46 protein-coding genes and 3 pseudogenes are annotated in these 49,974 nt (G+C 71.0%); 22 read left to right on the plus strand and 27 right to left on the minus strand.

Annotated elements, in window-relative coordinates; all coding sequences use genetic code 11:
* Positions 1-39: 39 nt before the first annotated feature.
* Positions 40-1,632: an MDR family MFS transporter gene (locus AC061S_RS33520; RefSeq protein WP_478689645.1), complete on the minus strand. Its 1,593-nt coding sequence runs from the start codon at positions 1,630-1,632 to the stop codon at positions 40-42.
* 123 nt (positions 1,633-1,755) lie between these two features.
* On the opposite strand from AC061S_RS33520, the gene AC061S_RS33525 reads away from it, so the two are divergent.
* From AC061S_RS33525 to AC061S_RS33540, 4 genes are all read left to right on the plus strand, one after another.
* Positions 1,756-2,340 (plus strand): TetR/AcrR family transcriptional regulator, encoded by a 585-nt coding sequence (locus AC061S_RS33525; RefSeq protein WP_478689646.1) that lies wholly within the window; start codon positions 1,756-1,758, stop codon positions 2,338-2,340.
* A gap of 124 nt (positions 2,341-2,464) precedes the next feature.
* The gene (locus AC061S_RS33530; RefSeq protein WP_478689647.1) at positions 2,465-3,457 is read left to right on the plus strand and encodes an SGNH/GDSL hydrolase family protein; all 993 of its coding nucleotides are present in this window, start codon (positions 2,465-2,467) and stop codon (positions 3,455-3,457) included.
* A gap of 24 nt (positions 3,458-3,481) precedes the next feature.
* Positions 3,482-3,856, plus strand: a complete 375-nt coding sequence (locus AC061S_RS33535; protein ID WP_478689648.1) for an SDR family NAD(P)-dependent oxidoreductase — start codon at positions 3,482-3,484, stop codon at positions 3,854-3,856.
* 105 nt (positions 3,857-3,961) lie between these two features.
* Positions 3,962-4,594, plus strand: a complete 633-nt coding sequence (locus AC061S_RS33540) for a hypothetical protein (RefSeq protein ID WP_478689649.1) — start codon at positions 3,962-3,964, stop codon at positions 4,592-4,594.
* A 1,072-nt stretch (positions 4,595-5,666) separates the two neighbouring features.
* Here the strand turns inward: AC061S_RS33540 and AC061S_RS33545 are convergent.
* Complete coding sequence (locus AC061S_RS33545; protein WP_478689650.1) at positions 5,667-6,425, minus strand: DUF308 domain-containing protein; 759 nt, start codon at positions 6,423-6,425, stop codon at positions 5,667-5,669.
* 179 nt (positions 6,426-6,604) lie between these two features.
* Between AC061S_RS33545 and AC061S_RS33550 the strand changes: the two genes are divergently transcribed.
* Entirely contained in the window at positions 6,605-7,942 is a 1,338-nt protein-coding gene (locus AC061S_RS33550; RefSeq protein ID WP_478689651.1) for an outer membrane protein assembly factor BamB family protein, read from the plus strand.
* A gap of 18 nt (positions 7,943-7,960) precedes the next feature.
* Here the strand turns inward: AC061S_RS33550 and AC061S_RS33555 are convergent, their stop codons facing one another.
* Entirely contained in the window at positions 7,961-8,827 is an 867-nt protein-coding gene (locus AC061S_RS33555; protein ID WP_478689652.1) for a LysR family transcriptional regulator, read from the minus strand.
* 80 nt (positions 8,828-8,907) lie between these two features.
* Between AC061S_RS33555 and AC061S_RS33560 the strand changes: the two genes are divergently transcribed.
* The gene (locus AC061S_RS33560) at positions 8,908-9,909 is read left to right on the plus strand and encodes an EamA family transporter (protein ID WP_478689653.1); all 1,002 of its coding nucleotides are present in this window, start codon (positions 8,908-8,910) and stop codon (positions 9,907-9,909) included.
* On the opposite strand, the gene AC061S_RS33565 is transcribed toward AC061S_RS33560, so the two are convergent.
* Complete coding sequence (locus AC061S_RS33565; RefSeq protein WP_478689654.1) at positions 9,848-10,252, minus strand: DnaJ family domain-containing protein; 405 nt, start codon at positions 10,250-10,252, stop codon at positions 9,848-9,850. The two genes, AC061S_RS33560 and AC061S_RS33565, sit on opposite strands and share 62 nt — an antisense overlap.
* Before the next feature lie 77 nt (positions 10,253-10,329).
* A pseudogene (locus AC061S_RS33570) lies at positions 10,330-10,754 on the minus strand (nuclear transport factor 2 family protein).
* Between the two features lie 58 nt (positions 10,755-10,812).
* Between AC061S_RS33570 and AC061S_RS33575 the strand changes: the two are divergent.
* The 5 genes and pseudogenes from AC061S_RS33575 to AC061S_RS33595 form a co-directional block, all read left to right on the plus strand.
* Positions 10,813-11,373, plus strand: a complete 561-nt coding sequence (locus tag AC061S_RS33575; RefSeq protein ID WP_478689655.1) for a TetR/AcrR family transcriptional regulator — start codon at positions 10,813-10,815, stop codon at positions 11,371-11,373.
* Positions 11,374-11,504: 131 nt separating this feature from the next.
* Positions 11,505-13,016, plus strand: coding sequence for an SH3 domain-containing protein (locus AC061S_RS33580; protein ID WP_478689656.1), 1,512 nt, complete (start codon positions 11,505-11,507; stop codon positions 13,014-13,016).
* 250 nt (positions 13,017-13,266) lie between these two features.
* Complete coding sequence (locus tag AC061S_RS33585; protein ID WP_478689657.1) at positions 13,267-13,680, plus strand: YciI family protein; 414 nt, start codon at positions 13,267-13,269, stop codon at positions 13,678-13,680.
* 1 nt (position 13,681) lies between these two features.
* Positions 13,682-14,830, plus strand: a complete 1,149-nt coding sequence (locus AC061S_RS33590; protein ID WP_478689658.1) for an RNA polymerase sigma factor — start codon at positions 13,682-13,684, stop codon at positions 14,828-14,830.
* A gap of 167 nt (positions 14,831-14,997) precedes the next feature.
* Positions 14,998-15,930, plus strand: a pseudogene (locus AC061S_RS33595) (TerC family protein); the annotation flags it as partial.
* Between the two features lie 376 nt (positions 15,931-16,306).
* Here AC061S_RS33595 and AC061S_RS33600 read toward each other — a convergent pair.
* Both AC061S_RS33600 and AC061S_RS33605 read right to left on the minus strand, forming a co-directional pair.
* Positions 16,307-17,638, minus strand: coding sequence for an outer membrane protein assembly factor BamB family protein (locus tag AC061S_RS33600; protein ID WP_478689659.1), 1,332 nt, complete (start codon positions 17,636-17,638; stop codon positions 16,307-16,309).
* 117 nt (positions 17,639-17,755) lie between these two features.
* Complete coding sequence (locus AC061S_RS33605) at positions 17,756-18,277, minus strand: ATP-binding protein (RefSeq protein ID WP_478689660.1); 522 nt, start codon at positions 18,275-18,277, stop codon at positions 17,756-17,758.
* A 222-nt stretch (positions 18,278-18,499) separates the two neighbouring features.
* On the opposite strand from AC061S_RS33605, the gene AC061S_RS33610 reads away from it, so the two are divergent.
* Both AC061S_RS33610 and AC061S_RS33615 read left to right on the plus strand, forming a co-directional pair.
* The gene (locus AC061S_RS33610; protein ID WP_478689661.1) at positions 18,500-19,351 is read left to right on the plus strand and encodes a helix-turn-helix domain-containing protein; all 852 of its coding nucleotides are present in this window, start codon (positions 18,500-18,502) and stop codon (positions 19,349-19,351) included.
* Positions 19,352-19,362: 11 nt separating this feature from the next.
* The gene (locus tag AC061S_RS33615; protein WP_382977096.1) at positions 19,363-19,560 is read left to right on the plus strand and encodes a hypothetical protein; all 198 of its coding nucleotides are present in this window, start codon (positions 19,363-19,365) and stop codon (positions 19,558-19,560) included.
* A gap of 42 nt (positions 19,561-19,602) precedes the next feature.
* Here AC061S_RS33615 and AC061S_RS33620 read toward each other — a convergent pair whose 3' ends face one another.
* The 15 genes from AC061S_RS33620 to AC061S_RS33690 form a co-directional block, all read right to left on the minus strand.
* On the minus strand, positions 19,603-20,238 hold the full coding sequence (locus AC061S_RS33620; protein ID WP_478689662.1) for an OmpA family protein: 636 nt from the start codon (positions 20,236-20,238) through the stop codon (positions 19,603-19,605).
* A gap of 4 nt (positions 20,239-20,242) precedes the next feature.
* Entirely contained in the window at positions 20,243-20,830 is a 588-nt protein-coding gene (locus AC061S_RS33625; protein WP_478689663.1) for a hypothetical protein, read from the minus strand.
* A gap of 30 nt (positions 20,831-20,860) precedes the next feature.
* The gene (locus tag AC061S_RS33630) at positions 20,861-21,478 is read right to left on the minus strand and encodes a pilus assembly protein TadG-related protein (protein ID WP_478689664.1); all 618 of its coding nucleotides are present in this window, start codon (positions 21,476-21,478) and stop codon (positions 20,861-20,863) included.
* Between the two features lie 8 nt (positions 21,479-21,486).
* Positions 21,487-21,687, minus strand: coding sequence for a hypothetical protein (locus AC061S_RS33635; protein ID WP_478689665.1), 201 nt, complete (start codon positions 21,685-21,687; stop codon positions 21,487-21,489).
* A gap of 110 nt (positions 21,688-21,797) precedes the next feature.
* Positions 21,798-22,484: a response regulator gene (locus tag AC061S_RS33640; protein WP_478689686.1), complete on the minus strand. Its 687-nt coding sequence runs from the start codon at positions 22,482-22,484 to the stop codon at positions 21,798-21,800.
* Entirely contained in the window at positions 22,484-23,734 is a 1,251-nt protein-coding gene (locus AC061S_RS33645; RefSeq protein ID WP_478689666.1) for a sensor histidine kinase, read from the minus strand. The genes AC061S_RS33640 and AC061S_RS33645 overlap by 1 nt, the downstream gene beginning before the upstream one ends.
* Before the next feature lie 3 nt (positions 23,735-23,737).
* On the minus strand, positions 23,738-24,628 hold the full coding sequence (locus AC061S_RS33650; protein WP_478689687.1) for a DUF5936 domain-containing protein: 891 nt from the start codon (positions 24,626-24,628) through the stop codon (positions 23,738-23,740).
* A 13-nt stretch (positions 24,629-24,641) separates the two neighbouring features.
* Positions 24,642-25,580 (minus strand): type II secretion system F family protein, encoded by a 939-nt coding sequence (locus tag AC061S_RS33655; protein ID WP_478689667.1) that lies wholly within the window; start codon positions 25,578-25,580, stop codon positions 24,642-24,644.
* A complete protein-coding gene (locus AC061S_RS33660; RefSeq protein ID WP_478689668.1) occupies positions 25,577-26,974 on the minus strand; it encodes a CpaF family protein in 1,398 nt (465 codons plus the stop codon). Before AC061S_RS33660 ends, AC061S_RS33655 begins: the two co-directional genes overlap by 4 nt.
* Before the next feature lie 7 nt (positions 26,975-26,981).
* Positions 26,982-27,359 (minus strand): TadE/TadG family type IV pilus assembly protein, encoded by a 378-nt coding sequence (locus tag AC061S_RS33665; protein WP_478689669.1) that lies wholly within the window; start codon positions 27,357-27,359, stop codon positions 26,982-26,984.
* Position 27,360: 1 nt separating this feature from the next.
* Positions 27,361-27,693 (minus strand): TadE/TadG family type IV pilus assembly protein, encoded by a 333-nt coding sequence (locus tag AC061S_RS33670; RefSeq protein WP_478689670.1) that lies wholly within the window; start codon positions 27,691-27,693, stop codon positions 27,361-27,363.
* Positions 27,694-27,771: 78 nt separating this feature from the next.
* Positions 27,772-29,091: a CpaE/TadZ family protein gene (locus AC061S_RS33675; RefSeq protein ID WP_478689671.1), complete on the minus strand. Its 1,320-nt coding sequence runs from the start codon at positions 29,089-29,091 to the stop codon at positions 27,772-27,774.
* A gap of 7 nt (positions 29,092-29,098) precedes the next feature.
* Positions 29,099-29,803 carry a Flp pilus assembly protein CpaB gene (gene cpaB, locus AC061S_RS33680; RefSeq protein ID WP_478689672.1) on the minus strand — a complete coding sequence of 235 codons (705 nt, stop codon included), beginning with the start codon at positions 29,801-29,803 and terminating at the stop codon, positions 29,099-29,101.
* Positions 29,804-29,908: 105 nt separating this feature from the next.
* Positions 29,909-31,051 (minus strand): RNA-guided endonuclease IscB, encoded by a 1,143-nt coding sequence (iscB, locus tag AC061S_RS33685; protein WP_478689673.1) that lies wholly within the window; start codon positions 31,049-31,051, stop codon positions 29,909-29,911.
* 204 nt (positions 31,052-31,255) lie between these two features.
* Positions 31,256-32,185, minus strand: a complete 930-nt coding sequence (locus AC061S_RS33690) for a hypothetical protein (protein ID WP_478689688.1) — start codon at positions 32,183-32,185, stop codon at positions 31,256-31,258.
* Positions 32,186-32,490: 305 nt separating this feature from the next.
* Here AC061S_RS33690 and AC061S_RS33695 point away from each other — a divergent pair, with 305 nt between their 5' ends.
* Together AC061S_RS33695 and AC061S_RS33700 are read left to right on the plus strand one after the other, a co-directional pair.
* Complete coding sequence (locus AC061S_RS33695) at positions 32,491-34,236, plus strand: chitinase (protein WP_478689674.1); 1,746 nt, start codon at positions 32,491-32,493, stop codon at positions 34,234-34,236.
* A 110-nt stretch (positions 34,237-34,346) separates the two neighbouring features.
* Positions 34,347-35,684, plus strand: coding sequence for a M14 family metallopeptidase (locus AC061S_RS33700; protein ID WP_478689675.1), 1,338 nt, complete (start codon positions 34,347-34,349; stop codon positions 35,682-35,684).
* 64 nt (positions 35,685-35,748) lie between these two features.
* Here the strand turns inward: AC061S_RS33700 and AC061S_RS33705 are convergent, their stop codons facing one another.
* The 4 genes from AC061S_RS33705 to AC061S_RS33720 form a co-directional block, all read right to left on the minus strand.
* A complete protein-coding gene (locus AC061S_RS33705; protein WP_478689676.1) occupies positions 35,749-37,572 on the minus strand; it encodes a serine/threonine-protein kinase in 1,824 nt (607 codons plus the stop codon).
* 132 nt (positions 37,573-37,704) lie between these two features.
* Positions 37,705-38,115 carry a RidA family protein gene (locus tag AC061S_RS33710; protein ID WP_478689677.1) on the minus strand — a complete coding sequence of 137 codons (411 nt, stop codon included), beginning with the start codon at positions 38,113-38,115 and terminating at the stop codon, positions 37,705-37,707.
* A 62-nt stretch (positions 38,116-38,177) separates the two neighbouring features.
* Positions 38,178-40,277: a zinc ribbon domain-containing protein gene (locus tag AC061S_RS33715; RefSeq protein WP_478689678.1), complete on the minus strand. Its 2,100-nt coding sequence runs from the start codon at positions 40,275-40,277 to the stop codon at positions 38,178-38,180.
* Between the two features lie 196 nt (positions 40,278-40,473).
* Positions 40,474-41,226 (minus strand): IclR family transcriptional regulator, encoded by a 753-nt coding sequence (locus AC061S_RS33720; RefSeq protein WP_478689679.1) that lies wholly within the window; start codon positions 41,224-41,226, stop codon positions 40,474-40,476.
* A 218-nt stretch (positions 41,227-41,444) separates the two neighbouring features.
* Between AC061S_RS33720 and AC061S_RS33725 the strand changes: the two genes are divergently transcribed.
* The 6 genes from AC061S_RS33725 to AC061S_RS33750 all read left to right on the plus strand — a co-directional run bounded on the left by AC061S_RS33725 (position 41,445) and on the right by AC061S_RS33750 (position 47,585).
* Complete coding sequence (locus AC061S_RS33725) at positions 41,445-42,722, plus strand: amino acid deaminase (RefSeq protein WP_478689680.1); 1,278 nt, start codon at positions 41,445-41,447, stop codon at positions 42,720-42,722.
* Positions 42,723-42,726: 4 nt separating this feature from the next.
* Positions 42,727-44,298: an N-acyl-D-amino-acid deacylase family protein gene (locus AC061S_RS33730; RefSeq protein WP_478689681.1), complete on the plus strand. Its 1,572-nt coding sequence runs from the start codon at positions 42,727-42,729 to the stop codon at positions 44,296-44,298.
* A 22-nt stretch (positions 44,299-44,320) separates the two neighbouring features.
* Entirely contained in the window at positions 44,321-45,352 is a 1,032-nt protein-coding gene (locus AC061S_RS33735) for a YdcF family protein (protein WP_478689682.1), read from the plus strand.
* A gap of 100 nt (positions 45,353-45,452) precedes the next feature.
* Entirely contained in the window at positions 45,453-45,638 is a 186-nt protein-coding gene (locus tag AC061S_RS33740; RefSeq protein WP_243340661.1) for a hypothetical protein, read from the plus strand.
* A gap of 130 nt (positions 45,639-45,768) precedes the next feature.
* Positions 45,769-46,278, plus strand: coding sequence for a nitroreductase/quinone reductase family protein (locus AC061S_RS33745; protein ID WP_478689683.1), 510 nt, complete (start codon positions 45,769-45,771; stop codon positions 46,276-46,278).
* 53 nt (positions 46,279-46,331) lie between these two features.
* Positions 46,332-47,585, plus strand: a complete 1,254-nt coding sequence (locus tag AC061S_RS33750; protein WP_478689684.1) for an MFS transporter — start codon at positions 46,332-46,334, stop codon at positions 47,583-47,585.
* 287 nt (positions 47,586-47,872) lie between these two features.
* Here AC061S_RS33750 and AC061S_RS33755 read toward each other — a convergent pair whose 3' ends face one another.
* Positions 47,873-49,153 (minus strand): RNA-guided endonuclease InsQ/TnpB family protein, encoded by a 1,281-nt coding sequence (locus tag AC061S_RS33755; protein WP_478689685.1) that lies wholly within the window; start codon positions 49,151-49,153, stop codon positions 47,873-47,875.
* 23 nt (positions 49,154-49,176) lie between these two features.
* On the opposite strand from AC061S_RS33755, the pseudogene AC061S_RS33760 reads away from it, so the two are divergent.
* Positions 49,177-49,266 (plus strand): annotated as a pseudogene (locus tag AC061S_RS33760) (IS200/IS605 family transposase); the annotation flags it as partial.
* Between the last annotated feature and the right edge of the window lie 708 nt (positions 49,267-49,974).

Consider the following 49,974-nt stretch of genomic DNA (forward strand, 5'->3'; position numbering starts at 1 on the left):
CTCCGGGCCGGGCCCACCGACAACCCACGCGTGCGCAGGTCAGTGCGCGACCACCGCCTCCGGAGCCGCCTCGGACTTGGCCGGACCCCCACCGCCGGAGGCCCCCGCCGGCCCGGCCCCCCGCAGCGGAACCTCCTTCACGAACCAGGCGGCCGCGAAGCCGAGCACCGCGATCCCCGCACCCAGCAGGAACGCCGAGTGCGTACCCGCGGCCACCGCGTGCTGGTACGCATCCCGCACGACCTCCGGCAGCTTCGCCAGACTCGCCGCGTCCAACTGCGCCGAGCCCGCCGCGGTCGCCGCCTCGGGACCGAGCCGGTCGGTCATCGTGCTGGTGACCTGACTGGTGAACAGGGACCCCATCAGCGCCACGCCGAAGGAGCCGCCCAGCGTACGGAACAGGGTCGCCGAGGAGGACGCGACGCCCATGTCCTTCATCTCGACGCTGTTCTGCGCGACCAGCATCGTGATCTGCATGAGGAAGCCGAGGCCGGCGCCCAGCACCGCCATGTACACGCCGGACATCAGACGGCTCGTCCCGGTGTCCATGGTCGCGAGCAGGAAGAGCCCGACGACCATGAGCCCGCCGCCCATGATCGGGAACATCTTGTACTTGCCGCTGTTGGTGGTGATCCGGCCCGCGATCAGCGAGACGATCATCATCGCGAGCAGCATCGGCAGGAGGAGCAGGCCGGAGTTGGTGGCCGAGGCGCCCTGGACCGACTGCTGGAAGAGCGGCAGGTACAGCACGCCGCCGAACATCGCGAAGCCGGCCAGGAAGCCGATCACGGACATCAGGGCGAAGTTGCGGCTGCGGAAGATGTGCAGCGGCATGACCGGGTCGGCGGCCTTGGTCTCGGCGTAGAGGAAGCCGGCGATGGAGGCGATGCCGACGGCGATCAGGCCGACGATCTCGGCGGAACCCCACGCGTACTCGGTGCCGCCCCAGGTGGTGACGAGGACGGTGGAGGTGATGCCGATGGTGAGCAGCGCCGCGCCGAGGTAGTCGATCTTGGGGCGCTCCCCGTGGACCTTCTTCGGGAGGTGCAGCACCGCGGTGACCATGGCCAGGGCCACGGCGCCGAGCGGGAGGTTGATGTAGAAGGACCAGCGCCAGCCCATGTGGTCGGTGATGGTGCCGCCGACCAGCGGTCCGCCGATCATGGCGAGGGCCATCACGCCGGCCATCATGCCCTGGTACTTGCCGCGTTCGCGGGGCGGGATCAGGTCGCCGATGATCGCCATGACGCCGACCATCAGGCCGCCCGCGCCGAGGCCCTGGATCGCGCGGAAGCCGATGAGCTGGCCCATGTCCTGGGCCATGCCGCTGAGCGCGGAGCCGATCAGGAAGATGACGATCGAGGTGAGGAAGGAGCCCTTCCGCCCGTACATGTCGCCGATCTTGCCCCAGATGGGAGTGGAGGCGGCCGTGGCCAGGGTGTAGGCGGTGACGACCCAGGAGAGGTGTTCCAGGCCGCCGAGTTCGCCGACGATCGTGGGCATGGCCGTACCGATGATCATGTTGTCGAGCATGGCCAGCAGCATCGCGATCATGAGCGCCATCAGGACGACCCGCACGCTGCGCGGCTTCACCTCCTCCGAGGTGTCCGCCTTCTTCGTCTTTTCCACCATGTTCCACTCCCCTGGCGCATACGCACCGGCCGTGGGACTTACTTGCCGACCGGCTAGTTCACTACACTGGGGAAGGTAGACCCGTAACTAGCCGGGCGTCAAGTAAGTAGTCAGGGGAGAGTCATGTCCAGCAGCAGTCCGCAGCAGCGCCGCGGCGACACGCGGCAGCGCATCCAGGACGTCGCACTGGAGCTCTTCGCCGAGCAGGGGTACGAGAAGACGTCGCTGCGGGAGATCGCGGAGCGGCTGGGGGTCACGAAGGCGGCGCTGTACTACCACTTCAAGACCAAGGAAGACATCATCATCAGCCTGTTCGACGACCTCACCCGGCCGATCGACGAGCTGATCCAGTGGGCGGAGGAGCAGCCGCGCACGCTGGAGATGAAGCGGGAGGTCCTGCGCCGCTACAGCGAGGCGATGGCGGGCGGCGCGTCGCTGTACCGCTTCATGCAGGAGAACCAGGCTTCGCTGCGGGAGCTGAGCATCGGCGAGACGGTGAAGAAGCGCCTCTTCGCCCTGGTGGAGCTGCTCCGGACCGGCCAGGAAGATGCCCCGCTGACCGACCAAGTGCGGTGCGTGAGCGCCCTGTTCACCCTGCACGCGGGAATGATGTTCCTCCAGCACGTGGAGGGGGACCCGGAGGAGACCCGCCAGGCCGCCCTGGAGGTCGCAACGGACCTGATCACCCAGGCCCACCGGGGGGCCTAGCCCCTCCGTTCACTCGATCGAACGAACAAAGGCCCAGGATATTACTCTCCGTAGTCATGTCGGCTACTTTTGGTGATGTGCGCTGCGGAAGAGCCGCGGCGCCCGAGCCGAAGGCACCGCCGTCATGATGCGTCTCACCCTCACCACCGCCGCCGCCGCGGCAGCCGTCTTCGCCACCGCCCTCGTGCCGCAGGCACCCGCCGCCCCTCTCTCCTACGTCGCCCTCGGGGACTCCTACAGCGCCGCCTCCTTCGTGCGCCCCTGGAACACCGACGGATGCGGCCGCTCCGAGCAGGACTATCCACACCAGGCCGCGCGGCGGCTGAAGTTGAAGCTCACCGATGTCACCTGCTCCGCCGCCGAGGTCGGAGCGGGGCTGCTGGGTCCGCAGTCCGAGCTGAAGGGGCCACCATCCGTGCCCCCACCAGGCGGATGGACCGCCAAACCGGCGCAGATCAAGGCCGTTACGGCAGCCGCCGATCTCGTCACCGTCGGCGCCGGAGGCAACTCCGTGGGCTTCTCCGAGATCGTCGAGGCCTGCGTGAAGCGGGGCCTGGCCTCTTTCGGTACGGGCACACCGTGCACCGACCACTACGTGCGGGGCGGGGGCGCCGCAGGACTCGACGCCCGGTTCACCGCGCTGGAGGCCGACTTCGCGGCCCTGCTGAAGGAGATCCGCACGCGCGCCCCGCGCGCCGGGGTGGCGGTCGTCGGATATCCGGCCGTCGTGGACGAGTCCGCGGGCTGCGGTTGGGGGTCCTGGCACCAGCTGGGAACGGTCGCCAAGGGCGACATGCCCTGGCTCGACAGCCTGGAGCGCCGGCTCAACACCCTCTTGCGGGAGCAGGCCCGGCGGGGCGGCGCGGCGTACGTGGACACGTACTCCTCCAGCACCGGGCACGGGGTGTGCGCGACCGGCGAGCAGCGCTGGATGTACGGGATCAAGGACAGCCTGACCGGGCCGGGCGAGCAGAGCGACCCGCCCTCCGAGCTCTGCCGCTCCATCCCGGCCCGGGGCGAGGCCTGCACCGTCCTCCACCCCAACCTCCGCGGCGCCACCCACCAGGCGGACCGCGTCACCGAGGCCCTGACCGCACTGGGGGCGCCCAGACCCTGACCTTCACAACGTGACATTCAAAACGTGACATTCAGTACGCTGGCCGACATGTTGCTCGCCGGAAAGACAGCAGTCGTCACCGGGGCCAAGCAGGGGCTCGGACTCGCCATCGCGGAGCGGTTCGCGAAGGAGGGCGCGCGCGTGGTCCTCGCGGACGTCCTGGACGCCACCCGGGAGGCCGCGGAGCTCGGCGGGTGCTACGTCCGCACCGACGTGAGCGACGAGACCGAGGTCGCCGCACTCGTCGCGCACACCGTCGCGGAGCACGGCGGGGTGGACGTCCTGGTCAACAACGCCGGGATCGAGTTCGCCAAGACCATCCTCGACACCACCGTCGAGGAGTGGGACCGGCTGATGTCGGTGAACATGCGCGGGGTGTTCTTCTCCCGAGTGTTGTAGAAGCTCTCAGTCGAGGACATTGGGCCTACCTGCTCGCGCCACTGGAAGCGATTGAGGTCGTTACCCCTCACGGTTGTGGTGTCTCTCAGCCGGAGGGGAGAACGGGTGACGATCAGCCCCGGGGATCCGCTGCCTCTTGACGGCCTTCCGACGGCTCCGACCGCCGGGCGCCGCGCTGATGAGCAACTCACCCTCCTCGGAGCCCCTCAGCCGGTCCGGGTCCCTGCCGAACTCTGGCGGTCCTGGCTGGAGAATCCGGGCATCGTGGCCCGCTTCGAGGCCAAGCGCTACCCGCGGCGAGATGACCAGTGCTGGCCCTGGCTGGGGGCGGTCAGCTCCACCGGGCACGGTTCCTACCGCGCTGCGAGCCTGCCGGGGAAGTCCCGCCGCGGCACGGCCCCCGCCCACCTCTTCGCCTTCCAGCTCACACGGGGCGTGATTCCCAGGCTCGGCTGGTCGGGCACCGAAGACCCGATTCTGTGCCACCAGTGCGACAGCCACGTCTGCTCGAATCCCGCACACATGCGGCTGGGCACCACCGCGGAGAACCGCACGGAGTGGGCCCAGCGACACCGGGACCCGGGCGGCCCGCTGGCCGACCTGCGAGGGGCCGCCGGACGCACCCGCGCCATCGCAGACGCCATCCGCGCAGGCCTGGGCGCCGGAGAAACTGCCGAGCAGATCGACGAACGTATCCACGCAGCCGAGCAGGCAGGCCTCCCGTTGACCTTGTGGTGACCCGCCAGCTCAGTTCCGTCCCTGAGTTCTTGCTCGGGCACGCCCGATTAGGGGATAGTGCAGACCACTACAGCGGACAGGGTTCGTTCAACGTTGCTGTCGTTTGCGGCCTGGACAGTCCAACCGTTGCTGTTGGGGTTCGAGCGGGTAAACATGGTTCCCATGCCGAGGCCTCCTCCACCCGTTGGAACGCTCCCCAACGGGCAAGTTACGGTGGCGTCGCGAAACTGATTGGGCAACAGGCGTACAGGCGGCCCTGTGTGAGAACTGTGGAATGCAGTCGAGCACACAGCAACGGGTGTCAGGCTTTCGGTGAGGCCGGTGATTTGGATACCACGAGCGAACCAGCGGTCCCCCTCGTCAGCCGAGCCGCTCAGCCTTGAGTGCGGGCCTGTGGTTGTGGCGCCTCCTCCGCTGACAACCTGGCCAGCCGGGCATACCGCACGACTGACGTTGGGTTCCCTTGGGCGTAGAGGAACACTAGGGCCGAGGTGCCTGGAGTGGGGTGTTGTCGTGCAGATCACGGTGGCAACCAGGGTCCAATCCTGGAACCAATCGGTGTTGTCGGCGGTGACGGACCAACCGCGGGCGGTGGGCTCCGTATCGGAGAGCCAGAGACGCTCGTGGCCGCCCCCGGGCGCCCCGCCACCTCCCCCCGTTGGGACTTGACCTGACGGGCAGTTGACCACAGCAGTACGGGATTCTCCACCAGGAACAACGACGGGGCTACCCCTGTGCTGAGAGTGGGCCGCCATCACGCTAGCCCTGGCGGGCTTTGGTTCCGCATTTTCTTGTCCACCCGCAGAGGGGATCGTGGCACCGATGACAAGCACTGCGATGGCTGATGTCATGGCGGGGATTCGGAAACGTCTCATCTCGACCTCACAAGTTTTGTGATGGCTGGGAATTCAGCATGCCCGGTCAACCGATAGCAATCCGTCGTGCCACCCATTCAGCGCAAGAAGAATCGATCCCGCGTCCCGTGTGATCTGCAAGTCTGTACGCCGTTCGCTTGCATTGGGGGGTCTTCACCCCGGATATGGCAGATCAGGTGACGGCGCCTGCCGTTGATCTAATGGGCGATAGCTGAGGTCGCTGCAAGCACCTCCTCGATGCCGGTCGCTGGCGTCAGCACGACGTCCTCCGCCCCCGGTGACGGCGCGCCCCGGTGCAGGCTCGCGCTGACCGCCGTCAGCCCGAGGGTGGCGAGGAGCGCGCAGGCCATCGCGGCCGTCCGCGGCCATCCCCTCAACCGTCGCCGGGGCCGGGGCTCTTCGGCTCCGCGCACCGCGCGCAGGCCGTCCAGGACGCGTGCGCAGCCGTACAGGAACATCCCCGCACCGAAGGCCGTGGCGACGACGAGGAGCGTGACGTCCGGCCACGCCAACGCCAGAGCGCCGCACCCCGTCGCGGCCAGCGCTCCGAGCAGGGCGGCCGCCCGCTCGTCCCCGGCGGTGCGCAGGGCGGCCACCAGGCGCGCGAGACCGCCGGCCACCAGCGCCACGCCGACGATCAGGGCCAGGGCGTCGAGCGACGGCCCCGGGTAGCCGGCGACCAGTGCTGCGGCGGCGAGCCAGACCGCACCCGCGACCGCAGTCCAGCGCGGCGCCGGTGTCCGCGCCGACCGGGCCGCCGCCGCGAGGTCCGCGACGCCGGTGACCGCCAGCGCTGCGACGACCAGTGCCCGCAGCACCGCGAGCGAGGCGAACGGCCTCAGCGCGATCGTCGCCCCGAGGCAGACGCAGACCGCCCCGAGCAGCAGGGCGAGCCACCAGGGAACCCGTCGCCACCACTGCCGATCATGGGATGAACCGCCTATTTCGACCATCATTGACGCACGGTAGCCGCAGCCAGCGCTTCCAGCTCGTTCGCCCGGCCGGTCGGCCGGGCAGGTGGGCGGGCAGGCAGGCGGGCGGGCAGGCGGGCCGGCCCCTCTATGGTGATCGCCGCCGAGGAACGCGGGGAGTCCTGCGGACCGTTGACGGTGGCACGCTCGGGGGGAGCGGGGACATGGACGCGCAGGTGAACGGCGTGGGGTCCGGCGGACGGACCAGGCGCGCCCTGGCCTTGAGGGCGGCGGCCTTGGTCGCCCTCTGCTCACTCGCCGCCGGGTGCTTCTCCTTTGACGCCGAGGAGATGGGAGCCGTCTGGGACACCCCCGCGGACCGCAAGGCCGAACAGCACGGCAACGGGGCCTGGCTGTCCGGCGACACCCTGGTCCGCAGCCGCTTCGACGCGGTGAGCGGGTACGACGCCCGGACCGGCGAGCGGAGTTGGGAGTACGTGCCGCCCGGCCGCTCGGCGGTGTGCCACGTCACCGCCGACACCGCCGGCTCGGTGCTGGTCCTCACCCGCGACGGGGAGGGCGCCGCCGCCTCCGCCAAGGGCGAGTTCTGTGCCACGACCGTCGCGATCGACATGAAGAGCGGCCGCGAGATCTGGCAGGCCCCTCTTTCCGACAGTCTGCACGGGCTCCGCCGCTTCCAGTCCTCTCCGGTGTCCGCCGGCAGCGGCATCGCCGTGTTCCTCACGCAGGGCGAGCTGCAGGCCGTGGACGTGCGCAGCGGGCAGCCGCGCTGGAAGGCGGCCCTGCCCAAGGGCTGCGTCCCGGGCAGGACCATGGTGGCCGAGCGCCAGGTCGCCGCCCTCCTCGCCTGCGGTGGCACCGACAACCCCTGGGGCGACAAGGTCCCGAGGGACGCCGAGCGCCAGGTCGCCGCCTTCGACCCGGCCACCGGCGCGCTCCTGTGGTCCGCCCCGCTCGGGGGCCGCAAGCCCATCCGCTGGGACGCCCGTGCGGAGTTCGTCTCGGCCGACCCGTTGGTCGTGGCCGCCTCGTCCTCGGGCGACTCCGATTCCGGGGCCTACTTCTCCTTCGGCGGCGACGGCCGCCCGAACCCGCCGATCGATTTCAGTGGTGACTACGGTCAGATTCGGCTCAACGACCGACTGCAAGCGGCGGTGGACGAAAGCAGGCTCTACACCTCGACCTTCCACCAGGGGCAGCGCAGCCGTGACAACACCTACCGCCTGACCGCCTTCGACCTGGCCACCGGAGAGCCGGTCTGGGGCGGAACCAGCGCCGACGACCGCCTCGACGGCGACACCGGCTACCACGTCCTCCCCCAGGAAGGGAAACTCACCGTCCTCACCTCGCGCGCCCGCAGCTCCCACCACGGCGTCCGTGTCCTGGACGCCGCCACGGGCAAACAGCGCGACGCCCGCAGCTTCCCCGAGGACCACGACACGGTGGACACGCTCTTCCCGTACGGGGACCGGCTCATCGGCGCCCGCTACGGGTCGCAGACTGCGCCGTCCAAGCCCTTCACGGCCTACGAGGGCTTCTGACCGCTCACCGCGGCCGTGTCAGGGCCGGAGCGTGGAGAGGAACGCCCTGGTCGCGGGTGTCGGGTTGAAGCTGCTCCAGACGAGGTATTCGACGCGGCTCGGCCCGTCGGTGAGGGGGAGGGCGCGGACGGACGGATTGCTCCGGACAATGGCGGCGGGGAGGAGGGCGACGGCGAGGTCTCGGCCGACGATGCGCGTCATCAGGTCGACGGACATCATTTCGTAGGCGACTTCGCGCTCCAACTCCGCCGCTTCGAAGGCCCGGTCGCTCTGCACCCGGCCCGGGGAGCCGGCCGGGAAGTCGGCGAAGGGGGAAGCGGCGAGTTGGCGGAGGCTGACCCGGTCGCGGTCCGCGAGTGCGTGCGTGGGCGAGACCACGGCGACGAGCTGTTCCCGGGCCAGTTCCAGCGCGGCGACGCCCTGTGGCTCGTGGCCGGCCGGCAGGCCGAGGAAGGCCACGTCCAGGTCACCGGCGGCGACCTCGGCCGTCATGGCGTCACTGGCGCCGACGTGCAGACCCACCCGCACCTGGGGATGCCGCTCGCGGAACCGCTGGAGCACCTCGGCGATGTCGACCGCGACCACCGTGGGGATGGTCCCGATCAGCAGCCGCCCCCGGACCTCGCCCACCGCCGCGGCCGCGTCGGTCACGGCCCGCTCGGCGGCCTCCAGGCACTGCCGCGCGCCGACGAGGAAGGCCTCGCCTGCCGGTGTGAGCTCCACCCGCCGGCTGGTCCGGGCGAACAGCTTGGCCCCCAGCTCGCGCTCCAGGTTCCCGATCTGGCGGCTCAACGCCGATTGGGCGACGAAACAACGCGCGGCGGCCCGGGTGAAGTTCCGGGTCTCCGCGACGGCGACGACGTACCGGAGCTGTCGGAGTTCCACGTGATCCATCTTCTTCCGCGATCGGTTCGATGACAATCATGTCTTGGACGCATGGATCGTGGCGGGCCGAGACTTCCCGCATGACCACTTCCCCGCCCCGGCAGCAGATCCCGTCGCCCGCGCCCACCACACGCTCCGCGGCCGTGCGGCGCCGGGCCGGCGGCACGGTCGCGCTGATCGCCGCCACCGCGCTCGCGCCGGCCGCCTGGGGGACCACGTACGCGGTGACGACCGAACTCCTGCCGCCCGGCCACCCGTTGTTCGCCGCTGTGCTGCGGTCGCTGCCCGGCGGGCTGCTTCTCGTGCTGGTCGCCCGGGTACTGCCGCGCGGTGCGTGGTGGTGGAAGGCGGCCGTGCTCGGCACCCTCAACATCAGCGCCGTCTACGCGTTCCTGTTCGTGGCCGCCGAGCTGCTTCCCGGCGGTGTCGCGGGGACCCTCGCCGCCGTCCAGCCGATCATGGTCGCGGGGCTCGCGGTGGTGGTGCTGCGGGAACGGGCCTCGGCCTGGCGGATCGGCTGGGGTGTCGCCGGAGTGGTCGGCGTCGGGCTCGTGATCCTCGGACCGAACGCGCGGCTCGACGGGGTCGGGGTCCTCGCGGGGCTCGCCGGGGCCGGGTCGATGGCACTGGGGATCGTACTCACCAAACACTGGGGGCGTCCCGCCGGAGTCGGCCCGGCGGCGCTCGCCGGCTGGCAGCTCACGGCCGGCGGACTCGTCCTGCTCCCGCTCGCCGCCGTCTTCGAAGGGGCTCCCCCGCACCTCGACGGGTCCGCGGTGGCCGGGTACCTGTGGCTCGGCACCGTGGGCGGCTTCATCGCCCAGGTGCTGTGGTTCCGCGGCCTCGGGCGCCTTCCGGTCACCGCGACGGCCATGCTCGTCCTGCTGTCACCACTGGTCGCCGCGGTCATCGGGGCGCTGCTGCTCGGCGAGGCCTTCACCGCGGGCCAACTCGCCGGATTCGGCCTCGCCCTGGCGGCGCTCGTCGCGGGCCAGCTGACCCCGGGCCGGAAGGCACGGCCTAGCGGGCTTCCCGGGACTCCCGCCACTGCGCGAGTTCGGCTTCGACGTCGAATTCCTTGAGGTTCAGCGGGGGGCCGGGCGGGGGCCTGCGCAGGGCCGCGCGGATCTTGTCGTTGACCTCCGTGAGGAGGTCGCGGACCTGCCGTTCGGTGCGGGCGGCCTTGACCGCCTCCCGGGCGTCCTCCGCCTCCTTGCGGAGCGCGAGCGCCGGCGGGAGGACCGCGAAGCCCTCGCGGTGCAGTTTGCCCTTGATCCACCAGAGCTCGTCGTACGGGGCGTCGAGCGAGGCCAGGGGCTTGCCGAAGCCGGGCAGGGCCTCGATCTCGCCGCTCTCCTCGGCCCGCCTGATCTGGCGGTCCACGAAGGATTCGAAGCTCACGCCAGGCGGTTTGCGCTCGGTCACGTTGCCTCCCCAGGGGTCCCCGCCAGCATAACTCCGCGGGCTGGGGAGAGGGTTGCGCACCGTAATCGCCTTCGGTCTCAGAGGCGGCGGTCCGACTCCTCGATCGGGACGTCGTTGATGCTGGCCTCGCGGCGGCGCATCAGGCCCGCGGCGTCGAACTCCCACTGCTCGTTGCCGTGGCTGCGCCACCACTGGCCGCCCACATCGTGCCATTCGTACGTGAAGCGCACCGAGATGCGGTTGTCCGTGTACGCCCACAGCTCCTTGCGCAGCCGGTACTCCAGCTCGCGCTCCCACTTGTCGGCGAGGAAGGCGCGGATCTCGGCGCGCCCGTTCAGGAAGCGGTCGCGGTTCCGCCAGGCGGAGTCCTCGGTGTAGGCGAGGGCGACGCGTTCGGGGTCGCGGCTGTCCAGGCGTCCTCGGCGGCCTGCACCTTGGCGCGGGCCGACTCCTCGGTGAAGGGCGGCAGCGGCGGTCGCACGGGGGAAGGAGTGGCGGTCACGGTGGGACACCTCTCGTCATCGGCTGGACTGGACGCTGCCTTCACGCCCGCTGCCCCGATGGACGACGAAGAGGCCCGAACCCGCCTGCTGGACGCCGCGGAGACGCTGTTCTACGCCGAAGGCGTCCAGGCCGTGGGCATGGACCGCATCCGCACGGAGTCGGGCATCCCGCTCAAGCGGCTCTACCGCCTCTACCCGGCCAAGGAATCCCTGGTCACCGCCTACCTGGAGCGCCGCGACCGCCGCTGGACGGCGAGCCTGAGGGCAGCGGTCGCGGGGCAGGACGACCCCGTCGGGGCGCTCTTCGAGTGGCTCGCGCGGTGGTTCTCGGAGCCGGACTTCCGCGGCTGCGCCTTCCTGAACGCGTACGGGGAGCTGGGGACGGGCCCCGCCGGAGTGCTGGACGTCGTACGCCGCCACAAGGCGGAGCTACGGGCGCTGCTGGCCGGCATCGCCGGTCCGGGCCGGGAGGCCCTGGCGGAGCACCTGCTGCTGCTGGTCGAGGGGGCGACGGCGGTCGCGGCCCTGGAACCGGGCCCGGGGGCGGCGGTGCGGGCGCGCGAGGCGGCGTACGTCCTGGTGCGGGTCGGCGGAGGGATTCACGCGGCTGCCGAGTGACCGGTTACGCGTCGGTCACACGTGGGCCGCATTTTCAGCTTTTAACTGGTGTTGGGATTTTTGTCCACCGGAAGACCGCATTCGGCGGTCGCCCTCCGGTTCCGTCGCCTTTCCTCGCGGAGGAAACACCCTTGTCTGCTTCCCGCTGCACGTCGGCCGCCCTGGTCGTCGCGGCCGTCACCGCGACCTGCCTGCTGCCGGCCGGGCCGGCCTTCGCCGCCGACTCGCCGCACATCCGGTTCTCCCAGCCGTACGTCCCCTCGATCGCCGCCGGAAAGACCGGCCGCGTGGTGATCGTGGCGGAGACCGGCGGCGATCCGGCGCTCAGCAGCAGCTTCCGGATCACCGCGCCGGAGCGGACGACCTTCCCCGAGGCCCGCTTCTACTGGAACGGCGACCGCGCCGGGGCGTCCTGCACCCGCTCGGGCGACGCACGGCAGCTCACCTGCGACGCCGCCACCCGCGCGGGCTTCTCCTTCCCGGCGGAGAGCGGCACCCGGCTGGGCGTACTCGTACGGGTGGACGCGGACGCTCCCGAGGGCACGACGCTCGACGGCGGCGAGTGGGCGGCCGGGGCCGGGTCCTCGCCCGGTCTGTACGCGGTGTCCACCCCGGTGACGGGGCCCAGGGGCGACGACGGTCAGGACGGGCACGACGGGAAGCCGGGCCACGACGGAAAGCCCGGCCACCACGGCAAGCCGGGCCGCCCCGGCCCCAAGGGCGACAAGGGGGACAAGGGGGACCAGGGCGAGCGCGGCGAGAAGGGCGACCGCGGGGACCGCGGCGACCGCGGCGAGAAGGGGGACCGCGGCGAGAAGGGCGACCGCGGGCCGCAGGGCCCCAGGGGCGACCAGGGACCGAAGGGCGACGCCGGCCCCCAGGGCCCGAGGGGCGACACGGGACCGGCCGGAGGCCCCCCGGGCCCGAAGGGCGACACCGGAGCCCCCGGTCCGAGGGGCGACACGGGACCGGCGGGCGGCCCGAAGGGCGACACCGGTGCACCGGGCCCGAAGGGCGACACGGGCAACACGGGCAACCCCGGCCCGACGGGACCGGCGGGAGTACCCGGACCGGGCGGACCCCAGGGCCCCAAGGGAGACACCGGTCCGGCCGGCGGACCCAAGGGCGACAAGGGTGACAAGGGAGACCGGGGCGACCGCGGAAACACCGGCCCGGCCGGACCGACGGGATCGCGCGGACCGGGCGGACCGAAGGGCGACCAGGGCCCCGGCGGACCGAAGGGCGACCGCGGACCGGGCGGACCCAAGGGAGACCAGGGTCCGAGGGGTCCGAAGGGCCCGAAGGGCGACCAGGGCAAGCCCGGCAAGTGCAAGTGCGGCAAGGACCACGGCGGTAAGGACCACGGTGGCAAGGACCACGGCGGGAAGGACCACGGCGGGAAGGGCAACAAGCCCGGCAAGCCGATGGCCCGCATCGTCAGCGACAAGCTGCACGTCCGCACCGGCCCCGGCACCCACTACGGGAAGACCGGCGTGATCAAGCACGGCGCCCAGGTCCAGGTGATGTGCAAGACCAACGGCACCTCGGTCGACGGCAACTCCATCTGGTACAAGCTCGCCGACGGCCGCGGCTGGATCTCCGCCCGCTACGCCGCGAACCTGAACCGCATCCCCACCTGCTGACCGGACCGGACCCGGCCTGACCAGCCGGACCCGGCCGGACCAGTCTGATCACCTTCGGTGCGCACCGAGGCTTCCGAGCCCCGGCGCGCACCGAAGTCGTTCCTTCCGCCGAGGCGCCCGCAGCGCGGCGTTCGCGGCCCCTCGAAAGCCGCGGAAATAATCTCCGGCGGTGATGTCGAGAACCCGTGCCCTGCTCCGTCTCCTCAGTGACCGCGGCCAGAATGGGCCGCACAGCACCGAGGAGACCACCATGGCCAAGTACCTGCTTCTCAAGCACTACCGCGGCGCCCCGGCCGCGGCCAACGACGTCCCCATGGACCAGTGGTCGCCGGAGGAGATCTCGGCCCACATCCAGTACATGAGCGACTTCGCGGCACGGCTGGAGGGGACCGGCGAGTACGTCGACGGTCAGGCGCTCGCTCCCGAGGGCACCTGGGTCCGCTACGACGGCGAGGGCCGCCCGCCGGTCACCGACGGCCCCTTCGCCGAGACGAAGGACCTGATCGCCGGGTGGATGGTGATCGACGTGGACAGCTACGAGCGCGCCGTCGAGCTGGCCGGGGAGCTCTCGGCGGCCCCCGGCGCGGGCGGCAAGCCGATCCACGAGTGGCTGGAGCTGCGCCCCTTCCTGTCGGCGCCGCCGAACATCGCCGAGTGCCACTGACGTGGACGAGGCCCTGCTCCGGAGCCTCACCCCACAGGTCCTCGGGATCCTCGTCCGCCGCGGAGCCGACTTCGCGGCGGCCGAGGACGCCGTCCAGGAGGCCCTGCTCGAAGCGGTCCGGGTCTGGCCCGAAGGCCCGCCCCGGGACCCGAAGGCCTGGCTGGTCACCGTGGGCTGGCGCCGGTTCCTCGACGCGACGCGGGCGGACACCGCCCGCCGCCGCCGCGAGGACCGGGTGGAGGAGGAGCCGGCGCCCGGCCCCGCGCCCGCCGTGGACGACACGCTCCAGCTCTACTTCCTGTGCGCCCACCCCTCCCTGAGCCCCTCCTCCGCCGTCGCGCTCACCCTGCGCGCCGTCGGCGGACTCACGACACGGCAGATCGCCGCGGCCTACCTCGTCCCCGAGGCGACCATGGCGCAGCGCATCAGCCGCGCCAAGCGCACCGTCTCCGACGTCCGCTTCGACCGCCCCGGCGATGTCGCCACCGTCCTGCGCGTCCTCTACCTGGTCTTCAACGAGGGCTACTCCGGCGACGTGGACCTCGCCGCCGAGGCCATCCGCCTCACCCGCGGCCTGGCCGCCTCCATCGACCACCCCGAGGTGTCCGGCCTCCTCGCCCTGATGCTGCTCCACCACGCCCGGCGCGCCACGCGCACCGCCCCCGACGGCAGCCTCATCCCGCTCGGCGAGCAGGACCGCACCCGCTGGGACACGGCCCTGATCGCCGAGGGCATCGGGATCCTCCACCCCGCCCTCGCCCGCGACCGGCTGGGCGAGTTCCAGGCCCAGGCCGCCATCGCGGCCCTGCACGCCGACGCGCAGACCGCCGAGGAGACCGACTGGGTGCAGATCGTGGAGTGGTACGACGAACTGGTACGCCTGACCGGCAGCCCGATCGCCCGCCTCAACCGCGCCGTGGCGGTCGGCGAGGCCGACGGCCCCCGCGCCGGCCTGGCGGCGCTCGCGGAACTCGACGCCGCGCTCCCCCGCCACACCGCGGTCGCCGCGTACCTCCACGAACGCGACGGCGACCTGTCGACGGCGGCCCGCCTGTACGCCGAGGCGGCCCGCCGGGCTCCCAACCTCGCGGAGCGCGACCACCTGACCCGCCAAGCGGCCCGCCTGAACTCCGCCCGGCGGAGCGACTGACCCTGCCGTAGGGCAGGGCTCGCCAGGTGCGTCCGACGTCGACCACGTCGCGGATCGCGGTCCTAAGAGGCGACCTCGCCCGCTCCGCATGCCGCCGGGGTCGCAATGTCGGACACTCCTGTATACGGGCCGAAAATTTTACCCGGCCCCTAGTGAAGGTGCCCGGTGTGCTTGAGGTCCCGCTCTGGCTGTGGGGGGCGTTCGCCGCGACGGTGGTCGTGTCGCTGGCGGTGGACTTGCTGTCCCACCGCACCGCGCACGTCATCGGCTTCAAGGAGGCAGCCGCCTGGAGCGGCCTGTGGGTGAGCCTCGCCCTGATCTTCGGCGGGGTCGTCTTCCTCGTCCTCGGCACGACCGCCGGCACCGAGTACACGACGGCCTGGCTGCTGGAGAAGAGCCTGTCGGTCGACAACCTCTTCGTCTTCGCCGTGATCTTCGCGTATTTCAAGGTGCCCCGCGCCTACCAGCACCGTGTGCTGTTCTTCGGCGTCATCGGCGCGCTCGTCTTCCGCGGGATCTTCCTCTCCCTCGGCGTGGCCGTGGTCAGCCGCTTCACCGCGGTGCTGTTCGCCTTCGCGGCGGTGCTCTTCTACAGCACCTACAAGCTCCTCAAGGACGAGCAGGAGAGCTTCGACCCCGGCAAGAGCTTCGCCGTGCGGCTGCTCCGCAAGCTCATCCCCGTGCGGGACGAGTACGCCGGGGCGAAGTTCTTCGTCAAGGAGGCCGGCGTACGGATGGCGACCCCGCTGCTCGCGGTGGTCGCCGCGATCGAGGCCGCCGACCTGATCTTCGCCGTCGACAGTGTCCCTGCCGTCCTCGCGGTCAGCGACGATGCTTTCATCGTCTACACCAGCAACGCGTTCGCCATCCTCGGACTGCGGGCCCTCTACTTCATGCTCGCAGGGCTCCTGGACCGCTTCCACTACCTGAGCAAGGGCCTGGCGATCATTCTCGCCTTCATCGGCGTCAAGCTCATCCTCCAGGCGTCCCACAAGATGATCAGCCCCGGCGTCCCGGAAATCCCCTCACCGATCAGCCTCGCAGTCATCGTCGTCGTCCTGACGGGTTCCGTGGTGCTCAGCCTCAGAAGGCCCGTCCCGATAGGCGTTCTGGAACAGACGGAGGAACAGGGGGAGGAACAGGGGGAGGCGGGTGCGCCGGGGATCAGTCAACTTCCCGACGCGCCAGAACGGGCATATCGTAAAAAGATGGTCAAAATGAAGCGCAAACGCGAAGCGTACGTGTGTCCGACCTGCAAGAAGTCCGTGCCGGTCGCAGTCCACCGCCACAAGACCCTCGGCGTATTCGTTCCTCTGTGGGGCCCGGGCGCATGTCAAAACCGCGACTGTCCCGACTTCCGGCTGGACCCCCGCCGCGAGCACTCTCCGGACCAGTAACGAGGCGGGCGGCGACCCGACGCAAGGAGACGCCGTCCGCCACCGGCCCGACTGAGCCGTCAGCCGCTGTGCCGTCGCGTCATGCGCGCTCGTACGCCGTGTCACCGACGATGAGCAGATCCTCGTACTCGAAGGCCTCGCCCGACGGAGTCTTGCGGTAGTGGAAGCGGCGGACGTCGCGCTCCTTGCCGGTGGCGGCGTCGAGGAGGAACAGGTTCACGGCCGGGAACACCCCGAAGTCAAAGCGTTCGCCGATCGCGGTCAGCCTCCCGTCCTGGAGGTGGAAGACACTGACGTTGGCGTCGAGGCCGGTCTTCCATACCTGCCGTCCGGTGGTCAGGTCGAAGGCGAAGGCACTGTGCCGCGTGCCGACCTTCTTCACGTAGAGGCCGCCGAGGAGGTAGAGCCTGTTGCCGTCCACCACCTCGTGCGAGCCGTAGAGGGTGATGGTCGGGTTGGGCCGGCCGTCCTTGCCGAACGAGTAGTAGGCCCCGAGGCCATTCACGACCAGCGGGTCGGCGGAGACGACCTTCGCGCTGCCCAGGCCCCACGTGGCGGGCTCCCGGTCGCCGAGCGGGTGGGACCACAGGAGTGCGCCGGTGGCCGGGTTGAAAGCGGCCGCGTGCACTTCGGCGTCCCTGGGGATGATCCTGTCCTGGTCCTTCTCCTTGCCGCCGCAGGCGAGGAGCACGCCGATGTGGCGCACGGCCGGCATGGCCCGGGCGGGGATGCAGTCCGTCGGTACGGGAACCGCCCAGCGGGGCGTGCCGGTGCGTATATCGAGGGCGCGCAGTCCCTGGTGGGCGAGCACGGCGAGGCCACCGCCCGCGGTCACCGGACGATGGTCGGAGTCGATCGGGCGCCCGTCCCGGGGCGGCGCGGCAGGGACGGCGGTGCGCCAGAGCTCGCGGCCGTTCTTCATGTCGACCGCGGCGAGCGTGGTGCACAACTGCCCCTTGTCCGAGGCGGGCCGGTTCTCGTCGTCGCGTGTGACGACCATGACGGACTGGTCGACGTCGGCCGCGGCGGCACAGATCTTGGCGTTGCCCGGCGGCCGGTACTCCCAGACCTCTTTGCCGCTCCCGGCGTCGTAACCGGCCGCCGCGTTCAACCGGCTCTGCACCAACGTGTCGCCGACGAGCCAGTCCTCGTCCCCCATGTGGTCCTTCCAGTACCCGTCGCCCAGGTCGGAGGCCTTGATGGCGGGGGTCTTCCAGGCGACGTCCATCGAGTCGCCGGGGAACCGGCCCGCGACGAAGACGGATGCGACGGCGACGACGCAGACCAGAGCCGCGATCGCCCCGCCCCGAATCAGGATGCGACGGTTCCGGTCCCCGCGCGCGGACGCATCGTCGTTCGGCTCGTCGACGCTCGGCTCGGCGTCGTTCGACCGCGTCGTTTCCGTGGCCATGCTCGCTACTCCCCCCAAGCGTGACGCCGCCGGTCGGCAGACGGGGCGTCACGCGGCTCCCTCAGCGCGATGATCATAGACAAGGGTCGGCGGGCGACTGCTCCTCGCGTACGGATCTCACTCCGGCGCAGCCACTGACCCGGCCAGGTACCCGGCGGCCCCCGCCACGGGCAGGCTCGCCCAGGTCCGCGTACCACCCCCGGGCTCCCGGGACTCCCCGAAGCCCCACGCCCCGCCGCAGTCCCTGACGACGGCGGCCATCACCCGCAGGGCGGCCCTGCGGCGGGCCTCGCAGTGGGCGGCGAGGCGGGGGTGGGAGTGGGGCGGGTGCCCGTCGTAGACGGTGAGGCGCAGAGCCCCCTCGCGGTGGCGGAGGGCGAGGTACAGGCTCCGGCCGGGGTCCAAGTACCAGGCCGCCGCGATGAGTTCCCCGACCACCTGCACGGCGGCGGGCGCGACCCGGTCGAGCCGGTGGGCGTGCAGCACGGACCGTACGGTGCCGCGCGCGATCTGGGCGCTGTACGGCTCCCCGGGCACGGTCAGGCTGCACGACAGCCCGTCGGGGGAAGGGGGCGAGTCGGCCTCCGGCGGACAGGCATCGAAGCAGCCGGGGCTGGGGGGCATGAAGGGGCTGAGCATGACGGACTCCCTGTCGTGAGCTCGGTTGCTCTCGCGTTTGGTGGGGGCAGTGGCTCGTCGCCGAAGCCGAGGCCGAGGCATGCTGCGGCGATGCACTTCCAACTCCCTTGCGTGAGCGGTGCATTACTGAATGTAGCGCGAGCGGGCCTTTTTTGGCCCCCCGGGCGGGAGAAGTCAGCCGTTCGTGGCACGAGGGGCTGGCGACGCGTAAGACTGCACCCCATGACCGCGAGGACAGCTCCCACCGAGCGCCAGAAGCGACTGGGATACGAACTGCGCCGAATGCGCACGTCAGCAGGGATGTCGGCCGAGTTCGCTGCGAGCCTCCTGGCTGTGGACCGGGGCGCGATCTCCGCGATGGAGTCGGGCACACGCGCCATCTCGGCCGACCGGATCCGCACCCTGGCAGCCAACTGCCAGGTGGACGACGAGCGGTACATTGCCGGACTGGCGGACATGGCCCTACCCGCCGGCCCGCGATGGTGGGACCGCTACAGGGGTCAAGTACCGCAAGGCTTCCTGGACATCGCCGAGTTGGAGTCCCGCAGCATCCGCATGCGGGTTGCGTACCCGCACCACATGCCGGGGCTGCTCCAAACCTCGGACCACGCCCTCGCGGTGTTCCGCATGGTCATCCCCGCGCTCCCCGAGCACGAGATCGCCCTGCGGCTGGCACTGCGCGTCGAGCGCCAGAGCGTCCTGGACGGCGAGAACGCTCCCGCGTTCGTAGCCGTCGTGCATGAAGCCGCCCTGCGGTTGCGGTTCGGCAGTGCGGACGTCCTGCGGGCACAGCTGAACCACTTGATCCAGCGCTCCGAACAGGACAATGTGACCTTGCTCGTCCTCCCGTTCGAGGCGGGCGGCTTTCCGGGAGCAGGGCAAACGGTGCTCTACGCGGAAGGGCCGACGGCGCAACTCGACACCGTGCAGATCGACAACTCGCACGGGCCCGACTTCCTCCACGCCGAGACCCAACTCGCGAAGTACCGAGCTCATTTCGAGCTGATGGAGCAGATGGCGCTGTCTCCGGGGGCATCCCGGGACTTCATCCATTCCATCGCGAGCGAACTGTGAGAGGGGACATCGTGACCGACGTGACCTGGGAGGACCCCTTCTGCGGCGAGGGGAACTCCTGCTACCGGATCGGCGTGGACGGGGACGGCAACAGCTACATAGCCCTGTCCGGCCAGGAGGACACCTACCTCACAGACACCCGCGAGGCCCTGCAACAGCTCATCCGGGACATCAAGGCCGGCAAGGCCGACCACCTGCTGACGGACTGAACCCCGCCCCCGCCGGAGCGGGTGACGGGGTCAGGTCCGGCTCTACTTGACGCTGCGGGGGAAGGTGATCTCCACGCGGCGGTTCTTCTTCTGGCCTTCTTCGGTGCTGTTGTCGGCGATCGGATAGTCCTCGCTGTAGCCGCGTACGTCGTACGTGACACCGGAATTGGTCACCGTCTTCGCCAGCTCGGCCTGCACCGCGTCGGCGCGCTTCTTCGAGAGTTCCTTGCCGTGCTCGTAGCTTCCCTGGTCGTCGGTGAAGCCGAAGACCCGGACGTTGGTGGCCTTCTGGGTGTTGATCTCCTGCGCGATGGCCTGGATGCGGGCGGCGGCCTGGGCGTTGAAGACGGCACTGTCCTCGGGGAACATCACCTCGGACTGGAGCGCCATCATGACGGTCTGGTTCGTCTCCTGGCGCCGTTCCTCGCCGCCGAGGTCTTCGACGACCTCCACCATGTCCAGCACCTTGGAGGGTGCGAGCACGCCGCCCTGGGGGAGTTTCAGCCCCGGGGAATCGGGCCTGATGGGCGGGGGCGCGGAGGCGGAGGGTTCCGTACCTGGAGGTACGGACGGCGTGACATCGTCCGCGTGGGCAATGGTCGCGCCGATGAAGTGGGTCCCCGCGATGACGAGGCCGACGACGGCTGTGGCAGCTGTGGTGCGATGGCGTTTGGTCATGGGGTCACCCGGAGATTTTGATGGTGGCCGCGGCAAAGGTCGGCAGACCGAACACGACCTCGGTGGTGGTGGCCGGTGGTGCGGGGAACTGCGCGAAGAAGGGGACGCTTCCCCCACCCTCGATGATCTGGAGACCGGTAGTGCATGCACACCGTCCCTCTGTGTCACGCAGCACGAGGTAGCGCTTTTTGCCCACAGCATCGACCAAAGTTGCGCCGGCAACCGACCCGTGGCTGGCGGTCTTCTCTTCACCGCGCAAGGGTCCGAGGCTGGAGAAGATCGCGGAGCCTGCGTTCTTGATCTGACCGCTGACGGTGACGTACCCGTCCTGGTCGCGTACTGCCGAGTTGACCTCCAATGTGATGCCGGAAGGCCCTTGCGCGGTAGCGATTACTTCGAGAGGCCCCGAGCCCTTACTTACAGTGGGCGCAGGCTCCTGAGGGCTACTTCCCTGGGCCTGGGGAGTCTCGGACTTCGTCGGCTCCTTCGCCTTCTCGCCACCTCCGCCGCATCCGGCCACCGCGAGGGCCAAGACCGCCGCAACCGCAACGGCCGCTCCCCCACGGACCTTCGCCTTCTGCCGAATGCTCATGTACGCCGCTTCCTTGTCTCTCGTTCGATGTCAGTCGGTCAGTCGCACAGTGAAGAACTGCCTCGCGAGCTTGGTCAACGAACCTGGCGATGAGGGATCCACTGTGACCACCCCACGGCCCTTGCAGTTGATGCCGAACGGGCCGGGCGTTGCCCCACCACCTGGCGTCGACGTCGGGTTCGGACTGGGGGTGGTACCGGGCTGTAGGGCGCACCGAGGCTCGATCACAGCGGTTGCTGCGGCTTGGCCCTTCATGTTCTCGGTTCCATCGATGACCGTGTTCCCGATCGCGTCATCGGTCTCTGTGGTGACGGTAAACCTCAGGATGCCGACGCTGCATTCAGCACTCGCGCCGTTCGACTCGGCGAACTGCAGCGCCTTCGCGCAAGCCCCATCCGGGTCGAGCCGATCACCGTCAAGGATGTCCTCCCAGTCGGCGGGTGTGAGAGTGAGGAGATCCATGCCCACGAGCAGGTTGTCCCTTGTCTCCTGGGCAGCCGCGAGAGCCGCCGCGTCGGCGGCACCCTGCGCATTGCTGCGCGTGGCCCCCGCCATCCCGACGACGACGAAGGCCAAGGCGGCGAAGAGTAGGCAGGCCATCATCGCGGCGTAGAAGGGGAGAACCTGCCCCCGGTCACGCGCCCCCACTCCGGTACCTAGCCCGTGATCTTCTTCAAGACCGCTGTAATGGCACCCGAAATGTTGCCCGCGAGACCGGACGCAATGATCGCCGCGATGATCGCCGCGATGATCACGATGATCCCCAGGTACTCGAAGACCGTCTGCCCCTCGTCCCCACCCCGCCGCATCCGGTTCTTCCGTTCGACGATCGCCTTGAGCAGCTTGAGGTGCAGCATGGGAGTCCTCTCCAGAGCCGGCGCCGATATCGGTTCGCGGACGGTACGACGGCGCACCAGCAGTTGCAAAGGGTCCCGGGACCCAATTACGGACCCACTGCTCACTCCGTCTACCCATGGCCAGCCACCCCCGGACGGGCGGTTCCCAGCCAACGGGCTATCGCCTCGCTGCGGGTGGCGGTCTGGAGCTTCGCGAAGATCCGGTTGATGTGGTTCTTGACCGTCTTCTCGCTGATAAAGCAACTGGCTGCGATCTGCTGGTTACTCATGCCGGAAGCGATGAGATCCATGACCTCCTCCTCACGCGAACTCAGCCCGAACACAGCATGGTTGGGAAGACGCTCCGTCGACTGTCCCACAGTTCGTTGCTGATGCGAAGAGGTCCGCAGTTCCGCGAGCACCGCGCTCGCCGCCGTCGGGCTGAAATGCGCCCGCCCCGCGCGCACGTCGCGGACGGCCGCCACGAGGTGATCCGGCGTGAATTCGCCGTGCACCAAGTAGCCACCCGCACCCAGCAGCAGCGCCTCCCGGACGATCTCCGACTCCTGGCTGTACGTCAGCATCAGCACCGGTGCGAGCTGCACGAGGTGCGGCAGGGCCGAGATGCCGTCCACCCCGGGCATCCGGACGTCCAGCAGGATGACATCGGGGGTGTGCAGCCGGGTCAGGTGGAGTGCCTCGCGGCCGTCCGCCGCCTCCGCCGCCACCTGGATGCCCTCGGCGGTGCCCAGGAGGGCCGCCAGGCCGGCCCGTACGACCGGGTTGTCGTCGGCGATGAGCACGCGCAGCGGCGCCATCACGCACCACTCCCCGCAGCGAGGGCCGCCAGCGGCAGGGTCAGGCGGACCTGGGTCCCCGACCGCCCACCGGCCCGGGCCCCTATGTGGAGGCGGGCGCCGATCGCGGACGCGCGTTCCGTCATGCCCAGCAGGCCGAAGCGGCCCGCACCGGCCAACGCAGGGACGTCGATGCCGCCCGGGAGGCCCCGGCCGTCGTCCTCGATCACCAGCAACAGGTCAGACGCGGCGACGGCCGCCTCGACCGTGATCCGCGCCGCCCCCGCATGCCGCCGGGCGTTCTCCAGTGCCTCCCCCGCCACCGCCAGCAAGTGCCGGGCCACCGGGGAGGGCACCACCGGGAGGGTGCCGGTCACGCGCAGCTCGGCGAAGTCGATCTCGGTGTCGGGGCCGATCCGGGCCCGGAGTTCGGCGGCCAGGGAGACCCCCGGCGCGTCCGGGTCCCGGCGCAGGTCGGCCAGTACGTCCCGGGACTCCGCGGCCGCGCGGCGGGCCGCGCCGGACACCAGGGCGGCCTGGCGGCGGAGGGTCGCCGGGTCGGTGGTGCGGGTCATGGAGTCGGCGGCGAGGGCGAGGCCGTGCAGGGTCTTCGCGACGGAGTCGTGCAGCTCGCGGGCCAGTTGGTCCCGTTCGGCCTGCACCGCCTCCGCCACCGCGACGCGGGCGCGGGTCTCCAGCAGGGCCTGGCCGGCCGTACCGAAGCGGAGGAGCAGGCCGCGCAGGCTTGCCCCGGCCGCGCCCGCCAGGACGCAGAGCACGGCCAGCGTCAGCGCCTCGGCGAGGACCACCACCACGGCCGCCTGGACCACCGCGTAGACCGCCGCGCCGGGCCGGCCGTAGACGATCCCGGCGAGCAGCGGAGTGCACACCGAGGCGAGGAGGAGCGGGGAGCCGGGGGTGGCCGTCAGGAGGAGCAGTCCGCTGAAGAAGGCCCAGTCGACCGCCAGCGGCCAGCGGTGGCGCAGGAGCAGCGGTCCGAAGCGCTCCCAGTCGCGGAACAGGACGTAGGACAGCAGGAAGGTGAGCAGGACCGCGCCGCCCGCCAGGTGCGTCGGCGCCCCGGGCGCCGTGCGGCTCAGCACCACCGGCGTCCCGAGGGCGATCATCACGAGGCGGAAGGCGAAGACCTGGCGGCACAGCGCCTGCAGGGCGTTGGCCTGGAGGGCGATCGGCAGTTGCACCGCGGGGCGGGCGGACGGACGGTCGCGTGCGGCGGCGGCGAACGCCGTGCCGTCGAGCGAGGCGGTCATGGCTCAGCCGCCCCCGAACATGGCGCCGAAGTCGACGTCGGCTCCGTACACGAACCCGCCGATCAGGAGGATCATGGTCCCGGGGAGCATGAACATCGTGACGACGAAGGTGGCCTTCGGGACGGCCTTGGCGGCGCGGCGGCGGGCGTTCTGGGCGTCCGTGCGCCGCATGTCCTCGGCGATGGCGATCAGGGTGTCCACGATCGGGGAGCCCAGTTCCTCGCCCTGCTGGAGGGCGGTGACGAACTGTGCGACCTGCTCGGAGTCGTTGCGGCGGCGCAGCTCGTCGAAGGCCTGGCGGCGGCTGACGCCCATGGTCATCTGCTGGAGGGTGATCCGGATCTCGTCGGACCACGGGCCCGCGTACTTGTCCGCCACCCGTTCCAGCGCGGGCCGGAAGCCGAGCCCGGCGCTGACGACCACCGCGAGGACGTCCAGGAAGTCCGGCAGGGTCCGGTCGATGTGGTCGCGGCGGATCCGGATCGCCGACCAGAGTCCGGCCTCGATCCAGAACAGGCCGAAGGCCACCATCAGCAGCGCCAGGATCAGCTGGCCGTTGATCAGCATGGCGAAGGCCCCGACGCCGCCGAGGAAGGCGTACACGGCGCGGCGGGCGGCGTAGCGGTCGATCGTCAGGCCGGACGGGTTGCCCGCCGTGTCGATCTGGCGGCGTTTGCGCGCCACCCGGTCCGGGCCCATCAGGCGCAGTATCAGCGGGGCGTAGCGGATGCCGATGCGGTCGATGAGCGAGCCGACGGCCGTCGTGCGGGTGGCGCCGACCTCCAGGGCGAGCATCAGGTCGGACGGGAGTTTGGTGTCGGCGCGGTAGAGCCGGATGCCGTGGAACACGCCGAAGACCGACAGGCCCACGGCGAGGGCCAGGAGCAGCGCGATCATGCGGACCTCCTCATACGTCGATCTTGGACAGGCGGCGGATGGCGAGGAATCCGAGCGCGAAGAGGCCCAGGGCGATGAGGACGGCGGTCTGTCCGATGACGGAACCCGTCATCCGGTCCAGCGCGCCCGGCATCATCGCGTCCACCAGCAGGAGCGAGCCGACGCCCATCACCGGCACCAGGTACGCCGTGGCCGTGACCTGGGACAGCTGGGTACGGACCTCTCGACGGGTCTCCTTGCGCTGCTCCAGCGTCACCGTCAGGTTGCGCAGGCTGCCGACGATCGCACCGCCCGCGCGGGCGGACAGGACGAGGGTGGAGACCAGGACGACCAACTCCCGTGAGGGCAGCCGCTCTTCGATCTCACCCAGGGCCTCCTCGATGGAGTGGCCCACCGCGAGCCGGGCGGCCACCCGGGCCAGTTCCTCGCCGGCCGGTGCCTCCAGCTCCTCGGCCGCCATGCCGATGGCCGTACGCAGGGCCAGGCCGGCCTGGGTGGCGTTGGCGAGGATCCGGGCCAGGTCGGGGAGCTGGTTGATGAACCGCTCGGTGCGGCGGGCCCGCTGCCAGTTGAGGAAGGCGTTGGCGCCCCACAGGGCGATCAGGCCGGCCACGGGACCGAAGAAGGGGGCCAGGAAGGAGGCCGAGACCAGCCAGATCCCGGCGACCGTGGCCAGCATGTAGACGAAGTACTCGCCGACGGTGAGGTCCAGGCCGGTCACCGCGAGCTTGCGCTCGATGCCGCGGCCCAGCTTGGTCGTGCGCAGGCGCCGGTCCACGCCCGGGAAGCGGCGCCTGCGCCCGAGGGGCGCGGGGAGGCCGGTCGCCGAGAGGCGCTCGATGAGCGCGGCGCGCTGGGCGCGGCCGGCGGCGTACGCGTGGAGGCCGGCGACCACCAGGACGCAGGCCAGCAGCGTGGCGCCGAGGGTGAGGAGGATCAGTGGGTTCACAGAGCAGTCCGGGTGATGCGGGCGGGGAGGGGGCCGGTGAGCGGGCCGGTGAGCGGATCGGTGAGCGGATCGGTGAGCGGGTCGGCCGCCGTCGGCTCGACCCCGAAGGCCTGCGGGATCGGCTGGTTGTTCATGTAGAGGCGGTCCGCGAGCCACCGGGGCAGCGGGTAGTACTCGAAGCGGCCGTGGACGCGGCCGTCGGGGCCCATGGGCATCGCCGCGAAGCGGCAGACCGTCGTGATGCGGAACGGCTCGCGGCCGTGCGAGTCGAGGAGGGAGATCTCGGTGATGCGGCGCGTGCCGTCGCCGAAGCGGGTGAGCTGGACGATGACGTGGACGGCGCTGTTGATCTGGTCCTGGAGCGCCTCGAAGGGGATCTCCACCTCGGACATCGAGGCGAGGGTCTGCAGGCGCATCAGGGCGTCGACGGAACTGTTCGCGTGCACGGTGGCGAGCGAGCCGTCGTGGCCGGTGGACATCGCCTGGAGCATGTCGAGCGTCTCGCCGCCGCGGACCTCGCCGACGATGATGCGGTCGGGGCGCATGCGCAGGGAGTTGCGGACCAGGTCGCGGATGGTGATCTCGCCCTTGCCCTCCACGTTGGCCGGGCGGGATTCGAGACGGATGACGTGCGCCTGCTGGAGCTGGAGCTCGGCGGAGTCCTCGATGGTGATGATGCGCTCGCCCTCCGGGATCAGGCCGGAGAGGGCGTTGAGGAGGGTGGTCTTGCCGGTGCCGGTGGCGCCCGAGACGATCACGTTCAGCTTGGCCGCGACCAGGCCCGACAGCAGGAGGACCATCTGCTCGTCGAGGGAGCCGACGCCGACCATCTCGTGGAGGGTGAAGGCCCGGGGGAAGCGGCGGATCGTGAGGGTGGCGCCGGTCAGGGAGAGCGGCGGGATGATCACGTTGACGCGCTCGCCGCTGGGCAGGCGGGCGTCGACCATCGGATTGGCCTCGTCCACGCGGCGGTTGACCGTGGAGACGATGCGCTCGATGGTCTGCATCAGCTGCTCGTGCGAGGCGAAGCGGAGCGGGAGCTGCTCCACGCGGCCGGAGCGCTCCACGAAGATCTGGTCGGGGCCGTTGACCATGATCTCGGAGATGGTCGGGTCTTCGAGGAGCGGTTCGAGCACGCCGAGGCCGAGGGCCTCGTCCACGACGCGGCGGATGAGCTGGGCGCGCTCTGCGGTGGAGAGGACCGGTCCCTCGCGGCTGATGATGTGGCCGAGTACGCGCTCCAGGCGCGCGCGGCGCTCGGCGGGCGCGAGCGCGGACATCTCGGCGAGGTCGATCTCCTCCAGGAGCTTGGCGCGGTACGAGGAGACCAGGCGGCCGTCCTCGCGGGGGTTGTGGCGGTCGTCGGGGGTGTTCACCCTGGAACGCAGGCTCATGGTCCGGTCAACTCCGGTCGTTGGGCATGACGGCGGTCCGGGTGACGGTGCGGGAGTCGATTCCGGGCACGACCGAGTTGATCGTGAGCCTCACCGTCACCGTGATCGCGTCCGGAGTGACGTCCGGGTCAGGGATGTCCGCTCCCGCTGCGAGGCTCGGTCTGATCGCCGCCAAGCCCGCCGCCCGCCCCTCGCCCGGATAGCGCGCTTCCACGCGCGCCGCCGTACGGGCGGCCGTCTCGGCCTGCTGCGTCACGTACGCGGTCCAGCCGAGCTGGATCCCGCCGAGTCCGACGATGAGCAGGAAGGGCAGGAACCCGATGTACTCCAGGGCGACTTGGCCCCGGTCGCGATCAGCGTTGCGGATTGTGCGCAGCCGGTTCATCTCAGTCCTCCTGCTCGTTCGGGGAGCCGCCGTGGCCTTCGATGGGGACACCGATGTCGAAGCCCGGGAAAAGAAGCGGAAGGTTGAGGGTGACCCTGGCCTTGTAGAGGTTCCCCGACGGCGTGCAGGTCACGGCGACGTCCTCCCAGCCGCCGGAGATGTGCTCCAGCCCGGCCGTCTCGCACGCCGCGGCGCCGTGCACCGCCCCCACCCGGGCCGCCTCGTCCGCGGCGTTGCCGACCAGGGAGTACGCGTACCCGATGAGCACGCACTCCCACACCGCCACCACCACGAGCAGGATGTACGGGAGCATGCCGACGAACTCGATCGCCACCTGCCCCTGATCACCGCGGCTCCGAATCCGGCCCCGAATCCGGCCCCGCACCTGGTCCCGTCTCCGCCCGGACACCCCTCAGCCCTCCCGCCCGCGCCGCAGCCACGGCCCGAGCGCTCCGCGGTCGCCCCGGTCGCCGCCGCGCAGCCGGGCCACCGGGCCGGATCCCCGTACGGCCAGGGCTGCGCCGGGCTCGGCGGACGGAGCGCCGGCGGGTTCCGCGTCGGGGGCGGCCAGCAGTCCCAGTTCGCCCGCCACCGTCCACAGGGCCTGCTTGACCGTCGAGCGGTTGTCGAGGTCCTGGACCCGGCCCGCGTCGACGACGGCCTGGAGTTCCTTGAAGGCGGCCGGCACGGGGGTGCGTACCGCCCGGGTCTTGGTGATCTTCTCTATCAGGGCGGGCTGGATCTCGGTCTGCTTGGACCATCGGTTGACGACCATGGTCGTCTCCTCCGCCTTCCTGACCTGGAGTCGCTCCCACATCCGGACCATCCGCTTGGCCGCCCGTACCGCGACCACGTCGGGGGTGGTGACCAGGACGGCCACGTCCGCGAGTTCCACGGCCGCGGCGTTGGCGCCGGTCACCTGGGTGCCGCAGTCGATGACGACCAGCTCGTAGCGGGCGCGCAGGGCGGCGATCACGTGCCGGGCGGCGCGGTCGTCGACCTCCTCGCCCCGTTCGCCGTCCGCCGGGGCCAGGAGCAGCGCCAGGCCGGTGCGGTCGTCGTAGACGGCGTCCTGGAGGACGCGCGCGGAGATGTCCTGGATGCCGGCGAGGTCGGCGATGGAGCGGCGGAACTGCACGTCGAGGTACGAGCCGATGTCGCCGGCCTGGAGGTCCAGGTCGACCAGGGCCGTACGGCGGCCGGCGGCCACCGCGGCCAGCGCGAACTGCACGGCCGCGAAGGTGGCGCCGACCCCGCCCTTGGCCCCGGTGACCGTGACGACCTTGCCGCCCGGGCCGCTGGGCAGCTCCGGGCCCCGGCCCAGGTGGCGGCGTACGCCCACGGACCACTGGGCGGCGGCCTGGACGCGGGCGGCGAGCTCCTCGTAGGCGAGGGGCAGGCCGATCAGGCCGCGGGCACCGGAGTCCATGGCGGCGGAGAACAGCGCGGGGCTCGCGTCGGAGGTGAGGAGGACGACGCCGACGGCCGGGAAGCGCAGGGCGACCTCGCGGATGAGGTCCAGGGCGGGGAGCGGACCGATCCGCTCGTGTACGAGGACCACCTCGGGCAGCTCGTCGATCGACTCGGTGGCCAGCCGGGCGAGCAGGTCGAGGAGGAAGGTGGAGTCGGGGACGGGGGCGGCCGGCTCGGCGCCCGGGAGCTGGCTGAGCAGGGTGGCGATGACGCGGGCGGCCTCGGGGTCGCCGACCGCGGGGAGGATGCGGGTGGTCATCGGCGCCTCACTTGTCCCCTTCGAGAGTGTAGAAGCGGTCGCCCGGGTTGGGCGCGGAGTCGGTGCCGGGTGCCACCAGGGCCAGGCGTACGTGCACCGCGAAGGACTCGGCGTAGGCGACGCGCTGGCTGTCCTTGCCGGACAGGGCGAAGGTGATCGGGACCGCCTCGGCGGCGCCCTTCTTCTCGCTGTCCTTGGGGTCGAGCGGGGTGAGCTTGCCGACGTTGATGACGCGGGCGTTGGCCACCATGACCACGGACTGGTCGGGGCCGTCCTGCTTCTTGCTCTTGAAGGTGCCGATGATGTTGACCTTGGCGCCGGGGGTGATCTTGCCCGCGACGCCCGTCGAGGCGTCGATCATGATGGCCATCTCCTGCTCCCCGGCCTGGAGCTTCGGCTTGTCGACGAACATGTCGCTCTGGAGGAGCGAGCCCTTCTTCAGGGCGGTGAGCGCCAGCTTGTCCTTGAGCGCGTCCAGGTCGGTGACGGCGGTCTCGGAGAGCCACCGCTTCGGGACCGTGACCTGCTCGAACTGGCCGGCCGCCAGGGGGGTGTACGGGGCTATGTCGCCCTTCACCCGGTAGGCAACGACCTCGTTGCCTACCTTGGAGTTGACGTCACCCATCACCACGAGGACTCCGCCGAAGGCGGCGAGGGCGCACAGGACCGACAGGAGCAGCAGGATGACGCCGCGGCGCTGGCGTGAGTTCATCGCCTTCTTCTTTCGTGGACACTCCCCGCTTCGGCTGGGAGAGGAAACGAATCCTTGGCTCGGGGGTGCGGAGCGCCGGAGGTCTCTTCGGTCTGCCAGAGACGGTCAGGTGGTGTCGGTGGGACCTTCGGGTCGGATGGTGTAGGCGTAGCCGTCGGCTCGTTGGAGGAGTCGGACGTGTTTGTGTCCGATGCCCTGGACGAGGCCGTGTGCGGTTTTGATGTTGAAACTGCCGGTGGCACGGACGGCGATCCGCCCGATGTGGGCACCGGCCTTCTTGCCTACGCACAGGGCATCGAGGGTGTGGGTCTTCGGGGTGCCGGTCCGCTGCCGGTTCCATTTGGTGCGGCCACCGGATGCCGTGTGCACCGAGGGGAAGGCGGCATCGAGGGAACGCCACAGAGCCCAGCAGGTGGCGTTGACGGCCGCCGCGTCGCGGAGCGGGGCCTTGGCCTGGGCGAGAATCCGAGCCAACACGCGCGGGGACTTCCTGAGGAACTCTTCGACGAGCTGGTTGGACTTCTTCTCATTGCACGGGATGCAGGCGGTGCACAGGTTGGATATGCGGTCGCTGCCGCCCCGTGAGCGGGGGTGGATGTGGTCGATGTTGAGCGGCACTCCGGTGGCGCCGCAGTAGGCGCAGGCCCTGTTCCACTTGGCGAGGAGGTATTGGCGGGCTTCTGTGCCGTGCAGGGTGCCGTGCTGGTATTCGGCCCCTTCGAGGGCGGCACCGTGGGACATGGCGTGGGTGTCGAACGCGACCCGCTCCACGTGCACCGCGCGGACGGGTGCCCAGCGTGCGAGCCGCGGGGTCCACGACATCGTGGTGTCCACGCGGTGCCGCAGCGACGGGGCCAGCCAGCCCTTGGGGCGGGTGCGGTGAGAGAAGCGGGGTGCCCGGTGGCGCAGGTTGCGGGTGCGCCTGCCACGCCGGTAGGCGGCACGAGCCGTGAGCTTGTCCCGGATCACCCCGCCCCGGTGGGCTGGTTCGACCGCGTACAGGCCACGGCGCTCACCAGACTTCGCGGTGAACACAGCGATCCCGGTGTGTTTGGAGCCGGGATCGATTCCGAGTTCCACGCCGTCCACCTGGGATTCAGAGACCGTGCGGTCCTTGAGCCGGATGACGAACGGGGTGTGCCGGGCCACGACGGCCCGGCCCTGGCCGAGGAGCTTGCGCGCCCTTGCCGGGCTGGTCCGCCCGGCGTCAGGTGAACCGTCGGGCATCTCCCCTCGCACATGTTCCACGCCGGTTACCGCACGAGTGCGGTGTTCGAGTCCCGTTTCGTCCCCGATCCGGGGGATGTCTGCTGACTCGAATTCCAGAGCAGCCCGCTGAGGAAGCACGGACTGGTGGGTCTTCTCGCCTACGTGGAACGTAGCCAACTTCATTCACCTCCAAATATGCGCTGTTGGCTTGTGAAAGCCCCCTCCTTCAGGAGGGGGATCCCGTTACCGGAGTCTGGATCTGGATCTGGGGCGGAGCTGGGTCGCGGATGCGGAGGCGGATGCCGTCGGCGGGGGCGGCTGCGGTGCGAGGAGCGGGGCGGCGCAGAAGCCGCAGCGGTCGCCGATGAGTTCGAAGCCGCACCAGCGGCACTCCTCGCGGCGGACCGAGGCGACGAGCTGGTAGAGCACCGAGGGGTCCGGGATGGCGGCCGCGAACTCCACCAGCTTCGGTGTGGCCCACCAGGCGGCCGAGTCGGCGGGCAGCGGGTTCTCCATGACGCCCTGGACCCGCCAGGCGGGGGCCAGGTCGGTGGCCACCCAGTCGGTGGCGAGTTGGCCGCGGGCGAAGGTGAGGTGGGTGGCGAAGTCGGGGCCCGGGGGGAGCGTGGCGCCGCCGCCGTGGGTTCCGCCGGAGCCCGAGCCCAGTTTGACCAGGTGCGGGACCGGGTTGGCCAGTACGGCGAACTGGGCGTTCGGGGACCAGGACTTGGCGTGCGCCTTCAGCCCGACCGGCACCCGGTCCAGCTTGGCGACCGAGCCGAGCAGCGCGCCGGCGTAGATGTAGTGCGCCAGGAGGCGGGCGGCGGAGGCGAGGACTCCGGGGCTGAAGTCGCAGACGCTGAGCTGGCGGAGCTGACGTGCCAGCAGGGCCGTTCCCAGCGGCGGGAGATCGACGTCGACGAGGGCGATCCGGTCGGTCTCCAGGATGGCCCGGACGGTGTGCAGGCGGCGGACGGCGGAGGTGCGCAGCCAGGCCGGTACGAGGACCACCAGGTGGCCGTGGCGCTCCAGCAGGCCGGCCGTCTGGGCGAGCGCGGCCTCCAGGTCGAGCTCCTCGGGCGGCGGCAGCACGGCGGCGGCCGGGGTGTGCCGGTCCGGGGCGGGCAGCACCAGATCGGCGCTGGTGACAGCAATGGCGATCGGCACGCGCATCCCCCCGTTCACCCGGTCATCCACGGGCGTTCCCCTGGTCGTCGTGCGTGCGCGCGTGCTGCGCGACCGCAAACGATCAACACCCTTCCCCCTTGCCCCAGCACCATATCCACGTCCTTCCTGACAGGGCAGGGCCTTGCGTATTCCCGTGCCACCGGCACGTGTCACGGAGGGCGGGAAAATCCGGACAACAAGGATCGGAAGACGACGGGCGGGTCGATCAGTTCAAGCCATATTGCAAACACTCTTGACATGGACATTGGACTAGACCAACTTGGCCTCGGGGCACCCCACTTGCCCCAGACATGCCTATGACGCGTCCTCACCTCCCCACTCCCCCCACCGGAGCCCACGTGAACCGCATACGCTCCCTCGCCATCCCGCTCGCCGTGACCCTCGCCGCCGCCGGGCTCACCGCCCTGGCCACCGGCACCGCCCAGGCCGCCGACGTCAACGTCGTCCGCAACGGCGGCTTCGAGTCCGGCCTCGCCAACTGGACGTGCACCTCCGGCAGCGGCGCCGTCGTCTCCTCCCCCGTCTTCGCGGGGGCCGGCGCCCTCAAGGCCACCCCGGCGGGCCAGGACAACGCCCGGTGCAGCCAGGTCGTCACCGTCAAGCCGAGCTCGACGTACGCGCTGAGCCAGCAGGTCAACGGCTCGTACGTGTACCTCGGCGCGACCGGGACCGGCACCCAGGACGTCTCCACCTGGACCCCCGGCACCGGCGGCGGCTTCCAGAAGCTGTCCACCACCTTCACCACCGGCCCGAACACCACCCAGGTCACCGTCTATACCCACGGGTGGTACGGCCAGCCGGGCTTCGTGGTCGACGAGTTCAGCGTCTTCGGCCCCGACGGCGGAGGCGGCACCGACCCCGCGCCTACCATCCCCGGCGCCCCGGCCGGCAGCGCCGTTTCCGGCCAGAGCTCCAGCGGGCTCACCCTTTCGTGGAACACGGTCACCGGAGCCGCCGGCTATTACGTGTATCAGGACGGCGTCCGCGTCCAGACCGTGACCTCGGGCACCTCCGCGCAGATCACCGGGCTCGCCGCGTCGACCTCGTACTCCTTCCAGGTGAGCGCGTACAACGCGGCCGGCGAGGGCACGAAGGGCGCCGCGGTCACCGGCACCACCACCAGCGGCGGGGGCGGCAACCCGAACCCGGCGGTGCCCAAGCACGCGCTGACGGGCTACTGGCAGAACTTCAACAACGGCGCGACCGTCCAGAAGCTCTCCGACGTCTCGGCGCAGTACGACATCATCGCCGTCTCCTTCGCCGACGCCACGGCCGCGCCCGGCGGCATCACCTTCAACCTCGACTCGGCCGGCCTCGGCGGCTACACGGTTCCCCAGTTCAAGGCGGACATCGCCGCGAAGAAGGCGGCCGGCAAGTCCGTCATCCTCTCCATCGGCGGCGAGAAGGGCACCATCTCGGTCAACGACTCGGCGTCCGCGACCAACCTCGCGAACTCCGCGTACGCGCTGATGCAGGAGTACGGCTTCACCGGGATCGACATCGACCTGGAGAACGGCCTGAACCCGACCTACATGACCCAGGCGCTGCGCGCGCTGTCGGCGAAGGCCGGACCCTCGATGGTCCTCACCATGGCCCCGCAGACCATCGACATGCAGTCGACCCAGGGCGGCTACTTCAAGACGGCGCTCGCCGTGAAGGACATCCTGACCGTCGTGAACATGCAGTACTACAACAGCGGCTCGATGAACGGCTGCGACGGCAACGTGTACCACCAGGGCTCGGTGGACTTCCTCACCGCGCTGGCCTGCATCCAGCTGGAGGGCGGGCTCGACCCCTCGCAGGTGGGCATCGGGGTCCCGGCCTCCCCCAGCGGCGCGGGCAGCGGCTACGTCTCGCCGGCCATCGTGAACAACGCGCTGGACTGCCTGACCAGGGGCACGAGCTGCGGAACCTTCAAGCCGTCGAAGACCTACCCGGGACTGCGCGGCGCGATGACCTGGTCGACCAACTGGGACGCCAAGGCGGGTAGCGCTTGGTCCAACGCGGTGGGTCCGAAGGTCCACGGCCTGCCGTAGCAGGTAGGTGTGTGGGGATGGCTGGTTTGAGGTTCTTGACCCGGACATGCCACGAGAGCACGCTGTGCGCGTCCGCACGGCTACCCCCACACTCCCACCCAGGAGAACGCATGCGGCTCCACCACCGCCGAAGGGCCGCCATCACGGCGGCCCTTCTCGCGCTCGCGCTCGGCGCACCCGCCTACGGCATGAGCGCGACGGCAGCCCCGCCGCCCACCCCGTCGACCGCCACCCAGGACGAGTCGATCGTCCAGTACGAGATCCAGGGCCCGTCCACCGCGGTCGAACGCACCGCCCTGCTCCGTACCGGCGTCTCCATCGACGAGGTGGACGCCCGCTCGGTCGTCGTCAGCGCCGACACGATGCAGGCCAAGAAGCTGCGCACACTCGGCTACGAGCTGACCGCGCTGCCCGGACCGCCGGACCGCTCCGACGGGCGCGACATCGCCGCCGGGATCAACGACTTCCCGTCGAAGGACGCGCTCTACCACAACTACGCCGAGGCGAGCGCGGAGATCGACCAGCGCGTCGCCCAGTACCCCTCGATCATCAGCAAGCGGGTCATCGGAAAGTCCTACCAGGGCCGGGACCTCGTCGCGATCAAGATCAGCGACAACGTCGCGACCGACGAGGCCGAGCCCGAGGTGCTCTTCACCGCGCACCAGCACGCCCGCGAGCACCTGACCGTCGAGATGGCGCTGTACCTGCTCAAGGAGTTCGGCTCCAAGTACGGGACGGACGCCCGGGTCACCAACATGGTCAACGGCCGCGAGATCTGGATCATCCCCGACCTCAACCCGGACGGCGGCGAGTACGACATCGCCTCCGGCTCGTACCGCTCCTGGCGCAAGAACCGGCAGCCGAACGCCGGCTCCTCCTACGTCGGCACGGACGAGAACCGCAACTGGAACTACAAGTGGGGCTGCTGCGGCGGCTCCAGCAGCAGCAAGAGCTCCGAGACCTACCGGGGCCCGGCCGCCGAGTCGACGCCCGAGGTGAAGGCGGTCTCGGACTTCGTGCGCAGCCGCGTGATCGGCGGCAAGCAGCAGATCACGGCCGCCATCGACTTCCACACGTACAGCGAGCTGGTGCTGTGGCCGTACGGGTGGACGTACAACGACACGGCGCCCGGACTGACCGCCGACGACCTGGCCGTGTTCAAGAAGATCGGCACCAGCATGGCGGCCAGCAACGGCTACACGCCGGAGCAGTCGAGCGACCTGTACATCACGGACGGGACGATCGACGACTGGCTGTGGGGCGACCAGAAGATCTTCGGCTACACCTTCGAGATGTACCCGGCCAGCTCGGGCGGCGGCGGCTTCTACCCGCCGGACGAGGTCATCGAACGCGAGACGGCGCTCAACAAGGACGCGGTGCTGCAGCTCCTGGAGAACGCGGACTGCATGTACCGGTCGATCGGCAAGCAGGCGCAGTACTGCCCGTAGCGCTGGTCGTCGCGTGAGCCGGGGGCGCCCCACCGCCAGGGGGGCGCCCCCTCCTCCATGTCGCTCAGTCCTTCGCCGCGTCCTGGGCGTTGCGCCAGACCGTGAGGTCGACGGTGACGTACCGGGTCGACTCCTTGGCGCCCGTCCTGCCGCGGAAGGTCACCACCGCGATGTGCCCGGCCTTGCTCAGCACGCAGACCTGCGACCCGTCCGTGAGCTCGTCGAGGCCGAGCCTCTCGGTGAAGCGCGTCACCGTGCGGCAGGTCTCCAGGGAGCCCTTCTCGGAGTTGTTCAGCAGGACGAGCTTGCCGTTGTCGGTGCCGAACTTCTCGTCCCCGAACAGGGTGTCCCGGTAGTAGAAGAGGTCCCCCTTTCCGTAGAGCACGCCGCTCTTGGTCTCTGCGGGGCGCGGCGGATTGTCGGCGAACAGCACCTGGTGGTTCTCGGGCATCTCGATGCGCTGGTACGAGACCGGCTGCGGGTCGGCGCGCTTCTGGGTCCCGCCCGGCGAGGCGCTCGCGCTCGCCGTGCCGCCCCCGCTGCCAGGTGACCCGGCCGCACCGTTCTTCTTGGAGTCGTCCGGCAGCAGGTTCCCGATGACGGCGAGCCCGATGACCGCGCCCACGACGGACAGCGTGACGATCAGCCCGGTCCGCTTGGGGCGGGTCGGCGCGGGCGGGTACGCGGGCTGCCCCCACCCGGGCTGCGCGTACGTGGGCTGCGGGTACCCGGGCTGCTGGTGCGGAGGCTGCGCGTACGGCGGCGGCGTCCCGTAGCCGGGCTGCGCCGGTCCGGGCTGCGCCGGTCCGGGGTGCGCCGGAGCGGCGTGCGTCGGGGCGGAGGCCAGGCCGGTGGGCGTGTACCCGGGCGCGGCGGCGGGGGCCGGGGGCGCGCTCGGGGCCGGCGGCTGCGGGGCGAGTTCCGTGGGAGTCGGAGCCGCCGCGGCCGCCTTCGGCGGCGGGGTGGGGGCCGGGGCGGGCAGCAGCTGCACCCGCTCGGTGATGGAACCGGCGATCGCGCGCGGCAGCCAGTCCTCCCCCTGGCGCAGCGGCTCGGTGCCCGCGGCTTCGTTGCACAGCGCGATGACCTCGGTCAGCGCGGGCCGGTCGGCCGGGTCGCGGCTGAGGCAACGGGTCACCACGGCCCGCAGCTCCTCGGGCAGCCCGCCGAGGTCGGGGTCCTCGTGCACGATCCGGTAGAGCACCGCGTGCGAGGGCCCGTCCCCGTAGACGGAGGACCCGGTCGCGGCGAAGGCGGCGATCTGGCCGAGCGCGAAGACGTCGGTGGCCGGGGTGACCGTGCCCGCCGAGGCCTGCTCGGGCGCCATGAACGCCGGGGTGCCGATGCTGACGCCCGTACTGGTCAGGGCGGTGCTGTCGGCGGCGCGGGCGATGCCGAAGTCGATGACGCGCGGGCCGTCGGAGGCGAGGAGGACGTTGGCGGGCTTCAGGTCGCGGTGGACGATGCCCGCGCCGTGGATCACGGTCAGGGCCTCCGCGACCCCGACGGCCAGCAGCAGCACGCTGCGCGGCGGCAGCGCGCCGTGGTGGGCCACGGCGTGCGCGAGCGAGGGGCCGGGCACGTAGGCGGTGGCCAGCCAGGGCTGGGAGCCCTCGGTGTCGGAGTCGATGACCGGAGCGGTGTAGAGGCCCTGGACCCGCTCCGCGGACCGCACCTCCTGCTGGAAGCGCCGCCGGAACTCGGGGTCCTCGCTGAACTCGGACCGGATCACCTTGATGGCGATGGGCCGGCCGCCCGGCGTGTACGAGAGGTACACCTTGCCCATGCCGCCCGCGCCGAGCACCGCCGCGAGCCGGTAGCCGCCCACGACCTCCGGGTCGTCCGCCTTGAGCGGTTGGAAGATGCCTGGCGAAGGTGCGCTGCTCATGAGGATCCATCCCTGCTGGCGGCGTTCCCCGGCCCCCGCCGACGCCCCGAAGTCATCCGTGAGCGTACCCAATGCGCGGTCGGCCACCGGACCCGGACCGCGGTGCCGGCGGCGGGAGTTGGGGTACGGCTGCTAGCCGAGCACCGCGAGGGCGTCGATCTCGATCAGCAGGTCGCCGGGGAGGCCCACGTACACGGTGGTGCGGGCGGAGGGAGCCTCCTTCAGGTTCTGCTCCTCGAAGTAGGCGTTGTAGATCTCGTTCATCTCTTCGAAGTGCGAGGTGTCGGTGAGGTAGACCCGCAGCATCATCACGTCGTCCCAGGTGGCGCCGCCCGCCTCCAGGACGGAGCGGACGTTCTCCAGCGTCTGGAGGGTCTGCTCGCGCAGGGTGGGGCCGGCCGGCGTGGGCTCCTGCCCGTCCACGTGCGGGAGGAAGCCGACCTGGCCGGCGACCTGGAGGATGTTGCCCTTGCGGACGCCGTGCGAGAACTTCGCGGGCGGGTCGGTGTGGGTGGCGGGGGTGATCGCGGTCTTGTCGGTCATGGCTGCCTGTCTTCCTGGACGGGGCCCGAGCGTCTCGGGAACTCTGTGTGTGCCTAAGGGTTTCAGGCTTTTCGGGCGCGGCGCGACCGTTTGCTGTCACCTGTCTGGGGTCCGAACCTCGCGGGGAGATGGTGGACCTGGGTGGCGTGCATGTGGTGGAAGCCGGTCCGCTCGGCGGCGCTGGCGCGTCGTCGACAGGTTCCGCGTGAGAGCCGCAGTCGACCGGCTGGAAGGTGGCCTTCTGGCAGGTCGGGTGCGGGTACTCCATGACCTGACACTGGCCTGTTGGGGGCTGGTGTCTGGTTGTCATGCCCCGCCGGACGCTGTACCGACCCCGTGGGGGTGGTGGCGGGGACCGTACGCACATCGGGCATACGGCGGGAAGTCTTAAGGCCCGGAGCCTGTTCGGCTGCGCGCCGGGCCCCTCGGCCCAGAGGAACGGCCGGCCTGCAGGGAGTGGGACGCCCCTTGCCGAGGATGGTCTTGGTCCCGTGCGGCCGGGGCAGGGCATCGTCCGAGCGGCGCTCTCGGCGCATGCGGCGGGTGGTCTTCTCCGGGCGGCGCACACCGCGCACCTTGCCGTCGACGGTGGTGCGGATGGTCCGGATCCCGCTGGCGCGTTCGGTTGTGGTGTGGGCCTGGGCGAGCAGGCCGCGGGAGACGATCCGGCGGGCGGCGGCGTGGTCGCGATCCATGGACAGGCCACAGCCGGTGCAGTACGCCCACTTCCAGCCGCGCTCGCGCAGGCGGTCAGGGGCCGGGTGGTGGGCGAGTGCGCCCAAGCAGCCGGGGCACTGGGCGGAGGTGCCGCGAGCTGGGACGGTGACGACCGCGATCCGGGCCTTCGCACCCAGATGCCTGATCGCTTCGGCGATGGTGCCGCGTACCTGCCCTGACAGGCGGGCGTTGCCTTTGCGGTGGCCGCGCGCCTCCAAAGTGGTGAGGTCTTCGAGGTAGATGACGGTGGCGCCGAGCGCGAGCGCTTGGTCGACGGCCCAGCAGGCCGCCGACCACGCCAGGGCGGCGTTGAGGTGGCGGATACGGGCGCACACCCGCTGGTGCTCGGTCTCCAGCACCGCTGCCCGTTTCAGGAGTTCGCCCCAGGCCGGGCGCGGGGAGTCGAGGCCGTCCGCAAGCTGCTGGTAGCGGTCGCGTCGGGTGGCGAGGTGTTCTCGATGGGTGCGCAGCCGGTGGAGTTTCGCGCTGATCGCGGTGGCGTCGAAGATCAGGGGGCGGCCGTCGGTGATCACCCGTTGTACCTCGTCTCGCCCAGACAGACGGCCGGCCACGCCGGTGAGGAGGGTGTTGACGCCCCAGTCGAAACCCAGCGCTACCCGGTGCCCACTCGCCTTCGTGGCCGGGACGGGCCGCGAGTGTGGCAGGTCCACGGCGATCCGGCCTGGGTGGGTGGGACGCAACGTGGGGGTGTGCAAGACCGCGTCGGCCTCGACGGTGCCCGGAAGCCGGATGTCGATCACATGCCAGGCCCACTGACGCCCCGAGGCCGGGGTGGCGCACAGTGGGAGCTTGACTCGCAACCGGGCCGTCGTACCGTCCACCCGCACCAGGGTGACCTGCTGGCAGTCCATCGCCGCCAGCAACACCAGCGCCGCGACCTCGGGCGGGTCCTCCAGCTCGCACAGTCCGGCCGGCAGCAGCCCGTGCTCGCGGAGATACTCCCGCACCTGGCGGGTGCGGTTACGGATCTCCGCACCACTCACCCCCGCAGGCAACGCGGCCCGCAACGCCTTCCACTCCGCCTCGGTGCGCCTATGAGGATCACCAGGCCAGGTCGCCAGGACCGCCGCCACAACGGTACGCCGGTGCAAGGCCAGGCGCAGCGTGCGCGCCGCGTATTCCTCGGCCGATCGCCGCACCCGGTCCGAGACATATACCCCCGCCACCGGGGCCACGGTCTTCGGCCAGCCCAGGCGACGCAACGCCATCCAGCCCTTGGACGGCAACTCCGTACCCCGCCCATCCACCCCGGCGGCCAGCACATCCAGCGAGGCCTCGTCCCACCGGGAGGCAACCAACTGCCCGGTCAGGCCCTGGCACAGCCCGGCGAGGAAGGACACCCGCTCGTGCAGCAGCCGCTGACCGACCCGCTCACCACTGCCCTCGACCACACCGCCAAAGGCGGTACACGTCGCCGTCGCCATCAACCGCGCCATACTCACCACCCCTCCACGGCCCCGAACCAGACACATCCCCATATCCGATCGACCTAACGACCGACCATCACACAAGGGCACGCAATCCGTCACGACCATCACGTGATCACAGGAAGGGGCACAGGATCGGCTACAGGTTCATACGGGCTCCGCGATGCGACATCCACGCGGATCCTTGAGCAAGTCACCCAACAGTTGAAGAGCCTGAGTACTCGCGGCCGATGGCGTCGGCGGTCTGCCGTACGAGCGGGAGGAGTTCGAGGAGCCCCACGACGGAGAGGACCACGCCGGGGGCGGAGACGGACATCGCGGCGACCACGCGGCCGTCGGGTCCGCGCACGGGGGCGGCGAGGCAGTTCAGGGACTCCTCGTGGCCGCCGATGTCCGTGGCCCACCCCTGGGCGCGCACGAGGTCCAGCTCGCGCAGGTACGCGGCGGCGTCGGGGGTGGAGCGGGAGGTGTAGGCCGGGTACTCGATGCGCGCTGCCAGGGCCCGGCGCTCCGCCTCCGGCAGGTCGGCGATCAGCAGCTTCGCGACGGCGGCGACGGTGAGGGGGACGGGCCGGCCGATGCGCGAGTACATCCGTACCGCATAGCGGCTGTCCACCTTGTCCACGTAGACGACCTCGTCGTCCTGGTGCAGGGCGAGGTGCACGGTGTGACCGGTGATCCGGTTCAGCTCCAGCAGGTGCGGATGCGCGATCTCGCGGACGTCGAGGTTCTCGATGGACTCGGAGGCCAGGGCGAAGAGGGAGGCGCCGAGCCGGTAGCGGCCGTCGCCCTGCCGGTACACGAAGCCGTGCTCCTGGAGGGTCCGCAGCAGCCGCAGGGCCGTGCTCTTGTGCACGTCGAGCACCTCGGCGACCTCGCCGAGCCCGGCCGGGCCCTTGGCCAGCGCGGGCAGGATCCGCAGCGCCCGCTCCACCGACTGGCTCACGCCGTGTCCCTTCGTATGGCTCCGGCTCCGCCGGGCAGATTCAGCCTCGCCGGCGTTTGAGGCGCGGGGTCTGGGGCGGAGCCCCAGGAACCCCGGCTCCGCCGGGCCCCCCGACCCCGTTGACCTGCCGTCACCCCGGATGTTAGACAGCATGCAGCGTGCTACGCAACGGATGTTGCAGCACACGCAACGACCGCAACCCCCGGGAGGCACACAGCATGCCCAGCGACCCCGTCCAGGCCCTCGCCCAGGAACCGGTGGACCACCGGTTCAAGGGGCTCCCCCCGGACGCCGGGCAGGCGGGCCTCACCGTCGGGGAGCTGACCGCCCAGCGGCGCAACCTGCACACGGGCGGGTTCACCACGCCCGTGCTCACGCTCGACGCCGAGGCGCTGAGCCACAACCTCGCCGCCCTCGGCGGCTACGCCGAGCGCCACGGCCTCGCCTTCGCCCCGCACGGCAAGACCTGCATGGCCCCGCAGCTGTTCCGGCGCCAGCTCGACCACGGGGCCTGGGGCATCACCGCCGCCGTGCCCCACCAGGCCCGCGTCTACCGGGCGTTCGGCATCCAGCGCATCTTCCTCGCCAACGAGCTCGTCGACGCCGCCGCCCTGCGCTGGGTGGCCGCGGAGCTCGCCGCGGACCCCGCCTTCCGGTTCGTCTGCTACGTGGACTCCGTGCGCGGGGTCCAGCTCATGGACCGGGCCCTGGCGGGGCAGCCGCAGCGCGTCGACGTGGTCGTCGAGCTCGGCGCCGGGGAAGGCGCCCGCACGGGGGCCCGTACGGACGAGGACTGCCGGGCCGTCGCCGACGCGGTGGCGGGGACCGACACCCTGCGCCTGGTCGGCATCGCCGGGTACGAGGCGGAGGTGCCCGGCGCCGACCCGGACTCCGTGCACGCCTACCTGCGCCGGCTGACCGGCCTGGCAGCCGAGTTCGACAAGGCGGGGCGGTTCGAGGGGGTCGGGGAGATCGTCGTCAGCGCGGGCGGCTCCGCCTGGTTCGACGCCGTCGCCGACGTGTTCGCCGAGCTGCCGGAGCTCTCGCGGCCGGTCCTGAAGCTGCTGCGCTCCGGCGCGTACGTCTCCCACGACCACGGCTGGTACACCCGGCTCACCCCCTTCAACCGGGTCCCCGAAGAGGGCGGCCTGCGCCCCGCCTTCCGGCTCTGGGCGCAGGTGGTCTCCCGCCCCTCCCCCACCCAGGCGTTCGTCAACGCCGGCAAGCGGGACATCGCGTACGACCTGGGGCTGCCCGAGGCGGAGCTCGTGCGCGATCCCCTCACCGGCGCCGAGCGGCCGGCCACGGGGATCCGCGTCCTCAAGCTGTCCGACCAGCACGCCTGGCTGGAAACGGACTCCGCCGAGGACGTGCAGGTCGGCGACTGGGTGGCGCTGGGGATGTCCCACCCGTGCACGATCTTCGAGAAGTGGCCGCTGATCCCGGTGGTGGAGGCCGACGGCACGGTCACGGAGTACGTCCGGACGTTCTTCTAAGCCCATGGACCTGGTCATCCGCGGGGCCCGCGTCGTCGACGGCACGGGCGGGCCCTCCTACCCGGCCGACGTCGGGATCCACGAGGGCCGCATCGTCGAGGTGGGCCGCATCGCGGGCGGCGGGCGGCACACGCTCGACGCCCACGGCCTCGCCCTGGCCCCCGGCTTCATCGACATGCACGCCCACAGCGACCTCGCCCTGCTGCGCGATCCGGACCACAGTGCGAAGGCCGCCCAGGGCGTGACCCTCGAAGTCCTGGGCCAGGACGGCCTGTCCTACGCCCCCGTCGACGACCGCACGCTGGCCGAGGTGCGGGCCGCCATCGCCGGCTGGAACGGCACGGGCGAGGACATCGACTTCGACTGGCGCACGGTCGGCGGGTACCTGGACCGGCTGGACGCGCAGGGCATCGCCGTCAACGCCGCCTATCTCGTCCCGCAGGGCACCGTCCGCGCGCACGTGGTGGGCTGGGGCGACCGCCCCGCCACCGCGGCGGAGCTCGACCGGATGCGGGCCCTGGTCGCCGAGGGGCTCGCGCAGGGCGCCGTCGGCATGTCCTCCGGGCTCACCTACACCCCGGGCATGTACGCGTCGGGCGCCGAACTGACAGAGCTGTGCCGGGTGGTGGCGGAGTACGGCGGCTACTACTGCCCGCACCACCGCTCGTACGGCCGCGGCGCCCTGGCCGCCTACGCCGAGATGGTCGAGCTGACCCGCGAGGCCGGCTGCGCGCTGCACCTGGCGCACGCCACGATGAACTTCGGGGAGAACGAGGGCCGGGCGGGCGAGCTGCTCGCCCTGCTCGACGGGGCGCTGGCCGGCGGCGCCGACATCACCCTCGACAGCTATCCGTACACCCCCGGCTGCACCACCCTGGTCGCCCTGCTGCCCGGTTGGGCGAACGAGGGCGGACCCGAGGCGGTCCTCGCCCGCCTCGGCGACGACGCCGAGGCCGAGCGGATCCGGTACGCGCTGGAGGTGGAGGGGGCCGACGGCTGCCACGGGGTCCCGGTCGACTGGTCGACGATCGAGATCGCCGGGACCACGGATCCGGCCTACGGGGCGTACGTCGGCACGCGCCTCCCCGACTGGGACACGGCCCGGGCGCTACTGCTGGGCGACCGGCTCGGGCCGAGCATCCTGCAGCACGTCGGGCACGAGGAGAACGTACGGGCGATCATGCGCCACCCGGTCCACACGGGCGGCTCGGACGGCATCCTGCAGGGCGCGAAACCGCATCCGCGGGCCTACGGCACCTTCCCGCACTACCTCGGGCACTACGTGCGCGAGCTGGGCGTCCTCTCCCTGGAGGAGTGCGTGGCCCACCTCTCCGGCCGCCCCGCCGCCCGGCTGCGGCTGCCGGACCGGGGGCTGGTGCGCGTCGGGCACCGGGCCGACCTCGTCCTCTTCGATCCGCTGAGGGTCGCCGCCGGATCGACGTACGAGCGCCCGCGCGCGCTGCCGGCCGGAATCCCGCACGTTCTGATCGACGGGCGTTTCACCGTCCGGGACGGGCGCAGGACGGACGTCCTCGCCGGGCGGGCCGTCCGTCGCACGCCGCACGGCGGCCGCTGATCCGTCATATTCCACACTTACGATGAACGGCATGTACGCCTTCGGCGCCTTCTTCGTACCCGCCGCCCTCTTCCTCTTCCTCTTCGGCGTGAGCGTGCGGGAGGACCGCCGGCGCTTCCGCAACGCGGTCTACCTGGGCCTCACGTTCATCTTCGCCTCGGTCGGGCTGCTGTCGCAGGTCACGCGCCTGCCGTCCGGCCTGGCCCAGATCGTGGTCGCGGTGGTCTTCCTGGTGCCCGCGATCGGCACGATCGCACTCGGCGGCTTCCTGATCGGCAACGGCCTGACGATGGTCCGCAAGGAGGGCCGGCGGCCGGGCAACCTGCTGTCCCTGGCGGCGGGCGTGGCGATCTTCCTCCTCATCGCGTTCGTGTTCGTGACGGCCACCACCGGACCGCCCGTCCTGGACGCCGTCATGGTCGGGGTGGTCCTCCTCGCCGCGTACGTCTCCTTCCTCTTCCTCTGCTTCCTGGCCTACGCCTACCTCTACGGGCGGATCAAGGTGCGCGGGGACGTGGACTACGTGGTGATGCTCGGCTCCGGCCTGATCGGCGGCGACCGGGTCCCGCCCCTGCTGGCCTCGCGGCTGCGCAAGGGGCAGGCGATCCACGACGCCCAGATCGCGCGCGGCGGACGGGCGCCGCTGCTGCTGACCTCGGGCGGCAAGGGCACGGACGAGAAGGTCGCGGAGGCGCGGGCGATGGCGGACTGGCTGATGGCGGAGGGCGGCGTGCCGCGGGAGCACCTGCGGCTGGAGGACCGGTCCCGCACGACGGAGGAGAACCTCCTGTTCAGCCGGACCATCATGGAGGCGGAGGACCCCACCTACCGCTGTGTGGTGGTCACCAACAACTTCCACGCGTTCCGCGCCGCGATGATGGCCCGCAAGGCCGGGGTCAACGGGCAGGTGCTCGGCTCGCCGACGGCGAAGTACTTCTGGCCGAGCGCGACGATCCGGGAGTTCGTGGCGGTGTTCTGGGAGCACAAGGTCGCCAACCTCAGCATCTGCGGCGCCGTCGTCGCCCTGACCGCGGCACTGGCGCTGGCGGTCTGACCCCCGGGCGGAACGGGGCGGGGGCCCCGGTCCCGCCAAGGTGCGTTCTTGGGGGCCCGGCCGGAGGATGGGGGCCAGGGGGACACAGCAGGAGGTAGCGATGGACAGTGAATCGGACCAGCAGCCCCAGCGCCCCGCCCACCTCTACACGGGGTCGGAGCACCCCTTCGACCCCGAGGACCTCGTGATGGCGCGCGGCCAGGACGTGACTCCGGAGCGGGTCGAGAAGGCACGCAAGCTGATCGAGAAGGAGGGCGCGAGGGCGCTCGAACGCTACCTCCCTTAGGTGGGCCCGAGCGGGCGGACCGGGCTCCCCGGTCCGCCCCGAGGTGCGCGGCGGCCGCTGCGCATCCAGAATCGGTGGATGCTCGTTAGCCCGCGCGGGGGCCGATTCCGAAGGGACGACAACGATGCCGATGCGCACGACGCAGAAGACCGGCACCACCCACTCCCACGCGCCCGCGACCGTGCCCGTGCGGGGTGACGCGACCGTCGACTGGGACCACCCGGCCGACCCGCCGGCCGGGCAGCTCTCCACGCACGTGCGCGCCTACGTGGACAGTTCCGGCGCCGACGGGCACCTGTGGCACGGCGTCCCGACGCTGCTCCTGACCACCCTCGACCGGTTCTCCGGCCGGCCCGTGCGCACCCCGCTGATCTACGCGAAGGACGACGGCCGCCACATCGTGCTGGCCACCGCGGCCGACGGCACGCCCGGGGTCCCCTCCTGGTACCGCAACCTCACCGCCCACCCCGAGGTCCGCCTCCAGGTCGGCGCCCTGACCGCGCAGGCCCGCGCCCGCACGGCGACTCCGGCGGAGCGGGAGACGTACTGGGAGGCCGTGACCGCCCTGTGGCCCGCCTACGAGGACCACCAGTCGGCGGCCGCCCCCCGCGAGATCCCGCTCGTCATCATCGAGCGCTGACCTGCGGGCGGGGTGTGACCGGCGGGGTGTGATCAAATCTCCGGATGCTCCGGATGATCACACGCCCCGACAAGGGCCACAGCGGCACCGCGCGTCTCTGGACGGCGAGCGCGCTGTCCTCGGGGTCGACCTGGGTCATGCAGATCAGCCTGTTCATCCAGGTGCTGCAGGACTCCTCCCCCGCCACGCTGGCAGCCGTGGAGCTCATCGGGACCGTGCCCGCGCTGGCGTTCATGATGGTGGCCGGCACCCTCGCGGACCGGTTCGACGTGCGGCGCCTGGCCGTCGGCTCGATGGTCGCGCAGGCCGTCTGCGTCCTCGGCATGGCGCTCTTCCTCGACCACGGCATCTGGATCACCGCCGCGTTCTACGGGCTCCAGGGCCTCGGCAACACCCTCTGGCCGCCGGCCCGCCAGCAGTGGCTGTACGGGGTGGTCGCACCGGAGTCCAGGCCCGCCGCCAACGCCCGGCTGGGCGCCGTCTCGGGAACCATGACCGTTGTCGGTGCCTCGCTCGGCGGTGCGCTGGCCGGCTGGAGCCCCGTCGGCGCGATGGCCGTCGCGTGCGCACTGCAGGTGCTGGCCGTCGTACCGCTGCTGGCGCAGGCCCGGCGGCCGATGCCGTACGCGGTGTCGGGGGTGCCGGGGGTGTCGGCCCGTGAACCGATGCGCAAGGAGCTGACCGCGGGTCTCCGGGTGCTGCGCGATCTGCCGCTGGCGCGCTCCGTCGTCTGGATCGGCATCGCCTGGGGCTGCATCGGCGGGGCGTACGACATCCTGCTCGCCGCCTACGCCACGGGCCATCTGGGCGGTGGTGGTGCGGTGTTGGGCTCGCTGTACGTGGCGGACGGGGTCGCCGTCATCCTCGGCACGGTACTGGCCGCACGGATCGCGGTCCGCCGCCACCTGGCGGCGTACACCGCGGCCTACGTGTTCCAGGGGCTGGCCTGGGGGGCCTTCTTCCTCGCGGGACATCCGGTCCTGGCCGTGGCACTGCTGGGCGTGATGCGCCTGGCCAGTGGCGTCATCATCGCCCTGGACACCACCGTCCTGCTGGCCACCGTCCCCGCGGCCGTGCGCGGGCGGGTCTCCAGCCTCCACATGACCACGTACGGCGCGATGGCCCGCGTCTCCCTGGCCCTCTTCGGCGGCCTCCTCACCGTCTGCGACGTCCGCACCGTCGGAGTCTGCACCGGCGCCGCCTCGGTGATCCTCGGCACCCTCTGGTGGTGCCTCCGGGACCGCGAGGCCCAGCGCACCTACCCCACGGCGGTGACCGAGCGCGAACCGGCCACCGCTGCCGCCTAGGACGCGGAGGGCGCGGAGGGCGCGGAGGGCGCGGAGGACCAGCCCTGGCGGCGAAGGCTTTCGAAGCCGTCCAGGAGGAGGTCCAGGGCGAACTCGAACTCGAACTGGTCGTCGCAGCCGCCGCCGACCGTGGAGGATCCGCCCGCGGACCACGGGCTGCCAGTCGGGGCCCGCGGCCGGCGGGTCGATCTCGCCGACGACGGCGTCGGTCATGCCGTCGAGCAGCTCCTCCTTGTTGGCCACGTGCTTTTGAAGTGCTCTCCCGGCTGGAGCCGGGAGATTCCTGCTTACCTTGCGGTAGCGGGCTTGACGCGCTTGGCGCGCCTGACGACTGCCCTTCCGGCAGCCGGGATGAGCGCGAGGCCCATCCGGTAGAGGTGCAAGACGTTGCAGGCTGCGTTGTGGTCAGCGTTGCCCGACCAGCCGCAGCCCGGGTTCTTGCACACGAACACGGCCTGGGACTCCCGGCTTCCGGGAGTGGTCAAGCCGCACGCGGAGCAGCGCAGGCTGGTGCCGGGGGCGGGGACCTTGAACAGGGAGCCGCCGTGCTGCACGGTCTTGTACGTCAGCATGGTGACCGTGCGGCCCCACGCCTCCCCACTGATGGAGCGGTTCAGCCCGGATTTCTGGGCGACGTTCTTCCCCGGCTCCTCGATGGTTCCCTTGGCCGACTTGACCATGTTCGTGATGGTGAGTGCTTCGACCACGACAGTGCCGTAGGTGCGGGCGATGGCGGTGGTCGTCTGATGTTGCCAGTCCAGGGCCCGGCGCTTGGCTTTCGCGCGGAGTCCAGCGATCTGGTCGTAGGTGTGGTGCAGCCGGCGGCTGGTGCGCTCGCCGGACTTGCGGTGGCGCTTGCGCTGCGCGGCGCGCTGCTCCAGACGCAGGAGCTTGGCCTTCTCTCGATCGGTCAGCCACTCGCCGTGCTCGTAGGTTTCGCCATCGGAGAGAGCGATGGGGACGGTGACACCCACGTCGATGCCGACGTCCGGACCCTGGTGGCGGTCGGGCTTGGCCTCCAGGGCCTGGACGCGGAAGGCGATGTGCCAGCCCAGCGCGTCCTTGACCAGCCGGGCCCCGGTGATCCGGTTCTCCCCGTCGGCATGCTTGCCGACAGGCAGGTCCTTGGTCCACCGGAAGCGGACCCGGCCCACCTTGGGGATATTGGCCATCCCCCAGCGGCGGTGCACCCGGGTGATGTTCAGGTCCCGGCCCTGCGGAATGTCCACGGACATCACCGAACGAAACCGCCCCTTGAAATTGGGCGCGTCGGCGCGGCCGTCCCAGCAGTTCTTCCACGCCTGGAAATACGTCTTCAACACCGCTTGCGCGGCCTGGGCCGGAAGGACAGCGAGAAAGTCGATGTCCTCGCGGGCCTGCCGGATCGCAGCATCCGCATTCGCCAGAGTCCGCTTATCCTTCGGCATCATCCGCCACCATGCGTGCAGACAGTTCCACATCGTGCGGGCCGCGTGCGCCTGGCCATCAGTCTTCAATACCCCGGCAGGCGGCAGCGAGAGCCGGGCACGGTGCCCGAACTGCCGCTTGACCAGGGTTTCTTGAATCACAATCGGGAATTTAGCATTGGTTTATGTCACCGCGCTGGAACCATTATTCTGATGTCAGAAGCGGTCGCCATGTTGTCTACAACCTGCACGTTCACTTGGTTTTACTCACCAAGTAGAGGCGGAAAGCGTTCACCGACACCATGCCGACCCGCACCGAAGAGATCATGCGGGAGGACTTCGCTTCGCCGGATCATGCGGCGGGCAGCCCTGCCCGATGTCAAGCAGTACATCGAGAACCAGCACCGCCCCCTCTTACCGTCACCACACAAGCGCAGAGCCCTCCGGCGCGCCGCGCCTCCGACCCAAGGACGACCTTCAACCCTCCCTGAAGGGCGGAGCACTGGTCAAGATCATAGGTAGAGGGCCATCGGTACTGCGTCCAGCTCCTGCCCGAGCCGGCGCGTGCTGAGCGCGTCGCGCCTCGGCCGTCGCCGTGATGCTCGGCGCCTACGCGCAGCTATCCGTGGCGGGATCGGCCGCCGCATTCCCGGTCTTCACCTGGGAGCTGAGCCTGGCCGGCTGGCTGATCGCCAGGGGGTTCGGACCCGGCCCAGGCGCCGCACCCCGGGCAGACAGAGAACCGGCTGATCCGGCGGATCTCCGCCGGTGAGGCCGACCCGAGCTTGACGGCGATGCCGCCCGGGGCGACGGGTCCGGCAATACGGCTGACCAGAACGTCCGGGTTTCCGGAGCACTACTGAACTTGATTGGGTGATGTCGGGTTGATCGTGGTCAGTCGTCCATGATCAGACCGGTTCCTGCGAGGCATCCGTCGACGAGGTGTGGTCGGTACTGGATCTGCTTGAGGCTTCGCTTCACGG

The sequence above is a fragment of the Streptomyces sp. CA189 genome, from assembly GCF_056428985.1.

What these genes read in the sequence shown, in the direction of transcription:
- AC061S_RS33705 (WP_478689676.1), bottom strand. Translation starts at nt 37,572, where the DNA reads ATGAGCAGCGCACCTTCGCCAGGCATCTTCCAACCGCTCAAGGCGGAC.
- AC061S_RS33640 (WP_478689686.1), bottom strand. Translation starts at nt 22,484, where the DNA reads ATGGCGCCGCTGCGCGTGCTCATCGCCGACGACAACCCGGTCGTACGG.
- AC061S_RS33520 (WP_478689645.1), bottom strand. Translation starts at nt 1,632, where the DNA reads ATGGTGGAAAAGACGAAGAAGGCGGACACCTCGGAGGAGGTGAAGCCG.
- AC061S_RS33635 (WP_478689665.1), bottom strand. Translation starts at nt 21,687, where the DNA reads ATGCTGCACCTCAAGCTGCTCAAGGCGATCGTCGAACGGAAGAACCGG.
- AC061S_RS33610 (WP_478689661.1), top strand. Translation starts at nt 18,500, where the DNA reads ATGACCGCGAGGACAGCTCCCACCGAGCGCCAGAAGCGACTGGGATAC.
- AC061S_RS33710 (WP_478689677.1), bottom strand. Translation starts at nt 38,115, where the DNA reads ATGACCGACAAGACCGCGATCACCCCCGCCACCCACACCGACCCGCCC.
- AC061S_RS33585 (WP_478689657.1), top strand. Translation starts at nt 13,267, where the DNA reads ATGGCCAAGTACCTGCTTCTCAAGCACTACCGCGGCGCCCCGGCCGCG.
- AC061S_RS33645 (WP_478689666.1), bottom strand. Translation starts at nt 23,734, where the DNA reads ATGACCGCCTCGCTCGACGGCACGGCGTTCGCCGCCGCCGCACGCGAC.
- AC061S_RS33550 (WP_478689651.1), top strand. Translation starts at nt 6,605, where the DNA reads ATGGACGCGCAGGTGAACGGCGTGGGGTCCGGCGGACGGACCAGGCGC.
- AC061S_RS33530 (WP_478689647.1), top strand. Translation starts at nt 2,465, where the DNA reads ATGATGCGTCTCACCCTCACCACCGCCGCCGCCGCGGCAGCCGTCTTC.
- AC061S_RS33745 (WP_478689683.1), top strand. Translation starts at nt 45,769, where the DNA reads ATGCGCACGACGCAGAAGACCGGCACCACCCACTCCCACGCGCCCGCG.
- AC061S_RS33545 (WP_478689650.1), bottom strand. Translation starts at nt 6,425, where the DNA reads ATGATGGTCGAAATAGGCGGTTCATCCCATGATCGGCAGTGGTGGCGA.
- AC061S_RS33725 (WP_478689680.1), top strand. Translation starts at nt 41,445, where the DNA reads ATGCCCAGCGACCCCGTCCAGGCCCTCGCCCAGGAACCGGTGGACCAC.
- cpaB (WP_478689672.1), bottom strand. Translation starts at nt 29,803, where the DNA reads ATGAACTCACGCCAGCGCCGCGGCGTCATCCTGCTGCTCCTGTCGGTC.
- AC061S_RS33715 (WP_478689678.1), bottom strand. Translation starts at nt 40,277, where the DNA reads ATGGCGACGGCGACGTGTACCGCCTTTGGCGGTGTGGTCGAGGGCAGT.
- AC061S_RS33605 (WP_478689660.1), bottom strand. Translation starts at nt 18,277, where the DNA reads ATGCTCAGCCCCTTCATGCCCCCCAGCCCCGGCTGCTTCGATGCCTGT.
- AC061S_RS33600 (WP_478689659.1), bottom strand. Translation starts at nt 17,638, where the DNA reads ATGGCCACGGAAACGACGCGGTCGAACGACGCCGAGCCGAGCGTCGAC.
- AC061S_RS33730 (WP_478689681.1), top strand. Translation starts at nt 42,727, where the DNA reads ATGGACCTGGTCATCCGCGGGGCCCGCGTCGTCGACGGCACGGGCGGG.
- AC061S_RS33660 (WP_478689668.1), bottom strand. Translation starts at nt 26,974, where the DNA reads ATGAGCCTGCGTTCCAGGGTGAACACCCCCGACGACCGCCACAACCCC.
- AC061S_RS33620 (WP_478689662.1), bottom strand. Translation starts at nt 20,238, where the DNA reads ATGACCAAACGCCATCGCACCACAGCTGCCACAGCCGTCGTCGGCCTC.
- AC061S_RS33575 (WP_478689655.1), top strand. Translation starts at nt 10,813, where the DNA reads ATGGACGACGAAGAGGCCCGAACCCGCCTGCTGGACGCCGCGGAGACG.
- AC061S_RS33690 (WP_478689688.1), bottom strand. Translation starts at nt 32,185, where the DNA reads ATGCGCGTGCCGATCGCCATTGCTGTCACCAGCGCCGATCTGGTGCTG.
- AC061S_RS33750 (WP_478689684.1), top strand. Translation starts at nt 46,332, where the DNA reads ATGATCACACGCCCCGACAAGGGCCACAGCGGCACCGCGCGTCTCTGG.
- AC061S_RS33525 (WP_478689646.1), top strand. Translation starts at nt 1,756, where the DNA reads ATGTCCAGCAGCAGTCCGCAGCAGCGCCGCGGCGACACGCGGCAGCGC.
- AC061S_RS33675 (WP_478689671.1), bottom strand. Translation starts at nt 29,091, where the DNA reads ATGACCACCCGCATCCTCCCCGCGGTCGGCGACCCCGAGGCCGCCCGC.
- AC061S_RS33560 (WP_478689653.1), top strand. Translation starts at nt 8,908, where the DNA reads ATGACCACTTCCCCGCCCCGGCAGCAGATCCCGTCGCCCGCGCCCACC.
- AC061S_RS33700 (WP_478689675.1), top strand. Translation starts at nt 34,347, where the DNA reads ATGCGGCTCCACCACCGCCGAAGGGCCGCCATCACGGCGGCCCTTCTC.
- AC061S_RS33625 (WP_478689663.1), bottom strand. Translation starts at nt 20,830, where the DNA reads ATGAGCATTCGGCAGAAGGCGAAGGTCCGTGGGGGAGCGGCCGTTGCG.
- AC061S_RS33740 (WP_243340661.1), top strand. Translation starts at nt 45,453, where the DNA reads ATGGACAGTGAATCGGACCAGCAGCCCCAGCGCCCCGCCCACCTCTAC.
- AC061S_RS33695 (WP_478689674.1), top strand. Translation starts at nt 32,491, where the DNA reads ATGCCTATGACGCGTCCTCACCTCCCCACTCCCCCCACCGGAGCCCAC.
- AC061S_RS33665 (WP_478689669.1), bottom strand. Translation starts at nt 27,359, where the DNA reads ATGAACCGGCTGCGCACAATCCGCAACGCTGATCGCGACCGGGGCCAA.
- AC061S_RS33735 (WP_478689682.1), top strand. Translation starts at nt 44,321, where the DNA reads ATGAACGGCATGTACGCCTTCGGCGCCTTCTTCGTACCCGCCGCCCTC.